This window comes from Lachnospira intestinalis, assembly GCF_040095895.1.
GTDB lineage: Bacteria > Bacillota > Clostridia > Lachnospirales > Lachnospiraceae > Lachnospira > Lachnospira intestinalis.
In genome coordinates this window covers 1-56,109 of record NZ_JBBMFS010000010.1, presented here as the reverse complement: position 1 = coordinate 56,109, position 56,109 = coordinate 1, and the positions used below count along the sequence as shown (strand labels likewise).

The window sequence follows — 56,109 nt, the reverse complement described above, 5'->3', positions numbered from 1 at the left end:
ATCTGCCAATTCCGTAATGCTGACCAGATTTTCATTCATGCCGCCGTAATAATTACTGCCGTCCCACGTTCCGTCCAGAACACTCTGTACCGCAGAGGTGTAATAAGCACTCCAGTTCCAGATGACACTACATAAACAGGCATCTGGCGCATTTTTACTCATATCCGAATTATAACCGATACTGTAAACGCCCCGCTCCTGTGCCAGTGTCTGTGGATAAAGCGTGTCACAGTGCTGTGTAATCACGTCACAGTTCATATCAAGCAATGTCGCTGCGGCGGCTTTTTCCGCTTCAGGACTGTACCAGCTGTTTGTTACCTTAACGTAAATCTGTGCATCCGGATTGACAGAATATACACCCAGTGCGAAAGCATCAATACCGCCCGTAACTTCTGAATTGGAAGAATCCATTGCGGCAACGTAGCCGATTTTATTGGTTTTGGTGTTCATGCCTGCCACAATTCCGCTTAAATACCGCGGCTGATAGATTTTTCCGAAATAGTTGTTAAAATTTTTACCGTTGCTTAAATAGCCCGTGCCGTGTGAAAAATACACAGACGGATACTGTTCCGCCATTTCTGCGGTGGTCTGCATATAGCCCCAGCTTGTGGAAAATATGATATTACAGCCCGCATCAATACACTCCTGAATCGCAGTGCGTGTCTTTTGTGCATCACTGTCATCGACATTGATTTTGCGTATAATCTGGTCATCTGAAAGTCCGAGGTTTTGCTGCATCCCCTGAATCCCTAAATCATGTGTATAGGTATAGCCGCTTCCCTCTGCCGGATCAGACAAATGAATGACCCCGACTTTGATATTTTCTTTGGTAATGCCTGTGGTATTTTGTACCGATACGGTACTGTTATCAGAATAGCCCTGATTGGTTGCATAATCGTCCGGCTTCTGTGCCTGACACCCTGCCAGCAGCAAACTGCACGCTGCTGCCGCAAAGATTCTGTAAAACGCTTTTGTACGCTTACAATACACTTTCTTATTCATATGAATCTCCCCTTTGTCACTACAATACATCTGTGGTTGCATATATATACTATAATTTATCATAAAAATAAGAATTTGTAACGCTTTATTTCGGATTTTTTTAGACTTTTTATATTTTTTTAATACGCACAAATAAGCGGACAAAAATAATTTTCTGCCCGCTTTGCTTTATGTTTTAAATGGCATCTGCCGTCAATGCCGCATTCTGCGTATTAATAATGCTTAATATTTCCTCACGGATATGCATATATTCCTGTGTATATTTTGCACTTTCCTGATTCGTGCCTACGATATCGTAGGTAAAATCCGTATGAAATTCTTTGACAATCCGTCCCGGTCTTGAAGACATGACGATTACTCTTGTTGCCAGTGCCAGCGCTTCATCGACATCGTGTGTAATCAGGAAAATCGTATTGCCGGTCTTATTCCAGATTTCACGGATTAACGTCTGCATGTTCTGTCTGGTTAAGGCATCAAGCGCGCCAAACGGCTCATCCATGAGAATCATCTTCGGCTGGTTGACAAGCACCCTTGCAAGAGAGGCTCTCTGCTTCATGCCGCCGGATAATTCATACGGCTTCTGCTTTGCAAAATCCTTTAAGCCAACCAGCTCCAGATACTTTTTAACATCTGCTTCGCGCTCATCTTTTGGAACTTTACGCATTTTCGGTCCGTATTCCACATTTTGATAAATATTTAACCATGGATACAATGTCGGTGTCTGGAAAACAACCCCGCGGTCTGCAGACGGTCCTGTAATCGGCGTATCACCCATCATTGCCGTTCCTTCTGTCGGCTGATGAAATCCTGCTATGATTTTAAGCAGTGTACTCTTGCCACAGCCGGACGGGCCTAATACACAGATAAACTCACCCTTTTCAATTTCCAGATTGACATTTTCAAGTGCTGTCACACTTCCCTTTTCACTGGCGTATCTTAAATACGCATTTTTTATGGAAACGACCGTTTCCCTTTTGATTTCACTTGCCATAACCTTCACCTCTCTCTGCCTGTCTGACATTACTTACCCAATGCGGTTTCAATGTACTTCGGATTCACTGCTTTTTCAAATACGGACTTGTCCGGTACTTTTGTAATACTGCCCTGTGTCTTTAAAAATTCTGCCGTGTCGTAAAGGTTCTGTACCACAGCACCCTTTGCACTGCTTGTTCCAAGATACGTTGAGGAAATCTGTTCACTGCCTGTCAGCCATGTCGAACCACTCATCTGGAATTTTGCATTGTCTTCTGTCAGTTCCATTGCTTCTGCAATCGTCTTGATTGCGGTGCTTTCATCGTTCTTATACATGGATACAGATTTATCAAGTGCCTTTACATAAGCGGCTACAATATCCGGGTGTGCTTCTGCAAACTTTGTACGGACCACTTCAACATTGGAGGTCATATATCCGGCTTTTGCAAGTTCACCGCTCGTTATTACAGTTTTCTTATTGGATAACTGGGATAATGTCGGCTCCCAGATATAAGCCGCGTCAATATCGCCACTGTTCCATGAAGCGTAGATTTTATCCGGCTGCATATCCAGTACCGTTACATCCGATGCACTTAGTCCGGCATTTTCCATTGCCTTTAAGAGTGAAAAATGGGCTGTGGATGCAAACGGAACCGCCACCTTTTTACCCTTTAAATCCGCTACGGTATTAATCCCTGATGTGCCTGTTGCAACAAGGGATTCCACATCACCTAAAACTTCATGAATCCAGATTAATTCCACGCCTAAATCCTGTGCGATTGCAAGCGAAGCCGGACAAGAACCCTCCAGTCCAAAGTCAATACTTCCTGCCGCCAGGGCGGTGTTTACGTCTTTGCCGGAACTAAATTCCACGATTTCCACGCTGACGCTGTCACCCATTTCCTCCTGGAAATAATTCATTGCCTTTGCAATGCCTTCATCGTTTGGCATCTGCTGTGTACCGATTTTTACAATGGTTTTACCATCCGATGTCGTTGCTTCCTTTTTACTGCCGCAGCCCGTTAATGCAACAGACGCCGCAAGCATACCTGCCAGTGCCAGACTTACCAATCTCTTTACTCTCATAATGTTTTCTCCCTTCTTTAATCCCTGTTTTTTGCTTCTGTCATCTATTTTTATCAATCCTTGCCGCTCCACGGAACCAGCTTCTTTTCAAGGAATTTTAAAAGCCAGTCAATGAAAAGGCCCGTAAAGCCCATAACGAAAATACCGACAAAGATAATGTCATTTCTAAACCAGTTGCCCGCATCAACAACCATCCAGCCGATACCGGAAGATGCGGCTACCATTTCGGCGGCTACCAGTGTGGAATATGCTACACCAATAGCAGTTCTTAATCCAACAAAGATTTCGGCTGCACAGGAAGGTAAAATCACACTCCAGAACACCTGCATCCGGGTTGCGCCGACCGTATAGGCGGCATTGATATAATCTTCCTTAATTCTTGCGACTGCCGATACACATGCCACATAAATCGGTGCAAAGCAGGCTAAGAATAACAGTGCAATCTTTGAACTGTTACCGATACCGAGTGCCAGTGTCAGCAGCGTGTAGTAAGCCAGCGGCGGCAGTGGTCTGTAAAATTCGATAAACGGTTCGACAAATGCCTTGATTTTGGAACTAAAACCGCTTAAAAGTCCAAGCGGTACAGCCGTTACTACGGAAAGCAGGAAGGCTTTTAAAAGTCGTTCCATACTGGTTCCCAAATGCTGTAATAAGGTGTGTCCCTTATATCCTTGTGTTAAAACTTCTACAAATGAATCCCATGTTGCCTTCGGTGTCGGAATCAGCTTCGGATCAACCAGTTCCAGTGCCGTTACCAGATACCATGCGGCAAAAAATAAAATGACTGCACAGACGGAAATAATCCGTTCTGTTGAAATTTTTTTCTTTTTCTTCATACCTAATCCTCATTTCCGAGCAAATTTTTTCATCATAACTATTTGTTTTTGCTCACAAACAAATAGCCGGACAAAAAGGAGCCTGACGGATTTATTCCTGTCAAGCCCCTTTGCTTCCTTGTTTTATATATTAAATTGTCATGACCTTTCCTTCTCTTACGCTGTAAGAGCTTTGCAAATCCACTGTAAAGATTCTGCCGTCACCGTGTTCTCCGGTGCAGTTGACTGCCATTAATTTATCAACGATAAGCTGTTCATCATCATTTTCTGCTTCTATAATAAACATCCGCTTATTGTTTAATCCTGTTGTAATGACCGAACCGTCCATAAAGGTCCGTACCACTGCCTGTTTTCCTCTGCCGCTGACTCTCACGCATGTGAATCCCGGCTTTCCGATGTCAAGCAGTGCCTGTTTGGTTTCTGCCGTTTTGTTTGGCCGCACAATTGCGATAATTTCTACCATAACATTCCCTGCCTTTCTACAGTCCTTCTGTCTTTGAACTGATTGTATAGGCTTTCTTAATCGGTGTTACAAAAATTCGTCCGTCACCGAAATTGCCTTCACCGGTTCTTGCCGTTCCGATAATCAAAGAACAAACCTTTTCTTCTACTTCATCGTCTACAACAATCATCAGCATTTCCTTCGGAAGTTCATCATAGAACACGGAACCGACCTGTAAGCCCTTTTGCTTGCCTCGTCCATATACCTCAATTTTAGTTACCGCCGGATATCCTGCATCTGCCAGTGTCTTTAAGGTTTCATCTACTTTCTCCGGTCTGATAATCGCCCGAATCATTACCATAATGCCCCTCCTTTTCTACCGCTTCCTGCGGTGTTGTGCTTTTGTTTGTTTGAATCTGATTGAAAGTTTAGCACCTCCTGTATCCATTCACAATGTCTTGAAAAACAAAGTTTTTTGTGCTGGTGCACAGGTCTTTGCTTTTTTTATAAAAATGTGATAGTGTCTAGGAAAAAGTGTATGCATTAAAATACCTGTGGAAAGGAGTATCAATTATGAAGCTTCCAGGTTATTATACGTCCGGTCAGTTTGCACATATGGCAGAGGTATCGGTACGGACAATCCGCTATTACGACCAACAGAATATTTTAAAACCTTCTTATATTAATGAAAGCGGTGCGCGTTTTTATACAGATGAGGACTTTGTACGGCTCCAGCAGATTTTATTATTGAAATATCTCGGTTTTTCACTGGAAGATATCCGTGAAATGACGATTAATGATACCGACTATCACCTGATGCAGAATGCCTTAAATCTCCAGTTAAAGCTGATTGATGATAAAATCGAACAGATGCAGCTGGTGAAACAGGCAATTCAGGATACTTCCCGTGAAATTTCCAAAAATCACACCGTAAACTGGAGCCAGATGCTGCATCTGATTCACCTGACCGGTATGGAAAAGAGTTTAAAGACACAGTATCAGAATGCCAGCAATATTTCTGCCCGTATCCGTCTGCATGAAATGTATTCCCAAAATCAGACGGGGTGGTTTCCATGGATTTACCACAACTGTAAAATCACAGACGGTATGCGCATTCTGGAAATCGGCTGTGGGGACGGTACACTCTGGAATGAAAATATGGCAAAACTTCCTCAAAATATTTCCGCAGTCTTATCCGATATTTCAGAAGGCATGCTGCGTGATGTCAGAAGGCGTATCGGCAGTGATTCCCGCTTTTCTTTTCAGGCATTTGACTGCCACCGGATTCCATTTGCCTCAGACAGCTTTGACCTTGTGATTGCCAATCATGTACTGTTTTACTGTGATGATATTGCAAAAGTCTGCCGTGAAGTATCCCGCATATTAGTTCCCGGAGGAAGGTTTCTATGCAGTACCTACGGTGCTTCCCATATGCAGGAAATCACGGCACTCGTCCAGGAGTTTGACAGCCGTATCCAATTATCCGGTGATGCCCTGTATGCAAGGTTTGGGCTTGAAAACGGCGCAGAACTCCTTGCACCGTATTTTTCAGAAATTTCAACACAGCTCTATGACGATGCCTTATATGTCACAGATGCAGCACCGCTGATTGAATATATTCTTTCCTGCCACGGCAACCAAAACCAGTATCTGTTAGAACGTTATCAGGATTTCCGCCGCTTTGTGGAAAAAAAGACGCTCAAAGGATTTCATATTACAAAATCGGCAGGGCTTTTTATCTGCCGGAATAAAATATAGAAATTCTTTCATAAAATTTTCCGGAAAAAGCTTGAAGGTGACGTAACGTCATCTTTTATACTGGGTATATTGACAAAATTTATTTGCCTGATTTTAGAACAAAGCATTTACTGTTTCTACAAAAGACTGGAGGTTTTATGAAAGGAATTATTTTAGCAGGCGGTTCAGGCACACGTCTTTATCCGCTGACCATGGTCACTTCAAAACAACTGCTGCCGGTTTACGATAAGCCGATGATTTACTATCCGCTGTCCGTACTCATGAATGCCGGCATCCGCGACATTTTAATTATTTCAACACCACAGGATTTACCGCGTTTTCAGGAACTGCTGCGCGACGGCAGCCAGTTTGGTGTCCGCTTATCTTACAAAGAACAGCCAAGCCCGGACGGACTGGCACAGGCATTTATTATCGGTGAAGAATTTATCGGTGATGACAGTGTTGCCATGGTACTCGGCGATAACATTTTTGCCGGACACGGTTTAAAGAAACGTTTAAAAGCCGCGATTGAAAATGCCGAAAGCGGCAGAGGTGCCACCGTTTTTGGCTACTACGTAGACGACCCGGAGCGGTTCGGTATTGTAGAATTTGACAAAAATGGCAAAGCCGTATCCATTGAAGAAAAACCGGCAAAGCCAAAGAGCAATTACTGTGTTACCGGCCTGTATTTTTATGACAACCGCGTTGTTAAATACGCTAAAAATTTAAAGCCAAGTGCGCGCGGCGAACTTGAAATTACTGATTTAAACCGCATTTATCTGGAAGAAAACCAGTTAAATGTCGAGCTTTTAGGACAGGGTTTTACATGGCTGGATACCGGAACGCACGAAAGCCTTGTCGAAGCTACCAATTTTGTAAAAACAATTGAACAGCACCAGCACAGAAAGATTGCCTGCCTTGAAGAAATCGCTTATTTAAACGGCTGGATTTCAAAGGAAGATGTATTAAAGGTTTATGAACTGTTAAAGAAAAACCAGTACGGACAGTATTTAAAAGATGTCTTAGACGGCAAATATATGGATGTACTGCACTAAAGGAGGATTTATGACTATTATTGTAACCGGCGGTGCCGGATTTATCGGAAGCAACTTTATTTTTCATATGTTAAACAAATACCCGGATTACAGGATTGTCTGCTTAGACTGCCTAACCTATGCCGGAAATTTATCAACGTTAGAGCCTGTTATGGACAACCCGAATTTCCGTTTTGTAAAGGAAAGCATTACGGACCGTGAGGCCGTTTACCGTCTTTTTGAAGAAGAAAAGCCGGATATCGTTGTCAACTTCGCCGCTGAAAGCCATGTTGACCGCTCTATTGAAAACCCGGAAATCTTTCTGGATACGAACATCAAAGGTACTGCCGTTTTAATGGACGCCTGCCGCAAATACGGCATTACACGTTATCATCAGGTTTCTACCGATGAAGTATACGGCGACCTGCCACTTGACAGACCGGATTTATTCTTCACGGAAGAAACGCCGATTCACACCAGCAGTCCTTACAGTTCCTCAAAGGCCGGTGCGGATTTACTGGTGCTTGCCTACCACAGAACCTACGGCCTGCCGGTAACAATCAGCCGCTGTTCCAACAACTACGGTCCATATCATTTTCCGGAAAAGCTGATTCCGTTAATGATTGCAAATGCCTTAAATGACAAGCCGCTTCCGGTTTACGGAAAAGGTGAAAATGTGCGTGACTGGCTCTATGTAGAGGACCACTGCAAGGCGATTGATTTAATTATTCACAAGGGACGTGTCGGTGAGGTTTATAATATCGGCGGCCATAACGAAATGAAAAATATAGATATCGTAAAGATTATCTGCAAGGAGCTTGGCAAACCGGAAAGCCTGATTACTTATGTAACCGACCGCAAGGGACACGATATGCGTTATGCCATTGACCCGACAAAGATTCACAATGAACTGGGCTGGCTTCCTGAAACAAAGTTCGCAGACGGCATTAAGAAAACCATCCGGTGGTATCTGGACAATCAGGACTGGTGGAAAACCATTATTTCCGGCGAATATCAGGATTACTATGAAAAAATGTATAAAAACCGCTAATAGAAAGGACATAAATTTATGAAAGTGCTTGTTACCGGTGTCAAAGGACAGCTCGGACATGACGTTGTAAATGAACTTGAAAAACGCGGACACACTGCTGTCGGTGTTGATATTGAAGAAATGGACATTACGGACTTTGCCAGTGTTGAAAAGACACTGACAGCGGTTTCTCCGGAAGCGGTCATTCACTGTGCCGCATGGACGGCTGTCGATGCCGCAGAAGATGCCGAAAATCAGGAAAAAGTCCATCTTGTCAACGCCATCGGTACGGAAAATATCGCTAAAATGTGTAAACATCTGGATATTGCCTGCATGTATATTTCAACCGATTATGTATTTAACGGTCAGGGAACTGACAGCTGGAAACCGGACTGTAAGGACTATGCACCGTTAAATGTGTACGGACAGAGCAAATTAGACGGGGAACTCGCCGTTTCCGGTCTGCTTTCCAAGTATTTTATCGTCCGTATTGCATGGGTATTCGGTCTAAACGGCAATAACTTTATCAAAACGATGTTAAAGGTCGGCGCAAGCCACGATAAACTGACGGTTGTCAATGACCAGATTGGCACACCGACTTATACGTTTGATTTAGCACGCCTGCTTGTCGATATGATCGAAACCGACAAATACGGTTACTACCACGCAACCAACGAAGGCGGCTTTATCAGCTGGTATGACTTCGCGACGGCTATTTTTGCCGAAGCTGTGGCTTTAGGACACAGTGAATATGACAGCGGACATTTAACGGTTGCTCCTGTTACCACGGCGGAATACGGCATTTCCAAAGCCGCAAGACCGTTTAACAGCCGTCTGGATAAGCACAAGCTTGTTGAAAACGGATTTACTCCGCTTCCGACATGGCAGGATGCACTAAAACGATATTTGAAAGAAATTTTGTAATAACAAGGGCATGAAAATGCCCGTGGAATGGAGAAGTGTGAACAAAAACAAATCGTTATGATAGCAGATGAGAAATCGCCTGCGCGAATTTCTCATCGCATCTACGCAACAAGTTGCTCAGGAATGGAGGAAAATGCGAAAATCCATATATTAAAGATTTTCGCATAGCACTTTGTGCCGCAGGCGTCACAAAGTCGCTTTTTATCGCAAAGTCAAATATTCATTTGACTTGCGATTCCTCCGGCATCAAGATGCCTGCGGAATGGAGTATAATATGGGACAGATTCAGGTTGAAAAAAATGCAGGCGGAATTGAAGGCCTGTGCGTGATTACACCAACCGTTCACGGCGATTCACGCGGATATTTTATGGAAACTTACAATCAAAAGGATATGGAGGAAGCCGGACTTACAATGCAGTTCGTACAGGACAACCAGTCTGCTTCTTCAAAGGGTGTTCTGCGCGGTTTACATTTTCAGAAGCAGTACCCACAGGGCAAACTGGTACGTGTCATCAAAGGCTGCGTTTTTGATGTTGCCGTGGATTTACGTGAAAACAGCCAAACATACGGCAAGTGGTTCGGTGTGGAGCTTTCAGAAGAAAATAAAAAGCAGTTTTATATCCCAGAAGGCTTTGCACACGGATTTTTAGTATTAAGCGATACCGCAGAATTCTGCTATAAATGTACGGACTTCTACCACCCGAATGACGAGGGCGGTCTCGCATGGAATGACCCGGAAATCGGAATTGTATGGCCCAAGCTTACCGGCTCCTATAACGGCACCCCGTCCGGAGACGGCTACAGCCTTGATGACGGCACGAAGCTGTTACTCAGCGATAAGGATCAGCTGTGGAAGGGATTGAAGGATACGTTTCATTTCGCATAAAGTGTAAAAATAAGAAAGCAGTGCAGTACCAAAAACGCCTCAACGTGTTACTTGACTTCGGCTTATTTTGGTACTGCACTGCTTTTATTTACGCTTTGGCTCCATGAGGGGAGAGCATGGCAGTCGGAACATTATAGGCAAAAATTTACCGTGTTACTTGACTTCGGCTTATTTTGGTACTGCACTGCTTTTATTTACGCTTTGGCTCCATCATTTACAGTTAAGCGAATTTTCTGCCTGTTAATAATTCAAATGCTTCTTTATATTTTGCAATTGTCTTATCGATTACATCGTCCGGGAGGAGGTAGTCGCTGTCCGGATTTGCTTTTAACCAGTCTCTTACGAACTGCTTGTCATATGACGGCTGTGACTTTCCTGCTTCGTATCCTTCTAACGGCCAGAATCTTGAGCTGTCCGGTGTGAGCATTTCATCACCGATAACAACGTTGCCGTTCTCATCCAGACCAAATTCAAACTTTGTATCTGCAATGATAATTCCCTTGCTTAATGCGTATTCTGCGCACTTCTTGTAAAGCTTGATTGTACAGTCCTTAATCTGTGTTGCATAATCTCTGCCCTTGCCCGGATAAAGCTTTTCTAACACTTCTACGCTCTGCTCGAAAGAAATATTTTCATCATGATCGCCTAATTCAGCCTTTGTACTTGGAGTATAAATCGGTTCAGGCAGTTTTTCTGATTCCTTTAAACCTTCCGGAAGGCTGATGCCACAAACAGTACCGTTCTTCTTGTAGCTTTCCCAACCACTGCCTGTAATGTATCCACGCACGATACATTCAATCGGGAGCATTTCCAGCTTCTTGCACAGCATGCTGTTTCCGTCGTATTTTTCTGACTGGAAAAATTCCGGCATATCTTTTACATCTACAGAAACCATATGATTCTTTACAATATCCTTTGTGTAATCAAACCAGAACTTTGACATCTGTGTTAAGATTGCACCCTTATCTGTAATCTTATTCTTTAAAATGTGGTCGAATGCTGATATTCTGTCTGTTGCCACAAGAATAAGATTCTCTCCGATATCGTAAACTTCTCTTACTTTTCCTTCTTTGAATGGTTTAAATTCCTGCATTTTCTTTATATCCTCCATTTTTTACAATTTACTTTAGTATACAATATTCGACACCGGTACTCAAGCCGTATTTTATGAAAATATGCCAAGCGCAGGCAATTTCTCATCTGCCATCACCTGACTTCAAAACTGCTGTGTTCCCCGCTGATAAATTTCATTGCTCCGATAATCGAATTTTCTGCCATATTGGATACGGCTTCATCCGTGTAAAATGCGGTATGCGGTGTTACAACGACATTGGAATAGGAACGCAGGATTGCTAGCTTTGGATTGCCAAGCGGTTCACCCATACGGTTAAAATAATACAGTCCGCTCTCATGTTCCACAACATCTAACCCCGCAAAACCAACTTTTCCATTTTCAATGCCTTCAATTAAAGCATCCGTGTCAATCAGCGCACCTCTCGCACAATTGATTATAATGACACCGTCCTTCATTTTCTGAATTGCCTGCGTATCAATCATGTGATAATTATCATCTGTTGCCGGTGCGTGCAGTGTAATAATATCACTTTCCCGAATCAGTCTGTCAAGGCTTACGTATTCTGCCTTTTCCCTTACTGCTTCCTGCTCGTAAATATCATAAGCAAGCATTTTACAGCCAAAACCGCCAAGATGGTCAATCACCGTTTTTCCGATGCGTCCCGTACCAATTACACCAACCGTACAGTCGCTGAACTCCCTACCGATTTTTCCTTTGAGCGTATAATCCTGAATCGCGGCACGTTCCATAATGTGCTTTGCCTTACGGCACCCCATCAGCATTAACATAATGGTATAATCCGCCACACTCGCCGGATTGTAAGTTACATGAGTCACACCCATGCCAAGCGTATGGGCATATTCCGTATCTATATGGTCATACCCAATCGTTCTTGATGAAATACAGCGGATTCCCGCCGCATGAAACGCATCAATCATCGGCTTATCCATAATTGTCGTGATAATATCCACAACATCATAGCCCTTTGCAAGCTCTACATTTTCAAGGCACGGTGTCTGTGTCGTATACCCGAATTCCACACCGTATTCCCCACAGAACTTCTCAAAAAAGGCCAGTTCATCATATTCTCTCATACTGTATACAAAAAGCTTCATTATACTACTCCTATTCTGAGCGATTTCTCATCTGCCATTAGGCAATTTGTTTTCACTCGGAAACAAATTGCTGTGTGAAAAATCTTTCATTTATGGATTTTTCACACTAGTCGGCATACTCTGACGTAATTCCTAAATATTCTTCCAGTGAAAGTCCACTGTTATACACCTTTGTTGCCATGTCAATGCCTAAGTAACGCAGGTGCCACGGCTCATACTGATAGCCGGTCTGTGCATCTTTTCCCTTTGGAAAACGGATAATAAATCCGTACTCCTGTGCATGCTGTTCCAGCCATGCACTTTCCTTCGTATTGCCAAAGGAATCATCAATCGTATTTAAATCAAAGCAGAGTCCCGTCTGGTGTTCCGAATATCCCGGTCTTGACGAATACGTATCTGCCAGTGCCTTTCCATCACTCTTTACATAATTGTTATACAGTGTCTGCTGACGGCTGTATGAGCGGTAACCTGAAGAAATGTAAATATTTAAGCCCTGTGCGGCAGCGGCTTTCTGCATGACTGCAAAGGCTTCTTTGACTTCCGGCAGCAAATCACCCGGTGCATAGCTTTCCGGCAGGGAATAAGACTTATTGGCAATCATCACGCCGCCGATATACGTCACACCGTCTACCACCTGAATGGCATAGCCCTTTGCCGTCACACTCTGTACCTGTGTGCCTGCAAGTGTTTCTCCGGCTGCTTCTGTCTGAGATGTCTGCTGACCCTGCACAGTATCTGTACCGTTTTCTGTCTGTGATACCGTCTGTGCAGAAGTATCATTCTGCACCGTCTGTGTCTTTTTATGATGTCTTATAATGCCAGCCACTACAAGCACTGCCACAAGCACAAGCGCTGCTGCAAGCACTGCCGCCCGCGCCGCGGCAGTCTGTCTGCGCCTGCGTGCCTTTTCACGTTTTCTGTTATCTATTCTTACCGGTTTTGTACCCATAATTCCTCCGATTCATATTAGGATAGCTTCTGTAAAAATGCTTTTGTTCTTTCATTATCCGGATTATCAATGACATCTTCCGGCTTTCCCTGCTCGACAATCACACCGCTGTCCATAAAAATAACACGGTCTGCCACTTTCCTTGCAAATGCGATTTCATGCGTTACAATCACCATCGTCATTTTTTCCTGTGCCAGCTCACGCAGTACCTTTAAGATACCGGCTGTAATTTCCGGATCCAGTGCCGAAGTCGGCTCATCAAAAAAGAGCATTTTCGGATTCATGGCAAGCGCTCTGGCAATCGCCACACGCTGCTGCTGTCCACCGGATAACTGTCCCGGATAGCTGTTTTCTTTTTCTGCAAGTCCTACTTTTCTAAGCAGCTCCCTTGCCTCTTTATAGACTTCATCCCTGTCACGCTTCTGCACATGTATCGGCGCATCCGTCACATTTTTTAAAACCGAATAATGCGGGAACAGATTAAAATTCTGGAAAACCAGTCCAAAATTATTCTTTAACTGTGCCAGCTGTTGTCTGGATACGTAATGGGTGGCTTCTCTCTCCGCATTATCCGTTGCCGCTTCCCCACAGTATTTCAAAACACCCTTATCCATTGTTTCAAGCAGGGTTGCACAGCGAAGCAGAGTTGATTTTCCGGAGCCGGATGGTCCGATAATTGCTACAACCTCGCCTTCTTCCACTTCCATTGATATATCTTTTAATACTTCAAGCTCGCCAAAACTTTTGCCGACATGCTTCATCTCTAATAATTTCATCTTAATTCCTCATTTCCGCAGACGCTTCCTGCCGCCTGCCTTTTTGGCAATCCGCAGATACGTTATCTATAATTTATCTGTAATACTGCATGCTCTTTTCAATCTGTTCCATAATCCATGCAACTAAGAAGTTGAAAATGTAGTAAAATACACCGGCTACAAACAGCGGCATAATGCTTGCATTCGTTGCCGCAACCTGTTTTGCGAGCGTAAACATTTCTGTGTATGCCAGTGCAAAGGCAAGCGATGTATCCTTTACCAGGGTAATCACTTCATTGGTTACAGGCGGCATCACCCGCTTTACCATCTGCGGGAATATAATACGTACAAAGGTCTGTGTCTTTGAATATCCCAGCACCTCGGCGGCTTCATACTGTCCTGCCGGAACAGCTTCGATACCGGCGCGGTAAATTTCTGCAAAATATGCCGCATAATTTAATGCAAAACCAATAATAACTGCATAGAAACGATACGAGTATGACAGTGAAATGCCAAACAGGTAATATGGTCCGAAAAATACAACCAGAAGCTGCAGCATCAACGGCGTACCACGCATAATTGAAATATAAATCTTTGCAATCCACTGTAAAAGCTTTACTTTACTCATACGGATAAATGTAATCACAAGTCCGAGCGGCAGTGAGAACACCAGTGTGAGAATAAAAATACCAAGTGTGGCAAACATGCCGTTTTTTAACTGCACAATGATTTCTCCCAGCTGTGCAACAGAATTTTTCTTCTGTGTCTGTCCGTTTTCGGCAAGCAGCACTTCATCTGCACCGCTCTGTCCCAGACATACGCTTTCTTCCAGCTTCCACTTCTGTGCGATTTCGTTAAATGTACCATCTGCCAGCATTTCATTTAACGCTTCCTGTACCTGATTTCTTAATTCGGTATTGCCCTTTTTAAAACCGATGCCATACTGCTCGGAAGATACGTGTTCATTTAACATCACATATTTGCTGCCTCGGGCTTCCAGTTCGTACTTTGCGACACCGATATCCATGCAGACCGCATCGACTGAACCGGATTCCAGATTCATAAACGCACTGTTATAATCAGACACCTGCTGTAAGGACTGAAAGCTTGCCGCAAGCGCACGGTTTGCTTCTTCTGCATCTTCTCCCGTAAATGCTGCCAATGCAGAGGAATCCGCCTGTACAACAACAACTTTTCCAGCAAGGTCGGAAAGCTTTGTAATGCCGGAGTCGGCTCTTACAACAACCACCTGTGAATTATCCACATAGGCAGAAGACCATGTATATTCATCTTCCCTGCCGTCCATTGTAAATCCGTTCCAGATACAGCTGATGGTTCCCGAATTTAATTCCATGTCCTTTGAATCCCAGTCAATCGGCTGCTTTACAAGTGTCCAGCCATTGCGGTTACAGACTTCCTGTGCAAGGTCCAAGTCAAAACCGACATATTCGCCGCTTTCATCTTTGTAACCATACGGCGGAAATTCCGCATCAAAGCCAACCGTAAAGGTTCCGTCTGACATCTGCGCTTTTTCCTTTTTGCCACAGGCTGCCATGCCGCCTGTCAATGCCGATATTATCAGCAATACTGTAAGTGCTTTTAAAATCTGCCTTTTCATTTTGTTTCTCCAATCCCTTTTTGTCTTTATCTTCACAGCAGGCATGCCCGGCTGCTAAATCGGCTCTTGTACCGCATTTTACCTTACGGAATTCTTTTCCAATAATCAAAATGCGGCAGTTTTTAAAAGGTTATCCTCTTTCAAAACTGCCGCACATCATTGTACTACAAACTACTTTGTTGTCTGGATTCCCAGTGCCTGCTTTGCCCTTTCGATGGAATCTGAATGAATGTATATATCACACTTGGAATTTTTACGGCTGCTGATTACATGAAACAGCCCTGTGTGAAATTTCCACTTTTCAAAATAAGAAATATTATTCTTGCGCAACACTTTTTCTATTTTTTTGCATTCTTCCAACGTCACATCTGAACGAAGCAGACGTTCATTGGTATGAATCTCAGCGGTACTAAACTCACTCATGCCCTATCACCATTCCTTCCATTTCTTTGGCTATCATAGCACACTCTTCACAAAAAATCCAACATTTTCTAATCGTCATTTCCTCACGGTATTATAAAACATCAGCTAACCTTTGATGATGCTTGCGACATGGAATTTATGTACGTTTTCTTCCATGCTGTCTGCAATGTCAACCAGCTGCTTGGTCTTTGTGTTACAGTCGTTGACAATTTCACCGAGTTCCACCATAGATGCAGATGTTTCTTCGGTGCTTGCCGCATTTTCCTGGGCAATCGCTGCCAGACTTTCTGCACTGCCGAGTACCTCTCCCTTTAATCTATCTAAGGATTCCACTTCCGTAGAAATACTTTCAATGGCTGTTACTACATTGTTTACCTCTTCATTCAAATGCTCAAATATGTCTTTTGTAGTATTTAACTTTTCATACTGTCCGGTCATTTCCTGTCGGACAACCCCCATGGTTTCCACACTGGTATTGGAATTTTCAATCAATTCTGCAACAATCTCACCGATTTCTTTTGCAGTATTGGCAGACTGGTCTGCTAACTGTCTGATCTGGTCTGCAACAACGGCAAAGCCTTTTCCGTATTCACCTGCTCTTGCGGCTTCAATGCTCGCATTTAATGAAAGCAGATTAGTCTGACCTGCAATATCCGTAATCATATCTACGGCATTACCAATATGCATAACAGACTGATTGGTTTCATTGGTCTGGTTATAAACTGCAGCTAAAGATTCTTTATTTCTGTCACTGATTGCCATCAGTTCCTGAATGGTTGTATCCAGCTGTTCATTATGTTCCTTCATCTGTTCAGTACTCTGTGTCAGTGAATCGACATTCTGGGAGGTCTTTGTAATGGCATCACCCATATCATTAATCTGGCTGCTTACTTTCTGCGTTTCATCCGCCTGGCTTGTCGCTCCATTTGCAATTTCATCCACAGCCACATTTACATTTGAAATAGAATTATTAATCGTTTCAAATTTTTTCTGAAAATCATCTTTAAATTCAGCCAGTTCTCCTGTTGAGTGATGGATATTTACAACAATAGAAGCCAGCCCTCCTATCAGGGTATGGACTGAACGCGCAATATTACCAATTTCATCACTTCTTTGTAAAAGCTTTTCACTGATTTTAAAATCCATTTCCCCATCTGCCACTTCATCCAGATGTCCGATTACCTTTGTAATTGCTTTCACGATAAATGTTATAACCACAGCAAGCAGTGCACAGGCCATCAGCGTAATTATAATCATAAATACCGTTGTGTTAACCAGACGTTTTTTATAAATTGCTTTTACATCACTTGAAGGCATTCCTGTAAAAATAATTGCCTGACTGCTGCCATCTGCATTTTTTAAAGCCTCATAATAACCGTAATACTCTGTACCTTCAATATCCACATTATCGGAGAAATACTTTCCATCCTGCATTACTTTATCATAAACACTGTCCGGAATGGCAGTCCCTGTAACACGCTTCCCATCTTTGTCAATAGTGCTTGTTACCATACGTGTCTTCTTCCAAAATACGGTTACATCCACATTGGTCTTCTTTTTAAAATCGTCAATTGTCTGATTATTTGAGTTCAGATTATAGTTCCCCTTATAAAGATTTGTACCATCACTGTGGTAATCACCACTGCCTAAGCTGTCGAATGTCATCTCCAATGCATAGGATGCTGTCTGCATTTCATGCATGACCAGTTTTTTGGCAACCACTGAACCGACCGAATGAATTGACACACCTGCAAGCACTACAATCAAAATCAGCGGTATTAATGCCGTAATAAGAATCTTTGTCATCAGATTCAGTCCCTTTTTCTTCTCCAATACCTTGTCGTCCATCTCAAAGTCCTCCTTCGTTTATCCTGACTATTAATATTTATATTTTATTACAATCTGGATTAAAAAACAAGTAACAGAAGCTTTTTTTCGGACTATTTTCCTATGCCAATGCTTTCCTCTGAAGCCATTTTCCGCTTAAAAACCGCCAGCCAAACAGTGCTGATCTTGCACCCCAGTCTACAAACATGCCAATCCATATACCAAGTACACCCATCTGCAGCACGATGCCAAAGAAATACGAACTGCCGACACGGAATATCCACATTGAAGCGATGCTTACAATCATGGTAAAGGTTGCATCTCCCGCTGCTCTCAGCGCATTTGACAGGGTAAAGGACAGCGGCCAGATAAACAGGGATGTAACGGCAAAGCAGTGTAATATCTGCTCAGCAATCCGCACGGCTTCCGGTGATAAGTGAAAACACTTTGCAATCGTTCCCGCCAGTAAAAACAACGCAATATTGCATATCCAGTCACCCAGATATGCCAGTCCGACGAGCTTTTTCGTATACTGCTTTGCCTGCTTTTTTTCACCGGCACCAATACACTGTCCGACAACCGTAATCAGTGCCAGTCCCATTGCATTTCCCGGAATATTGGCAAAATCAATCACCGTATAGCCTACGGAATTGGCGGCAATTGATGCCGTGCCAAACGTTGCAACCATACTGGTTACAGCAAGCTTTCCAATCTGGAACATTCCGTTTTCGACGCCGCTTGGAATACCGATTGCAAGAATTTTCTTAATAATACTGCCGTCCGGCTTTAATTCCGACCATTTGTCAATGCGGATTGGATTGGTCTTTCCGCAGACAAGCAGAGTAATCACTATGCCTGCCACGATCCGGCTAAGCAGCGTTGCCAGTGCCACACCAAATACCGCCCAGTGGAAACCAAATACAAATATGGCATTTCCCACAATATTAATCACATTCATCAGCAGACTGATCTGCATACTGATTTTACTGTTGCCGATGCTTCTAAATATCGCAGCCCCCGCATTGTAAATGCCTAAAAACGGGAACGACAGCGATGTTACCGTAAAATAAAGCACTGCACTGTCCATAACATCTTCTGACACATTTCCGAATACCGCATGCAGCAGCCCTCTCGTTCCGATTAAAGAAAGCAGTGTCATACAGACAGAAAAAACGAGCAGCACAGTTTCTAACTGTGCGCCCGATTTCTTCGCGCCTTCTTCTTTTCCTTTTCCGACAAACTGACTGCATACAACAGCACCACCTGTTGCCAGTGCTGCCATGACCTGAATAATCAGTCTGTTAATATTATCCACCAGTGCCACGCCTGAAATCGCAGCTTCTCCTGCCTGGCTGACCATTAATGTATCCACCATGCCGACACTGACTGCAAGCAGCTGTTCAAACATCAGTGGAATGATGAGCTTTTGTAAATCTTTTTTACTGAATAACATTTGTAACTCCTCCCGCAAAACGCTATGAAAGCAGCGAAAATTTTCCTTTGGAACTGATTTCAATATCTACCTTACAGTCTGATACCTGTTCGTAATTTAACTCCAGCGCATAATCAATACTGATTGTCAGCTTATCCTCTGTGCGCTGCATATCAACGCTTCTCGAAAAAATGCCAAGGTAGATATTACCATACGGTGTTTCGTAAAAGGTCATCGTTTTTTCGCCCGGCACAAAAGACAGGTGTGCGGTTACAGGACCTTTTTTTGTAACCTCAACCGAATTTCCCGCAATTTTAATGGTACTTGTACATTTTTTTGTCGTTCCTTCTAAGACCTCGTCGTATTTTATGTATTCTTTGCCATTGATAATCCGGTAACGACCGACATTAATCACTTCAACCGGGTCATCCTCATCCTCTTCATAATCGCGCGGTACATTCTGCGCAGCAAGCTGCAGTCCCTTGATATTGATATATACTTTTTCTTTCATGGTTTCTCCTAATACTGTTCGATGTTAATCTGCTGTGTCATGGTAATGTCAAACGGCAGAATTGCATTGGCAAATGCCTTAAACTTGTCTGCTGCATCACTGACATAAAAACGATACATTGAAGACGGACTGTCTACCTCACAAATATTGGCAAGGCTTTCCCGTTCTAACACATTTTTTAATTCAATCGCCGTTTCATATGCCGGATTAACCAGATTGACATGCTCACCCATCGTCTTCTGAATCGTGGAACGTAACAACGGATAATGGGTGCAGCCCATAATCAGCGTGTCAATATCCTGCTGTTTTAAGCCTTCCAGGTACCGCTGTGCCATCTGATCCGTAATTGTATCATGCCACATGCCTTCCTCAACCAGCGGTACAAACAGCGGACATGCTTTTCCGATAACTTCTACATCCGGTTTAAAGGATTTGATAAATTCCGCATAAACGCCGCTGCGGATTGTGCCTTCCGTCCCAATCAGACCGACTTTACCGTTTTTTGTGGTCTGTGCCGCCATTTTTGCCCCCGGCTTTACCACCCCGATAATCGGTAGGTCAAACTCCTTCTGCATGGTATCCAGCGCAAATGCACTGGCTGTATTACACGCAATGACAATTGCTTTTACATTTTCTGTCTGCAAAAACCGTATAATCTGTCTGGAATACTTTGTCACGGTTTCTTTTGATTTACTGCCGTAAGGAACTCTTGCCGTATCGCCGAAATATACAATCCGTTCATTCGGAATCTGACGCATGATTTCCCGCGCCACGGTAAGTCCGCCTACTCCTGAGTCAAATACGCCGATTGGCTCCTGTCTTCCCATAGGATTTCTTCTCCATTCTGCCGCACAGAGCGGCTTTTCTCTATCTTTATTATACTTTTCATTCATCATTTCAAATAATCCGCCTCACAGCCGTAAAACCATATGCACGCTTTCACTTTTTCTCCGCAAACAGGCGGTTTAAAAAGGTTAAATACTTACACCGGTACTCAACCCGGGTATTAGTTATAGCATTATATTCATCTTCTGTCAAAATATTCTTTAAAGTATCTTTTGAGGTATCCGGAAGCACGCCGTAAGACGTATCCACAAAGCAGAGCGGCGGGTATAACACACACCACCAGTTTTTTCCGTCGTGAGCTCCAATGTCAATACGGAATGCCTCATATTCTCCGGGCGGAAATGTCACATCGCCGTATGACTTCATCGGAAAATAACTATTTTCAAAATAAACTGCCACATCATAATCACTGCCCGCTTCCCGCAGGGTATCTAACGCAAGTGTACGGATATTTTCCGTCTGTTCCTCTAAAATCTGTCTGGACTGTTCAATATCCTGTGACTCCCTTAACAACGGCTCCATATATGTAACGACACGGTCTTTCACCTGAAGCTTTAACTGCTGGTCTGCTTCCGAATCACTGTTTGCCCGCACATGAAACCGGATAATCTCTGTAGCAATCCCCTGTGCAATGCCCGCACTGTCCTGCTGCCATGCCGCATATCCTTCTGCCGTGCGTATTCCTGCCATTCCAACCGTTAAAATTAAAATCACCATTATAAATACAGATAGTCTGCGTTTTTTCTTTCTCATAATACTCCCCCATTCCACAAGCACTTTAATGCCGAAGAAAACGCGAACTGAATTTATTTAAGTTCTGCGATAAGCGCAGCTTTGTGGCGCCTGCGGCACAAAGCTGCCAACGTCAGGTTACATTTGACGTGTGAAAAATCTTTTATTCCGGCGTTTTCGTTCTAAATGGAGTATTACCGTAAAAACACAGACTATACATTTATTTTTAATTTTTAATGATTCAGCAGCCTGCTGATTCCCTTTTCCTGATTGCTGATATGCTGATGAATCACGGTCTTTGCAACCGGTACATTCTTATCACGGATCTGCTTGATAATATCATTATGTTCACTGATAATAATAGAATGTGTTCTCGCATCTTTTACATATTCCAGACGGTAACGGTACATCTGTTCCCGCAGATTGTTGATAATCTGTATGAGGCGTGCATTGTTTGTCATGGAATACAAAATATCATGGAACTTCACATCCGCTTCTACAATATTCACGGCATCCTTTGATACGATTGCAGATTCAAAGACCTTATTGGCACACTTTAATTCTTCAATCTTTTCATCGGTTACATTTTTAATGGCAAGCTCTACGACCAGTTCCTCTAATGTAGAGCGCACTTCCAGTACATCCTTCATATCCTTTTCCGTGATGTGGGCAACCTCGGCACCCTTTCGCGGAATCATGATAACCAGTCCTTCCAGTTCAAGCTTACGGATGGCTTCACGGATCGGTGTTCTGCTGACCCCCAGCTTTTGTGCCAGCTGAATTTCCATAAGACGTTCTCCCGGCTCCATTTCACCTCGTAAAATTGCCTGTCTTAATGTATTAAAGACAACATCTCTTAAAGGAAGATAATCGTTGACATCCATCTTTAATTCGCCTTTCATCTGTCTGATCCTCCGTTCTTTATATAATCATTAATTAAAATTCTCTGTAATATATACCTGTCTGGCATCGCCTTTTTTCTTTAAAAATGCCTGGCACGCAAGCGTGGTCTGCTCATCCGGGAAAATGCCAAATACAGTCGGTCCGCTTCCGCTCATCATTGCGTTAATTGCCCCGTGGGAGAGCATATCCTGCTTAATTGTTTCAATCACCGGATATAACGGCACAGTTACATTTTCAAGGACATTGCCCATAGACTGTGCAATCCGCACAACGTCCTGTGCTTCAATTGCCCGGATAATTCCGTCAATATCAGGGTGCTTTTGTATGCCGCCCATATCGAGCTGTTCATAAACCAGCCTGGTGGATACATTAATCTGCGGTTTTGCAATTAAAATCCACATATGCGGTACAGGTGTGATTCGTGTAAGCTTTTCTCCGATGCCTTCTGCCAGTGCCGTTCCCCTCATGACACAATACGGAACATCTGCACCCAAGCGCACCCCCAGTTCCATCATCTTTCCCATAGAAAGATTCAGTCCAAACAGCCTGTTCACACCAAACATCGTCGATGCCGCATCCGTACTGCCGCCCGCCATGCCTGCCGCAACCGGAATAAACTTATTCAAATCCACGGAAACGCCACCCGGAAAGTGGTATTCATCTTTTAATAATTTGATTGCTTTATAAATCAAGTTATTTTCGTTGACCGGCAAAAATGCAAGATTGGACGTGATACGGATTTCCTCTTCGGGAATCTTTGTCAGAATCAGCCTGTCGTAAATGCCAATCGTCTGCATGACCATGCGCACTTCATGATAACCGTCTTCGCGTTTTCCCAAAACATCCAGCCCTAAGTTAATCTTTGCTCTTGCCTTCAATCTAATACTATCCATGATTTTCTCCAAATTGTTTCTTGTATGTTGTATACACAGTTTTATTATATAAAATCAACTTTTTAAATGCAAGTAATATTTATCAGATTGCTTCTTTGTTTCTGCGGTATTTATTAGGTGCTATGCCCTTAATTCTACGGAACGCATCCCCAAAATAATTGCTGTCGTTAAAACCGCACTCAAATGCAATATCCGTAATAGAATGATTCGTTTCAAGTAACAGACGGCACGCATTTTTAATACGGACATTCACAAGGTATTCTTTAAACCCAAAGCCGGTTGCCTGCTTAAATTTCTTTGACAGATAGGAACGGCTGATATGAAACCGCTCTGCCATATCATCAAGCGTTATTTTCTTATCGTAATGCTCATAAATATAGGTGGCAATCTCCTGCATCAGCTGATTATCCACATCAATTTCCTTATAGACATTATTCTCGTACTGCTGACAACGTATCATAAACAGCAGAAGTTCAAGCAGTCCCGCCTGGATAAATGCAGGCGATAAAATATCCTGTCCTTCACTTTCAAAAAGCAGCTTATTTAAAAGGGCTTCAATGTAATCACGCCGCTTGCTTGGAATTGAAATCACACCGGTTTTTAAACTCTTTGATACAATCTCATCGCCAATAAGACTTCGTATCCAGTTTAATTCCTCCTCGCGGAAGCTTAACACATACCGCTCCACCGGTATCTTTCCGTGAAAGGTACTTCTGTGAATATCCCCCGGCGGAATAATAATCAAATCGCCCTTTGAAAGCTTATAAATACTGTGATTTACAAAACAGGTACACTCCCCGTTGATCAGATAGGTAATATCATAAAACGGATGTACATGCGAGGTTTTCATCTGAAATCCTGCTTCTCTTGTAATTCTGTCAATTTTAAAATCAGTCGGCATGTCATTTAAAATACTAAAATCCACCGGAATGTTCTCTGATTTGTTTTTTTTCATACAATCCGCTCCTTTAAAACAATTTTTCTGTATTTATTGCATTTTTAAACGATATTTTCGTAGAAATTACTGTTTTTTATGTTACTATTTATATAGTCACAAATTATCTTTGCGTTGTCAAGATGATTTTTATGTTTTTAGGACAAAGGAGGGGCTTATGTCAAAACCTTTAAGCGCGGACAGACGCAATATGATTCTGAGCGGAAATCTGATACAGGCAATTTTAATGCTTGCCATTCCGGTCATGATAAACAGCTTTATCCAGTCAATGTATAACTTAACGGATACGTTCTGGCTTGGAAGAATCGGAACAGAATCACAGGCAGCAATCACGCTTGTCTCCCCGATTCAGAATATTTTAATAAATTTTGGTACCGGGCTTACAACCGCCGGTGCAATTTTAATTTCGCAGTATCTCGGTGCAAAGGAAGACCGTCAGGCAAACAGCATGGCAAACCACGTATGCTTGTGTTCCCTGCTATTTTCACTGGTCTGCGCCGCCGTCTGCTGGTGTATTACACCGGGTATTGTCGGCTGGTTAGGTGCCGAAGGAAATATTTTTTTGTACGGAATTTCATATTTACGCATTGTAGTACTTGACTTACCATTCCTTTTTATGATAAATATATATACAGCGGTTAAACAATCGCAGGGTGACACGGTTCGTCCAATGCTTTTAAATGTACTGGGTGTATCCATAAATTTGATACTGGATCCGTTATTTCTGATGAAATTCGGCTGGGGAATCAGTGGTGCGGCACTGGCTACACTGCTTGCAAAGATTCCGAGTGCTGTTCTGGCACTATATGTATTAACCCGCAAGGGACAGCTGATTCAGATTAATTTTAAAGGATTCCGTTTTGAAAAGACAAAAATGCTTTCGATTCTGAAAATCGGTCTTCCAACGGCAATCGGTGGAAGTACAATGCAGTTTGGTTTTCTGCTGATGACAAAAAATGTCAATGCATACGGAACAACCGCTACAACTGCTTACGGAATCGGCAATAAAATAAACAGCATTATTACCATGCCTGCCAACGGTATCGGCTCAGCCATATCGACCATTGTTGGGCAGAATTTCGGAGCCGGTAATATTAAACGTACCGATAAATCTTATCACATCGCATTACGGATTGGAGCCGTTTTCTTATTTGTATGCGGCATGATTTTATCCAGACGTTTCATTGCCGAGCCAATCGTCCGCTTCTTTACTTCGGACGATGCAGTTGTCCCGCTTGCCACGGATTTCTTATCCATTATGGCAATCTGCTGCTGGACAAACGCATTTTATAACGTAACCCAGGGATTATTTCAGGGTTGCGGGCATACGATGATAACAATGATTGTTGATGCGTCCCGTATCTGGGTATTTCGTTTTCTTACCCTGTGGGTGTGTGCAACACTCCTGCATATGGGCGTTGAAAGTATCTGGTATGCCGTAGTAGTAAGTAATGCGACTTCCGCATTGATACTCTACATTTTATATTGGACAGGTATTTGGAAACACCGCACTGTAAAGATTGAAAAAAGTGCAGAGCCAGACCCGTCTGCAACTTAATTAGCCAGTTTCCCCTATTTCGATATATCCCCGTTGGCGCATCCCCCCTCAGCGCTGGCGGGGATTCTTTTTGTACTTATATATCCCAAAATAGACCTGTACCACAAATACAAAACGCAGGAGGCAGCCCCATAGGGCGTACCTCCTGCTCCTCTCCCGGGCTGCCACACTCCTCACAGATTTTTATATCCGCACGACGAAGTCAAGTAACACGTTGAGGAGTGCGGATATAAAAATCCATCACCGTATATAATTCGTCTTCACCTTCGCCTCTGCCTCCGGCACTGCCACACCATTGTTCTTTCCGGCTTCGATACATTTTAACATCCATGCCATATTCCGACCTAAAATACGCATCGTCTGTAAACCTTCTTTATCCTGACAGACTTCTTCCGGTGTATTGCCATGCACCATATTCCAGTAATTTGATGAAACAACCGGCATCTGCGCAATCGTAAAATACTTGTTTAACTGGTCAAGTGCCGCAGTTGCGCCGCCGCGTCTGCAGCTGACTACTGCCGCACCCGGCTTGTGTGCCATTGGATAACCTGCATAAAACAATCTGTCAAGGAATGACGTAATCGCCCCTGAAGCCGATGCGTAGTGTACCGGTGAACCGAATACAAAACCGTCTGCATCCTTTGCCTTTAAAATTGCTTCATTTAAAGTATCGTCATTGTATACACACTGATGATTTCCTGTCTTTGCACAGTAACCACAGCCCATACAGCCCTTTACCGGCGCTGTTCCGATATGAAAAATTTCTGTTTCCACACCGTTTCTTTCAAGTTCATCTGCCACCTCTTTTAAAGCCGTATATGTACATCCTTCTTTCTTCGGACTTCCGTTGATTAATAAAACCTTCATAATTCCTCCATTTCTGCCATTCTGGCATCTTTGATTTTGTAAATTTGTAAACAACTGTATTTTACCAATACTATGTGGGAAAGTAAACGGATTATGACAAACATCAGATTACATATTGAATAAATCCGCATGTGAACCGGTATCAACCAAGGTCAGGGTAAGAACATCATTTTCCTTTAAATATATCAGTAACCAATCCGGCTGGATATGGCATTCTCTAAATCCCTGATATTTTCCTTTTAACTCATGGTCACGATATTTTTCCTCCAACGGAATATTCTTCTGTAACATCGTAACCACTTCATCTAATAATTCTAAGTTTAAACCTCTCCTCTTTGCAAGTTTAAGACTTTTCTTAAATTTTCCGGTAAGTATTAATTCATACTGCATTAATCAATATCCTCCAAAGCCTCCGACAAACTGCTATATCTCTTTGTATCAGGGTCTTTACTGATTTTCTTTGCTTCTTCCATTGCTTCTAACACTTCCGGCTTATACTGTGGGAGTTCAACGCTAAACGGTAGTCCACCTCTTAATACACACTGTCTTAAAAAAATATTCATTGCCCCGGACATATCCATTCCCAACTGTGCAAAAAGTTCACTCGCCTGTTTTTTTAAATTCTCATCAATTCTTACCTGTGTCGGTACTGTTGCCATAAAAACACCTCCATTTTTAAATAACATTATTATATGCTGTTTTTATAATTATATTATACGTTTTTGATTTACATTGTCAATCATTTGTATTATTTTTTATAATATCAATTTGGGCTTGATTTTTCCCCTGTCCTGTCCGATATATTAAATAGAAGCAAAAATACTGCAAATGCGTCGCCACGGAGGGCAGTAAAATTTATACCACGCACACCCGGTATGAATTTGAGCAGCGAAAAGGTGTGCAGAAATGAGGTTTATAATGAGTTTAAATGGAATTAATGCAGGTTATGCAGCTACTGCTGCAACAGCGATTGAAAAGGTTCAGAAAGCAGATAAGGCAACAGCTTCTTCTAAAGAATCCGCTTACAAATCCGAAGCCGGTGCTACCTACGAAACAACCGTCAGTGCTTCTTCTAAACGGACAAAAAATGCCGCACTGGTTGCCCAGTTAAAAGCTGATTCAGAAAAACGTTCTGCACAGATGCAGTCCCTTGTTACACAGATGTTCCAAAAACAGGGTATTGCTATCGGTACAGCCGATGATATGTGGAAGGTTCTTGCAAGCGGTAATTTTACTGCGGATGCCGATACGATTGCCCAGGCAAAGGAAGACATTTCCGAAGACGGCTACTGGGGTGTTAATCAGACTTCAGACCGTATTTTTTCATTTGCACTTGCTCTTTCAAACGGTGATGAAAAGCAAATGGAAAAAATGGTAAAGGCTGTGGAAAAAGGATTCTCCCTTGCTACCAAATCATGGGGTCAGGAGCTGCCTTCTATTTCAAGCGATACGCACAGCGCTATTATGGATAAATTTGACAATTGGTTTAAGGAAAACGGCTCTACTGCCACAACTGCCGATTTGCTCAAATAAATCACACATTCAGGCTATGTTTTACGGCAATGCCGCTTCTTATTAAAAATTATAATTTTTAAAATTTAAAACTCCGGCAGCACTTTTAAGACTGTATATTTCCAATATTTCGGGAATACAGTCGTTCTGCTGCCGGAGGTTTTTACTTCTATTACTGTCTTCTCTATTCTGTCAGATTTTCCTTAAATTTTCCTAAAACCATCAGAACCACTATGATAATTAATATAATTTTAATGTACAGGCAGACCTCATAAAAAACACCCGTAATATCTGCCGCAAGAACTACCATAATAAATGCCGAATAAATTACAATGCTTTTCCATTTGTACTTTTTTACTTCTTCATCATCTAATGGTTTATTCTTATTTTCAACCGGTGCAAGCACCGCCATTATTATATATGCACCCAGCAGAATAAACCAGACTGCCACTTTTAAATCATGCACTCTGCAAAATATCCATATGCCGACAGTCAACAGATAGGTCAGTACAAATGCAGCATTGCAGTAAATTAATAAATGAATCAAAGGCTGTCATAATTTTCCCTTCTAATGCAGCATTTTGTATGCAAGCCACCGGCTTTTGAGCATACTGATTTTGTCTGCACTCACTGCAAATTCGTAGTTCTCATGCAGTTGTACCGTTTTCCCCTCAATCGCTGTGACATATTTTAAATGCACCATTCTTCCTCGGCTTATTTTTACAAAATCATGTGCTTCCAGCTCATCTTCAACCCGCATTAGCTTATCCCGCACGCGGATATTTTCGTTCTCCAGCAGTATCACCATATCGTGTCCGTAGATTTCCACCGCATAGACTTTATACAGCGGAACTTCCACGACTGCTGCTCCGCCGCCAAACACAAACCGGCTGTATTTCTGCCCGATGAAGCGCCGGATTTCCTGCCCTGCAATTTGCAAATCGTCCTCTGCATGGCTTTTTCTGATAAACCCCAGCGGTCTGCATACAAAGGCTTCTGTGATATAATGCTCATAATTGGTCATGTATACAACCGCCAGTTGTGAATCCTGCATACTTAACCGTCGTGCCACCTGAAATCCTATGGTATCGCCAAACTCAATATCCATAAAAATAATATCAATTTTATCTTCACGATAACATTTTAAAATCTGTTCCTGATTCAGATAAATGACACACTCAACCGGCTGCGGCAGATGAAAGGTCTGTAATATCAATGCTTTCATTTTTTCCGCATACACTTTATCATCATCACATATTGCAAATCTTACCGCTGTTTCCTGCATTTTTAATTTCCCCGTTTATTATAATTTATTTAAGCTGTACCCATTCCGCATTTAAAATATCTTCTTTCTTTATATAACAGATTGTATCCAGTTGTTTTATAAAAAGATACTTTTCATCTCCAAAATAAACTCCTGTACAGTCTTTTCCGCAGTCTATTTCCCTGATTAAATTAAAACTCCTGTCATACACATAGATTACTCTTTCTATACGGCTCGCTGCGTCTGTCATACTTCCCATTCCGGCATTATCCAAATAAAAATACTGACCGTCATAAGAAATACCGGCAACAAGTATATTTTTATCTGCCTGTACTTCTAAAGTTTCTTTTTGTGTTTTAAAATCATAAACATACAATCCCGTACCACTTTCAAAATAAACCAATGTATCTCCCAGCACAAAATAATCCGATACCTGCTTGTCAATTACTTTTTCCGCTATGCCATTTCCGTAATCATATCTGTATAACCGTTCATCGGCATAATGCGTTTTACTATCCATATCCAGCCGATATTCCATTACAATAAAATACAGATAACCGCCAAAATCTCTTGCTCCTGTAATCGCCGCACCAACTCCACTGTATTCATAGACTGTTGACACTGTATAATCCCCTATTGATATTTTCTTTATTTCCTGAACATGATTTTCACTTCCTCCGGCATTTCCCACGCTGTCATACGCATAAATATCATTTTCATGAAAAACCAATGAAACAGACGAAAATTTGTCCATTGCAAATAAAGCGCATACATCTTCCCTTCCGCTTCCGTCTGAATCTATTTTACACAAATAGCCCATCCCCTCTTTCTTATGGATTACATATAAAAAATCTTTATAGTAATATACCGTTCCAAATTGATATGCCTCTCCTGAAAGTACCGCTCTGCACGCATCCGTTTTATGGGTACATTCCGGCAGTGCGCATAACACAACTCCATTTTCATTTTCTACCTGTGTATAATACAATCTTATCTTTCCGTCTGCATCATATTGTGTATAATAATATCCTCCATTTCCAGCCGCAATGTGATGTGTGTCTGTATTCCAGCTGCTTTGCGTGTCCGTTACACCGTCTTTAATTTCCGATGCTGAATGATTGTTTTTAAATACATATACATATGTGGCAATTCCCCCTAAAAATACTACCGCCACCACAATGCCTGTTATAAATGCTATTTTTTTCTTTTTCATACTTTTTATTCCAGTTCTTTCCACTCCTATGCCGTCAGAATGTCAGCTTTAACATCAATCCGTCACCCGCAAAATCTCCCCGCCGTCAATTTCATACACAATTTTACAGCACGCTTCCACCTGCTGTTCTATATGGCTGGTCATCAGCAGTGTTCCGCCGTTTTCAACAAATGCTTTTAAAATGTCTTCGACCTTTTTTACCGACTTTTTATCCAGTCCGTTCATCGGCTCGTCTAAAATCAACACCTGTGGCTTTTCCATCACTGCCTGCGCAAGTCTTAACTTCTGCTTCATTCCGACAGAATATTTTCCAACCTTTTTATTTCTGTCTTCATATAAATCAAATTGTTTTAAAACCTCTATAATCTCCGCTTCTGAAATTTTCTTTTGGATTTCCGCAAGAATTTTTAAATTTTCAAGACCGGACAAACTGTTTATAAACTCCGGTTCTTCGATGACAATTCCTGCATCATCAATAAAATCCTGCTCTTTTCCGATAATTTTTCCCCGGTAAATGACCTGTCCTTCTGTCAAAAGGGAGTATCCACACAACGTCTTAAAAAAGACACTTTTTCCGCAGCCGTTTGGTCCTACAAATCCGTAACTATTGCCCTTTTCAAACTCCATGCTTACATTTTGAAATATCAGCTCATTTTTAAATTTCTTTGTTCCATTTTCTATCTTTAAAATCACTTCGCCCATATATACCCTCATTTCCAAATCTAAACAAATCTGCTGCAAAACGGCACTCCGTCTGCTCTTACGGTAAGACCGCCGCACCGTTTCTCTGTCTTAGCACAAATCCATTGTTTTTATCTTTTTTCTCACAACAAGTTCTGTTACCGTATTCAACACGATTAATATTAAAATACCGCACAGGCTTTCCACCGCGCCTGTAATGCGTCCGAACAAAGCAATCCCTGCCAGCCCTGTGGCAACAAGCAGTACCGCATACAGACTGCCATGCAGGACTTTGCTTTCGCAGTGGTTCAGATACCCCTTTTTCCCATACCGATGCAGTTTCATTGAACGGTATTTTCCGGATTCATGCTGTAGAAATAAAAATATGACCAAATAAACTGCCATATAAAATACAAACACACTGATGAACCAGAACTGCCGCGTAAAAAAGTCGTGTGCATAATTTTCACTGTCCAAAATACATTGTAATAATGTACTGTCTGCTGCCGGACCGGATTTTTCCAGTGACACTCCAAGCAGAAATACATTCCAAAGCGCCGCCCACACCGCACACAGGCTTCCTATGTATTTAATATATTTTTTTGATAAACATTTTTTCATCACCGAATCTTCCTATCCTGTCTATAGGGCAGATATGCCAGTCCTATGACAATAAGAACGCACAATCCGTAATTTATCACGGTTCTTGGCGCTGCAATCCATTTCCACCTATAGTATGCCGTATCCAATATAAATGGCTGGATAAACGGTCTGCCTGCCATAAATTTTAATACACAGATAAACAAATACAGCACTAATGCCCCTGCTGCGCCTTTTTTCCCCAGCAAAATTCTTAAAACCAGCTGCAAAAATCCGATGATAAGCAGATTCACATAACTGATAATCAGAAATTTTATCATTGCACCGCATGATACAAAAAATCCACGGTCAAATACCGCGGAGGCAGCGCCTGTAATCATTCCTGCCGCAAAAAATACTGCCAGATAGACACATGCTGACATCATCTGATTTTTCATATATTGAATATATAAATTCTTAACAGAACGATACCTGTAAATCGACATTGCCGTTAATTCATTCATTTTATCTGCCATTAAAAATATATAGCACCCATACAGAACCAGCGGAGAATACAGTCCATCTGTAAATGCCATTCCGCCAAAGTCATAAATGGCATATGCTATAAAAATAAACAGTACAATGAAATATTTTTTGTTACGCATTTATTTTTTCCTCTTTTTTAAAGAAAATAATCAGCAGACCGCAGGATAACAGTACCGGTAAAATAAGTGAATCCATTGTCTGTAATGCTGTTCTTATCGTTGGATTATGATATACATAACCGTAAAATCCGTACAGGAATGTTGGTTCAAATTTTCCGATAAACCATGCAAGTCCTGCCTGCTGTTTTAAAAATGTGCACCGGAAAAATTCCAATACAATCTGTGTTCCCCAAAAATATCCCAGCATCCAAAGCAATGCCTGATAGCTTTTCTTACAATACAGTGCAATCACACAGCCAAACAATGTATAAACAAAAGTTCCCATTAATATAGAAGGAATCCCCTGAACCATATAATACAAATACGGACTTGCCGCACTAAAACCCTCACCAAAAATGCCGTCAAATGTATTTCTCGGTATATATTCCATGCGGTTTCCCATAATGCAGTACCCGATACTCAGATAGAAGATATAAATAATGTAATACCACAACGCATTTATCCACGAATACTGAAAAATCGTTGAAAGAATTACCTTCTTCTGGCTTTCTCCCCGGACATATCGAAACGTAAATAATCCGTTCTTTTCCTGATAAAACAAAATCAGCACAGCAAGCATCAGAATGAACATAATCGTTGTTGTGTATCCCTGTATATTCATATATTCGCTCAGATACATACTGCTCTCCAACATATCGTGGCGTACCTGTTCTGCCTTTTGAGCATTATAATCAACGGAATTTTTATTATAATTAAACAAAATTTCAACTATTCCTGATGAAAATCCCCAATATATGAGCATACTCAATAACGAAACCGTCATTTGTATAACCCGGAATTTTCCAAATGCCCTGTATTTTGTCAGCTGCACTGCTTTCCCCTCCTCTTATGTATTTCCTGATTTTCACCTTAATTTAAATACATCAATTTACAATAACATAGCCTGCGATAACAATTACCTGATTATTTTTGATGATATATGCTATATTTCTATTACAAATCAACAAGTCTTGAACTGCACCTTTTTTTGTGTGTTTACTCCAGTTCTTCCCACTCCTGCGCCGTCAGAATATCAGCTTTGGAAATATAAAATACCTTGTCACCGCTTTCTGCAAATAGATAATCCGCATCACCGTAGTACAGCTTCATATTGCTCTGCATATTGATTTTGTTGCATACATTTCCGTCGGTATCCAATACATAAACCACTCTGTCTATTGCACTTTTGGCATCTGTGGCACTGCCGATGCCGCCATTTCCCATATACAGATACCTGCCGTCAAATGACAATGAAGCAACGGCAATCATGGCATCTGCCTTATATATCAGTTTCTGTTCTGATGAATCCAGCCTGCACTGATACAGCCCCTCTCCGATAACATAGTAATATAAAATGTTATTCTGCAAATCTACATAGTAATCCGATATGTTTTTGCCCTCTGCTACTGTCTGTACCGTTCCTGTGTCATAATCATACGCATACAGTTGATACTGAAACGACTGCTTCAACGTATCTTTGTTAATTTCATATGTTCTGACTTTAAAAAATAATTTATTGCCAAAGCTTCTTGCCCCGGAAATTGCACTTCCCGTACCGCGGTAAGTGTATATATCTTCACTTTTCTTTGTGTCCAGTTCAACTTTTTTAATCGTTTCATCCTGTTCCTGCTCACTGCCTGCATGTCCCGTATGGTCATACACATATGCCGCATTATCATGAAAAACCATACTGACAGATGTCACATTTGCATTTGGAAACAATTCACAGATTTCCTCTCTTTCATTGCCGTCCGGCTGGATTTTTGTCAGCACACCCATTCCGTTTTTTACTTTTATCATATAAATGTTTCCTTGATAATAATGAACCGGCGATGACAGATATTCTGATGTCAGAAAAAAGGCATTACACTGCACATCGCCATGATTACATTCTGCCTTACTGCACACCGCAATAGACCTTTGCACGCTCTCATCATAAAAATATAGGCACATTCCCTTTGATTTCATCTGCAAATAATAATATCCGCCCTCCGCTTTGGCAATACCGTGTACATCTGTATTCCAACTGCTCTCCTCATTTTCACCGGCTGACACCGTATCTGTCCGGATATCCACCGTTACCGCATCATCTTTGACTTTGTTGCGGTTCAGAAACCATATTCCTGCCACAACAACACAAGCTGCTATACAGATACCACCGATAATATAGCTTATTTTTCTTTTTGACATAAAATCAGCCCCTTTACATTTAACAGTAAAATTTTTGCACCTAACCACTATATGTATACTTGTCTTCTGCCGGGATTCAATCCGGTTATACCAGCTGTATTTCATAAAAGATAAGATACCCCACACTGTACGCGCTTGACGACTTTATCTTTGCATACTTTGTGACCGTTGTACCGTCTTCATATGTAATGTCCGCACTTATGATTACCTTCTCCAAGGCTTCTATCAATAACTGCTGTTCTTCCAAGGCGCTCTGGCTTTTGGCCTCTGAGTATAAACGTAAATATAAAGTTTCCGTACTTTCCGGCAAAAGCTTTACTGCGGCATTGTCATCATAAATAATTTCACGATATGACGTCGGCAGTTTTTCGTCCTCACCTTTTGCATACAAAGCCCCCGGTATATTTTCAACCGTATATGAAATCTCTTTTACATTTTCGTCTTCCATAAAAAGCTTCTGAATATCCAGATATGTCACCTGATATTTCTTCTCACCAAATGAATTTGCAATGGAATACACAGTTGTCTGCATACTTTTTCCGTCATAAAGCGCCTTTTCGTCTTGAAACTGTCTGTCATTACAGATTTCTTTCACCTCATATCCTTCGGTTTTAATATAATGATACTGATTTCCGTTTTCATCATATAAATATTCCTGTGACTGTTCTGTACTATTTTCTGCCGCCGTTTCAGTTATATTTACATAGGACTGTTCTTTTGTTTTCTGCGTACAGCCTCCTGCCAGCCCCGCTGTTACCCCTAAAATCAGCATTAATTCAACAATTTTTTTATTTTTCATACACCTCTCCGTTTCGCAGGCATTTTTACTCTAGTACCTGCCACTGTCCCCGCGCAAATTCTGTTTTCTTCATATATGTCAGCTTCATTGCCTGCTGTTGTTCATCTGCTACAATCTGTTCGGCAAAAATATAATCCCCATTTCCAAACAACATATATCCTGCTTTGTTAATCGGAAGTTCATATAAAACAGTTCCATCTGTTGCAAGAACAGCACATTTTCGTGTGAGTTCTGTTTTTTCATTTGATTTTGCATAGGATACCCATTCGCCATTATACAGATACAAATATTTTCCATCATAAGACATCTCTGCAATACCCATTTCTTTTCCTGCATCATAGAGTTTCCGGGTCCGCTCTGTTTTTATATCATACACATACAAGCCGTCTGCATATGCGAAATAATAAATTTGCTCCTGTTCTTCATCGACCGCATATGACGTAATCTCTGCATCTATTATTTTTCCGGATTGTCCGGTCTGATGATTGTACGCATACAGTCCCTGATAGGTATAGGTCCATTCCTGCCCCGACTCATTTTTATTAATTGTCAGACCGGATAATAAAAAGAACATCGTATTTCCGTAATTTTTTACACTGTGAATTGCACCGCTTACACTATTCCACTCTACAACACGCTCCTGTGATTTACCGTCTAATGTGTATCTTGTAATTGTTTCGGTATGTTCTTCACTGCTCCCCTGATTTCCCGCACTGTTATACACATAAACGGCATTTTCATAAAATACCAGCTTGGTATTGGAGGTTCCGTCATAGTCATATACCTTGGTAATTCTTTTTCGTTCACTTCCGTCCGGACTAACCTGAATCAGATTTCCTTCTGTCCCCAGCAGATAAAGGAAGCCATTATAATAATAAATCTGAAATCCCGAAGCGTATTCTGCCGCCTGCGCCGTCCTGTCATAATAACGCACATCTCCGAAATACGCATTACACGCCGCATTATCATGGTTACAGTCTGCTTTTGCACACAGCTTTATGCTCTCCTGCGTGTCATCGTCCCAATACATCAGATACAACGGTTCTTCCGGTGTCAGATAATAATATCCGTGTTCCCCTCTCGTAATGCACTGTATCTTTGTTCCCCAATATGCCTGATAATCCGTTTCGTCATCTTTTAATGCCTCTAACCGCATCGGCTGTTCTAATGCTGTATTCCCCACCGTAGTAATATTGGTTGTTACATTTTGCTGGTTCTTTGTCCCACAGCCTGTCAATGCTATACCGCATAAAAGAATTGCCGTGCCTGTTTTAAATATTGTCTGAAAATGCTGTTTTTTCATCACGTTCTCCTTTCTGCCCCTATTTGTACAAATTCAATGTCCTCGATAAAACTATCACAGCCGGAATCATCATTGTCATAAAATCTTTCATCCCACTGCACATGATTAATACAAAAATGCTGTATACTACAATCATACCTACCATAAATTTTGCTAAATTTTTATCCTTATCAGGAATTTTTGCCTTTTCTTTCCTTATTTTTATAATCTGTACAGTGATTAAAATACACGATATGCCCCAAAAAATCAGCAGTACAAGTTCCCGAACTGACATTATTCATTTTCCTCTGTTTCATCTTCTACAACTTTTCCGTCTTTAATTCTTAATATTCTTGCCGTCTGCGGCAAAATGCCGTAATCGTGTGTTGCACAGACAATAGTCGTATTTTCCTGTAATTCCGAAAAAATTTTCATAATTTCCTGTGCCGTGTGGTGATCCAGTGATGCTGTCGGCTCATCTGCAAATAAAATCCGCGGCTTTTTTACAACTGCCCTTGCAATCGCAACACGCTGACGCTCCCCACCGGACAATTTATACGGCTTCTGATTTATCAAATCTTTTAATCCCAGCCGCTCCAATAAATCTTTTGCCTGCTTTTCAACATTTTTCTCATAGCTTGCCGTACAGACATTTTCAAGCACCGTAAGATGCGGAATCAGAAAATGATGCTGAAAAACAAATCCAAAATTTTCATACCGGATTTCATTTTTATTTTTTGCCTCGGAAATCATTACATCATCTAAATATATTTCTCCCGCTGTCGGTGTCTTTAATAATGAAACGATATATAATAATGAACTTTTCCCCGACCCGGAAGGTCCGAGTAAAGATACAAACTCCCCACTATGTATGTCAAAGGACACATTTGAAAAAATAGTTCTTTTGGTTCTTCCGTCGATATATTCTAAATCAATATTTTTTACACGCAGCATCTTCTTACCTCATTTCTATAATGGCTATTAAATCTTTTTTGGCAAATTTTAATATTGTTACAAGAATGGTTACAACTACAAAAACTACCATTACAATGATTGTATAAAGCAGTGATTGAATTGAAACAATCGACAACATCTGTCCCATTGGTTCAAAAACAGATTTTGCAACCAGTGACAAAACTCCATAAGAAAGTATCAGCCCCAATATCCATGAAACAAAAACCAGCGCCATAATTTCTGCAATAATATTTTTAAATAACCAGCTCTTTTTATACCCAATGGCATATAAAATTCCAAATTCCTCCATTCTGTCATTATAGATCGTTTCAAGAACAATGCAGACCGCGGCAGAAATGCTCACAGCGATTACAATGACAATAACAAACATTAAAAATTTGATACTGCTTATATTCTCTTGAAGCGTTTCTTTTGCATACGACAATGTCATCGCCGCTGTTTCATCGTGTCCCATTGTATCCAGCATGTTATTCATTGTATCTAAATCTGTTTTCGGTGTAACAAGCAGTCCAAATGTGGTATTTTTAAAATCCAGTCCCAGTTCTTCCAATTCTTTCTGCCTGTAGCTTTTTGTCCCAAAAGCCATATAACTGTCCCCTGAAAATGCCCCTGTAATCATATATTTTCCGTCAATCTGTTCTCCTTCATCGACTGCACTGCCAAATGTATCCCCAACGGATAAACCTTTATTTTTCAACATGTCTTCGTGCATAATCAGTTCGTAACTGTTTTCCTCCGGCAGTCTGCCCTCTGTTACCGTCAGCGAAAAATCATCAAATATTTCTCTGATATCCGCTTCTTCCATAAATGCGACATAACCGCTCGTTGTTCCGAAAATATTGTTAATGACCGTATACTCCAGCAGTATCGGGTACGCATTTTCCACGCTGTCATCATTTTTAATTTTTTCTACCGTTTCATTCTGCAAAAATGAAGACCCACCTACCGGATATACAAATGAAAAGTCATTCAGACATGCAATATTGGAATATTCGACTGTTGAAAAGATAGACTGCACCAGCGATGTCACAAAATAGATTGAAAACACCGTAAGTGCCATAACAAAGATTAAAGAAATCCCCCGCCGTTTATTGGATAAGTAGTATTTAAACATATTTTTCATTTGCATTTTCCCCCTCATAACTTTTTTACTATTTTCGTCTTCTCATCAATTTTAGCCTTCAAACAGATAAAATCCTGTGCCACCATACGATCATAGCCAATAACTTTTTCGTCTTTCATCAATTTACATACGACAACAAGTGCTTTTGAAGTATATACTTCATCTTCAACTTCAATATGATTTATTTCAGAATAACAAATCTTAAATCCACCGGAATAGTAATAATCTTCATCAAACATAAATAGCATTATAAAATATGACATATGACCAACAGTTAATGCGCCCCATATGAGCAATGCAACATTATAGTCAAGCTCATAAAACAAACTGAATATGATAAAAAAAGCAGAAACCAGAAGGGCTGCTAAAGACAGATATCTATGATAAAAAATACATTTTTGACCATATTCATTTACTATTGCGTTGTCTTGAAGCCGAATAATATCAATAACCTCAAAAATATAATACCACGAACCTATGAATTCCATGAGTGATGCATAAAACCCCCTATTCTCATGTATCGCAATAATAAAATGCATCTTATATACAATAACAAGTGTCAGCAAAGCCAATATTCCACATATAAGCAGATCCCGTTTATTTTTCTTATAATATTCATAATACTTTTTATAATGATTCTTTTTCATGATTTATACCCATTTATCTGCTGCTGCAACATTACCTTAAATAACACTCCATATATCAAAAATTTTCAAATCAGCAATTATCCGCTTTCAAAATACCACTGTACCCCAATATTAAAGCAATTATCATAATAACCAAATTGATAATCAATGCACCATTTTGAACGTCCTCTTTCAATACAAATTTTAAAATAATCAGCACAATATTGGCAGCCACGCTTAAATTTCCCCTGCTTCTTTCATTTTATTTCATCAACTATCCACATAAGCTTTATTTTTTATTCATCCCACCTACAATCCCCTTCAAATTATTTCTAATACAACAATATGTATCACAAAAACAGCCTGTTTTTCAAGACACATGACGTACTTTGTCGATATTCCGACGTACTTTGCATATTTTCACATATTTTACGACTTGTAGCTTTTCAATTTTATATATGAAGATATACCTATTAATATAAAGGTCAGTAATATAATTGCTATTTTAATTCTGATAAAAACTGTATTATAACTTTTTATCTCAATTAAGATTGATGAAATAATTATCATTAACGTAGTCCCTGCATATATCCTTTTACTCATCTTATTCACACTTTCTATCTTCTCTCATGCCTAACAATAAAAATCCTACTGCCGTATCTACATATAAATCTTTTAAATCATGACAGAATAATTGATAGAAATTCAAATAATCTACCGTAAATCCCCACAAAGCAGAATCTATCACTGATGCTGTCATTGCTGTTAAAAACATTATATACGCATAGGCATAGTATTGATTTTTTTGTTTCCATTTTATATAAACAACGGTGACAGCACCAAATATCAATATTTTCTGTATAATTATCACAGCCGTCTGCATATGGATATTAAAAAAACTATATAACGCCGACTGCTCCCGATTTAATACCATTTGTATACGCAGTGCTTTTCCGATAAGATTTATGTCCGGCTGATACTGGTATATTATTACCTTTATAAGCTGGTCTGCCAATACCGCAAACACTACATATGCAATTAATTTTTTCTTCTTTTTCAGCAGATTCTGCTTCATCATCGTTTTAAATATCCCAATACTAATGCCTCCGCTGACCGCAATATATGCCAGACTGCTGATAATCTGCCACACCCCGCCAAACCGGTATGCCCGCCATAGTACAAATATCACGGGAAATATTAAAAAGTACCACATCACTATCTTCCTCACATTATTTTTTCTTTCTATCCTCTTTTATTATCCAAATTGTTGCCAATATATCTATCACATAAATAAAAGTGTCCTTAAATATCGATTCTCCCTTGTAACCATTTATTATCAAAACAGAAATATTTATTATAACTAAAATTCCTATAATTACAATCAGCTGTGTTTTACTGTTTTTGTTCATTGATGCTTCACCTTATTTTTAATAAAACATGAAAACATCGCTTGACAAGGGCACACAGAGAAAAACAACTGAAAATGAGCTGCCAAGCCTTACACAATGCACCGCCTAACAGGACATAGGCGGTGTTTTTGTATGCAGACAGCGTTTTCTCTGTGTGCCGAAATGGGCCAGCCGTGCGGCGTGGCCTAAATTCTTGTCAAGGAGGTTATTCGTGTCATGGCAGAAGAAAACAAGCATCCCCCTACCACGGAGGAACAGGCCCCGCCTGAAATGCCGGGAAAGGCCCCGGAAATGGAGCAGGCCGAGATCCCTGATGTGGGCGGTGCCCCCGCTCCGTCCGCAAAGGTGATCGACCTTTCCGCTGTGCGTTCTGCGCCGGAAAAGGACGCTCCGCCGGACATCCCCAAGGAACCGGAGGCCCCGCCCGTTTCCGTCACCGAGTACAGCAAGCAGGAATGGGAAAAGCCCATGCCGGAGCCGGAGAAGCCCAAGCCCAAACGGGGCCGCCCTGCAAAAGCTGAAAAAGCTGCGCCTGCCGAGCCGGGGGCCAAGAAAGAGGAAAAGGCGGAAAAGCCCCGCCGTGGCCGTCCGCCCAAGGCGGAAAAGACAGCCCCGGAGCAGACCGATCCGCCCAAGGCTGGCAAGACCCATGCGGCCCCCGAAGAAAAGGCAGCGCCCCCGGCCCCGGAAGTGCCGCCTACGCCCCGTGACGCTACCAGAGGTGAAAAAGAGGAAATCGTCTATCTTGACCTTTCCGACCTGCACCCGTTCAAGGATCATCCTTTTGGTGTCCGTGACGATGCGGAAATGAAATCTCTGGTGGAGAGTGTCCGCAACGGCGGCGTCAACCAGCCCGCGCTGGTACGTCCCCGTGAGGGCGGCGGCTATGAGATCATCGCGGGCCACCGCCGCCAGATGGCCAGCCAGCTTGCCGGGTATCGCAATATGCCCTGTATCGTCCGCAATATGACGGACGATGAGGCCATTCTCGCTATGACGGATGACAACCTCCGTCAGCGCGAAACGATTTTGCCCAGCGAAAAGGCCCTGTCCCTGAAAATGCAGTATGAGGCCATCAAGCATCAGGGAGCGCGTGGCGACAGCGCCGAGGCTGGAAAGCTCTCTCTTGAAAGCGTGGGCCAGCGCAACGGCATGAGCGTGAAAACCGTACAGCGGTATATCTGGCTCAATGATCTTGTGCCGGAATTGAAGCAGACGATGGATGACGGAAAGCTGTCTTTTACCCCGGCTGTGGAAATTTCCCGCGTGCGCCCCAAGCACCAGAAGTATATCGCCGTGTCCATTGAGGGCCAGCAGGCTTCGCCCTCCAAGGGTCAGGCAAAGCGGCTCCGTGAGCTGGACAAGGAAAACAAGCTCTCCCCGGACGTGATCGATGGTATTTTGTGTGAAGAAAAGAAAAAGGAGGATCGTGACGTGATCATTACTGGCGCTGAACTGGAAAAGTTTTTTGGCAAGGAGGCCACGCCCCGGCAGATGAAAGACCAGATCATGACGCTGCTGGAGGACTGGAAAGAGCGGCAGCCGCCCGAGCTTGCCAAGCCCGACAAGAAAATGGATATGGAGAAGTAACGACCTCTGGCCACTATGACCAGAGGCTTTTTGCTGCCCCGATAGGATATGGCTCTTGCGGTTATATCCCCCGTCGCCGCCCGTAATTGAGCACAGGCGGGAGCGGGCTGTCAAGGGGGCTTCGCCCCGCCGTATGCGGCGGCTTTGCCCTTGACCGCCTGCCCCGGCTGTGCTTTTTCTCCGGCAAGCGGCGGGGGCATATCCTCCAGAGCCGCCCCCTTTTCCACGATTGGAAAAGGGCGGGGGAAAAGGTTGACCCACTACATTATATAAAAACGGAGGTTTTCACAATGAAACGACCCCTTGCGTATATCACCGCCGCGTGGAGCGGCGACCCCTGCGAGGCGACGGAGCAGGCCGCCAAGTATTGCCGTGCTGTCTATGAGGCGGGCTTTTCGCCCATCTGCCCCACGCTCTATCAGCCCCTTTTCCTGAACGACGCCGTTCCCGAGGAGCACAAGAGCGGCATCGACATGGGCCGTGACCTGCTTCGCCGCTCTCATGTGCTGGTGGTGTGCGGCAGTATCTCCACGGAAAGCATGAAAAACGATGTGGCTGTTGCTCAGCGGCTGGGGATCACGGCAACCACGCTGGACGGCATCCTGACCGTAAAGCGTCAGGGCCGCCGCTGATATGAACGAGATCCGGCTGGGGAGCCTGTTTGACGGGATCGGCGTGTTCCCGCTGGCGGCGGTGCGCTGCGGTATCGTGCCTGCATGGGCCAGCGAGATCGAAAAAGCCCCTATCTCCATCACGAAACGCCACTTTCCCGGTATGGCGCATTTAGGAGATGTGACAAAGCTGAATGGCGGCGACATTCCGCCTGTCCACATCATCACCTTTGGCTCACCCTGCCAGAACCTCTCACAGATCGGCAACAGGGCCGGTCTTGCCGGGGAAAAATCCAGTCTGTTCTTTCATGCGATCCGTATTATCCGTGAAATGAGGGAGGCGACAAATGGTATATTTCCAGCAATCGCTGTTTGGGAGAACGTCATGGGAGCGTTTTTTTCAAATGACCGGATGGACTTTAGAGCCGTGCTCTCAGCGTTCACAGCCGCCGATATTTCAATGCCTGCTTCTGGAAGATGGGCAGGAGCCGGAATGGTGCGAGGGCATACGCCCGATCTCGCATGGCGGCTCATGGATGCCCAGCATTGGGCAAGCCCCCGATTGGCACGACGGCAGCGCGTCTTTGTTGTGGCAGACTTTGGAGGACAATGTTCCCACGAAATACTTTTTAAGCCCCGCGCAGTGCAGTCAATTTCTGCGTCTGGCGGAGATTGCTGGCTGTCCGCCGCCTGCGGAGATCGAGGCTCTTTTATTGAAGCAGGGCGGCGTGTACCGATCACCCGACCCTTTCAATGCTACCGTATGCGGGCATCGGCAAAGGAGCGGACAACGGAGGCGTTCCGAAACAGCTTCGGATTGCCAACTGACCCTTTTCCCACTCTGTTAGCCAGCGCGGTAAGTCCCTTTGCCTTTTGGTATGAGGACGATCCTGCCGGGGGCTGTGTCCGCTTTCCCACGGAAAGAGAATGTGAACGGCTCATGGGGCTGCCGGAGGGCTGGACAAAGTGCGGCGCGGATGGTGAGGAAATCCTGTCCGCCCACCGTTACCGGGCGCTGGGAAATGCTATCGCGCTGCCCTGCGCCGAGTACATTGTGCGCGGCATATACGATGTTCTGACAAGGAGGTGCTGAAAATGTCATCCCTGTTTGAAGCCTACATTACCAACCTCGGCAAATACAACGAGGGGCGGCTTGTGGGCGAAACGCTGAAATTCCCGGCCACCACGGAGGAGGTGCAGGCCCTTTTGAAGCGCATCGGCGTGGATGGGGTACGGTATGAGGAAATCTTCATTACCTCATTTGACGGTGATGTGTTGGGCCTGTATGACCATTTGGGCGAGTATGAAAGCATTGACGAGCTGAACCATCTGGCTCATGTGCTGTCTGACCTTGACCAGAGCGACATTGAAAAGTTCGAGGCCGTCATTGACAGCGGCGAATACACGGGCAGCGTCCATGACCTGATCAACCTCGCACAAAATCTGGATTGCTATGACTTCTACCCCGGCATTGACAGCGAGGAGGCGCTGGGTCGGGTCTACATTGAGGAAATGGAAATGCTGGATGTGCCGGATGATGTGCTGCCCTACTTCGACTTTGAAGCCTACGGGCGGGACGCACGGATCAACGACGGCGGCCATTTTGCACCCGGCGGCTATGTGTTCAATAACGGCGGAAAATTTGTTGAGCGGTATCACGGGATGGAGGATATTCCCCCGGAGCACCGTATTTTTGCCTATCCCAAGCTGAATATCCGGGAGCAGATGGCGGCGTATCAGGAGGTCATAGACCGTTCGGCGCTGAACGAGGAAAAGCAGCGGCTTCCCGCCAGCCGCGAGGACAGGTAGGCCGCTTCTGGTCACGGTGGCCAGAGGGCAAAGGAGGTGTAAGCTATCGTCGGAGATGAAGTGTCCCGGCAGACCATCGCCGTCAGCGTCAAGGCGTCCAAGCTGACCGCCCGTGCGCTGGCCTATGTGGTGGCCGCCGTGGGCCGGAAGATTGCCAAGGAGCACCGCAAGGCACAGACGCCCCACGGCAAGCAGAGTGTGCGAAAGCTCATGGGCCACGGCGGGGATACCCACGCCATCGAGGTGGACACGCCCAAGCTGTTTGACAAGGTGGCCCGGAAATGGGGCGTGGACTATGCCATCCGCCGTGTGGGAGAGGAAAAATATCTGCTTCTGTTCAAGGCACGGCAGGCCGACGCCATCACGGGCTGCTTTGCCGAGTATTCCCGTTTGGAGCTGAAACGGGCTAAGTCCCGGCAGACGCCGATCCGGGAGCAGCTCCGGCAGGCGGAGGAACAGGTGAAAAAGCAGCCCCAGCGGGAGCTGACAAAGGAGGCGGCGCATGGCGACAGATAAAATCAGGAAGTATGTTCTTCCGAATATCCCGTACCTGTTCATCGGCTGGTTTTGCCTGAAAATCGGCACGGCGTACCGTCTGGCCGCTGGTGCGGGCTTCGGGGAAAAGCTGCTGGGGCTGGGCCAGACCATCGGCGCGGCCTTTGGCAGCTTTGCCCCCGGCCTTGCCCCGCTGGATTGGTTTGTCGGCATTGTGGGCGCAGTCGGCTTCCGGCTGCTGATCTACTGCAAGGCGAAAAAAGCAAAGAAATTTCGCCGCGATGCCGAGTACGGCACAGCCCGCTGGGGAAACGAAAAGGACATCAAGCCGTTCATTGATTCCAAGTTTGAAAACAATATGCTGCTGACCGCCACGGAACGGCTCACCATGAATACCCGTCCCCAAAATCCCGCCAACGCCCGCAACCTCAATTTCTGCGGCATCGGCTCGTCCGGCTCGGGCAAGACCCGCTTTTGGCTCACGCCGCAGCTCCTGCAAGCTCATTCTTCCTATGTGGTGGTAGACCCCAAGGGCGGTGTGCTGGGGCAGGTCGGCTCGTTTTTGCAAAAACGGGGCTACAAAATTAAGGTGTTCAACAGCATAGACTTTTCCAAGTCCATGCACTACAACCCTTTGTCATATATCCGCAATGAGGCCGACATCCTGAAATTCGTGAACGCCCTGATCACCAACACCAAGGGCGAGGGCAAGGAGGGCGATCCGTTCTGGACGAAAGCGGAAACGCTTTTGTACTGCGCCCTGATTGCCTATATCATTTTTGAGGGGCCTGCCGAGGATCGGAATATGAATACGCTGGTGGATATGATCTCCGGCATGGAGGTCAAGGAGGATGACGAAAACTATAAAAACGCCGTGGATTATATGTTTGATGGTCTTGCCAAACGCAAGCCGGATTGCTTCGCCGTGAAGCAATACCGTAAATTCAAGCTAAGCAGCGGCAAGACGGCCAAAAGCATACTTATTTCCTGCGGCGCACGTCTGGCCCCCTTTGACATCCCCCAGCTTCGGGAGATCATGTCCTATGACGAGCTGGAGCTTGACCGCATGGGAGATCGCCGGACGGCGACATTCTTCTGCATCAGCGATACGGACAGCACCTACAATTTCCTTGTGGCGCTGGCCTTTTCGCAGATGTTCAATCTTCTGTGCGAACGGGCGGACAATGTCCACGGCGGCAGGCTGCCCCATCATGTGCGGGTGCTGTGGGACGAGGCGGCCAACACCGGGCAGGTGCCAAACTTGGAAAAGCTGGTGGCGGTCATCCGTTCCCGTGAGATCAGCCTGTGCCTGTTGTATCAGCAGCTTGCCCAGTGCAAGGCCATCTACGACAAGAACGCGGAAACTATTCTCGGCAACATGGATAGTGTGCTGTTTCTCGGCGGACGCGAAAGCTCCACCATCAAGGAAATTTCGGAGAACTGGCTGGGAAAGGCCACCATCTCTATGCAGACCGAGGGACGCTCACGGGGTCAGTCCGAAAGCTACAGCCAGAATACCCAGCGGCTGGGCCGGGAACTGATGACCCCAAGCGAGCTTGCCACCATGCCCGGAGATCGGTGCATTTTGCAGCTTCGGGGCCTGCCGCCGTTCTACTCCAAGAAGTACGATTTGAAACAGCATCCAAACTACAAATACACCGCCGAGGCCGACAAGGTGAAGAACGCTTTTGACCTCGACAGCCTTGTGACACGGCGGATGGACAAGCTCAACCCCAACGAAGCCTATACCGTTTACAAGGTGGACGTGCCGGACGAGGCGCTCACAGGCGAGGACGAGGACATCCTCAACTATGACGACCTCGACGACCCGGACGCCTTTGTATAACCTCTGGTCACGGTGTCCAGAGGAGTAGCTGCCGCCAGAAATGGCGGCTTTTTTCATGGCCGGAAACATCCCGGAGAAATGGAGGACTTATGCAGTTTTTTGCTTCTGCCGTTACTACCCTGCAAACTCTCGTCGTGGCGCTGGGCGCCGGTCTTGCCGTGTGGGGCGTGGTCAATCTGCTGGAGGGTTACGGCTCGGATAACGCAGCGGCCAAAAGCCAGGGCATCAAGCAGTTTATGGCTAATTAAAGGGAACAAAAAGAAAGGAAAAGCACAATCCAGACGGTATCAGCGGCAGGATACAAGAATAAATTGTGATTACACAAGATTGGTGTTATAATAAGAGAAAAGTTCCTGCCGGGGCAGCCGCCCCGGTGGTATGGGTAGAAAGGCAGGAAAACAATATGCACATCAGCTATAAACCACTCTGGCACACACTGTTAGAGCGTGATATGAGAAAAGAAGATTTAAGGCTTGCCGCTGGTATGACAACGAATATGATTGCCAACATGAGCAAAGAGGGAAAGCACATCAGCATGGACACATTAGCCCGTATCTGTGAAACGCTGAATTGTGAGATTACCGATGTGATTGAGTTAGTACCAGACGAGCCTGCTTCCACAGGAGGTAAGGAACATGAGCGAATTGAAACCAAGAATAACGGAAAACGGAATTGATTATATCCTTGTCGGAGATTACTACATCCCGGACTTGAAACTGTCGGAAGAACGCCGCCCCATCGGAAAGTATGGACGGATGCACCGGGAATATTTAAGAGAAGTCCACCCAGCCAGATTGAACACATTGATACTGACCGGAGAATTGTGGACATATCTTGCAGACCTGAACGAACAGGCACAGGAACGGTTAGACACTATCATGGAGCAGATGAAAGCTGCCGAGGGCGTGACCGAGGACTTGAAGCGTACTTCTCAAATGGAATGGGTGCAGCGTTGCAATAACATTCACAACCGGGCAGAAGAAATTATTTTGCATGAGATGGTTTATTCATAAACGGTATGTCAGAATGACAATTACAAACTGAAAGCTGAAGGAGAGGAAATTTATGAACAAAACCTTAACCCATAGTATGAAATCCTATATAACAATTTTTTTGGTTGGTATTTTAGTCGGATGTATTTGCAGGCTTACAGATTATTGCCCAGCTGATACATTATGGAGTTTTTCGTCAATTCAAACACTATTGGGATTTTGGATTATTACCAATACCATCATTGTTTTAGCAAGTACTTCAAACATTTGTGCAGGGATTAGTTCGTTTTTATATATGTTTGGAATGACATTGAGTTTCTATGGATTACAAGCAATATTAGGAACATTCATACCTTTATTTTCTGGTGGTTTTCGTACTTCACTATTTATATTATTTACCATTTGTTCAATCCCTTGTGCAATAGCAGCGTTTATCTTATATTACTGGAATAAAGAACATATTTTTAATTCTATATTATATTCTCTGCCAGTAGGTGCTTTAGCCGCAGAAGCAATTGTAATTTTTATTTACTTTTTAGGGCATCATACATTCCTATTTCAGTTATTGATGGATGTAATAGGAGTGCTAATTTTTCTTTTCATGTTCTATAAGAAAGCAAAAAGTAAGAAGCTTTTTCTAATCGCTTCGGTAATTAGTGCTTTGGTATTTTACTTTGTTTTTCCATGGTAATATGAAATTATAATATACAACTTACCCCTTCAAAATTTCAACTGAATAACCACAGCACAAACCGCTGCTACATGGAAGCCAACACAACCATGCAACAGCGGTTTTTTGTTACCGTTTTTTCCTCTGGCTGATAGGCGTTCCCATTTTCTTTGATTTTTGGAGAATCCGAATCAGCCAGCGAAATTCTTCTTCCGATAAATTTTTGTAGTTGATACCGAGCTGCTTGCAGTAAAGCATTGCCAGTTTTTCCAAACGGCTGCCCTTGAAATTTTCGACCGCTTCCAGATTTTCTTTCAGTTCATCGGCAACGGTGGTCTGGGGTGCACTCTCACTGTCCTTTTTGTGGGTTTCCCGAATATCCCGGATAATCAGGTTGAGGTCATCCAGAACCATGTGGCTGAAATACTCATCATCGCTGATATGGGCAGCTTGCAGCACCTTCAAATGCGGGTCATCTTCGCCGGGGCGATACCGTTCAATGATTTCATGCCGGACGGTATCAACAAGGGCATTGAGGTTTTGGATTTGCATGGTAGCAATCCCGTCCACATAAATCTCAATATCCGCAAGAAACTTGATAAAGTCCTTATGGGTGGCAAGTTCGCAGAGCAGACGGTTGTTAATCCGACCGCTTTTCAGAAGTGCAACCATCTCATCATTCAAATGCAGCTCCGTCAATGGTGTGTTGATCTGCTCCCGGTTTTCTGTCCGGCACAGCAGATAATCAACGGAAACCCCATAGAAGTCTGCCAGCGTGATAAGGTTGCCATGATTGATTTCCTTAAAATCCTCTTTTTCATAACTTCCAAGAGCTGATTTGGAAATGCCCGTCAGCTTTGATAGTTCTTCCAGATTTAAGCCTTTGTCCTTGCGGAGTTCCCAAAGGCGTTCCTGTATGCTTGTTGCTCCTTTCATGGGTGCACGCTCCCTTCCAACGGTTTCATTGCTGCCGCTTATCTGGATTATATCACACTTTCCGTAATCGTGGAAATTTCTGATTTTTACCCCTGATTCCTACTTTGTGGACATACGGCACAGGGCACAAAAATGTTCTATGATACAGGTAGTTCATCGATGGATTATTCCAATCGAATGACCAGCCTGTGTGGGATATGCTTCCCCGGTGATGTAGCGCCATGACTTTTGGCAGGGATATGGAGGAACCCTGACCAAAACGAGCGTACCAAAGGGAGCGATACGCCGCTGTGAGATTCAGGGGAGGAACGACACCGGGGAGAACTGGCGAACTGACACCGAAATGATACCGAAACACGACAATCTGATAGGGGGATAGTCTACCCTATCGCTGATACTTCGGGAGATTTTAGGCGGTTCTATGGCTGTAATTTTGCCGAAAATCGTCCCGAAACCATACACTAAAACGGGAGGAAGCGCAATATGCCGAGAATGAGCAAAAAGAGGAAGCAGGAGCTTTCCTTTTACCTCAATGACCGGGGGCGTGTCACTTACAACGAATTATGCCGGAAATGCCAGCATGGGTGCAAGCAGAGCTTCCGGGCGGTTGTGATTGACTGCCCCCGTTATTTATCCAAACGAGCAAAGAAAAAGGAGGAACACACCGAATGAATTTTGAATTTATGACGATAGACACACCTTTGCCGCCCTGTATGCCCTTTCCAAGAGCATTGACAGGATTTTCAATCAGCAGCACCGCAAAGGTCATGTACTGCCGGATGTTAGACGCTATGCTCTCCAAAGGACAGGAGGACGAGAACGGAATCCTGTTTGTCTGCTTCCCCATCACAGCCATTGCCGCAGTCCTGTCCCGCAGCCCCATGACGGTCAAGCGTTCTCTGAATGAACTGGAAACCGCCGGACTTATCATGCGGGTGCGTCAGGGCGTGGGAGAACCAAACAGGATTTATGTGCTGATACCGGGAAAGGAGGACGCTGCCCTTGCCTGATACCTCAAAGCTGGAAAAACTCAACAGGGAGCTGGAGAAAAGCGAAAAGAAACTGCGGAAAGCCATCAATGATGAAAAGGCATTGCAGCACCAGTTAAAACAGCTTACCCGAAAGGAACGGACGCACCGGCTCTGTACCCGTGGCGGTATGCTGGAAAGTTTTCTGCAAGAGCCGGAACGCCTGACAGATGATGATGTCATGCTGTTGTTGAAACTCATTTTTCACAGGCAGGACACGCAGGAACTATTGAAAAAACTGCTGGAACGGGAGAAGCCGGAAACCCCTTAGTTTACTAAGGGCGCAATTATACACCACTCGGAGGATGGTGCATTGCGTTCTCCGAAGGCTCCTCGCCGGAGGGCTGTGATTTTCCGCAGTCATGGTCTGCTCCAAATCAAACAGGGGACGCTACACTTCCCCTGCGCTGGCTGCCGCCAGCTACCCTTTTGTGGACTTGCCATCTGGGAACACCTTGCCTTGCAAGCTGTTCCCAGCCGACAAGTTTAAACAATCTTAATAACATCACGCTATATTTCGATACGGTGTTGATGTATAATGAGATTATAAAACATTTATGATTTAGAAAAGAGGGCTAAGTATGCACAGAATATATAGTGCACTTATTGACATCGTAGCGGCTGCTATCTTTATTGTTCCACTACTGGCTTTATATGGGAAAATTTCTCTTCGCAGCTTGAAGCAAACGCTTATATATATTGTGTTTGCGTTTTATCTTGTGGCAGTTTTATCTCTTGTTGGTTTTCCAAGTGTGTTATCTTTGAATTTAGATTTTACAATCAATATCATTCCGTTAGTCGATATGATTTCTGATTTTGTAAATGCTTGTTTAAATGTTCTTTTGTTTGTGCCATTAGGCTTTTTATTGCCTATGTTATGGAAAAAATACAAGGCAATAAAAAACACAATGTTATTTGCAATGTGCATGACTATTGCAATAGAGATTTCACAAATCTTTACTTTTAGGACAACCGACATTAACGATATAATTACAAATATGGTAGGTACATTAGGTGGTTATTTCATTGCTAAGCGGATTACAAAAAATTTTACACAGTATCCAGAATTAAATGCAGAAAATAAAGACTTGTATATTATCTGCGGAACAGTAATGTTAATAATGTTTTTACTACAGCCATTCACTGCATCCTTACTATGGGAGCTGATTTTGTGATTTACAAGTTCGAAATGCTCCCTAAATTTCTTAATAACTAAATACCAGCCGCCCCCAGCGGCACACCAGGCAGGAAATCTGAAAAAGGTCTCCTGCTTTTTTTCTGCCCAAAATCGGAAAGGAGGAACACAAAATGCCCTGTCCACACAATCAAATCTCTATTGTACAGCGCAGCAATCGCCAGTCTGCTGTTGCCGCCGCTGCCTACCAAAGCGGCGAAAAGCTGTTCTGCGAATACGACCAAGAAATAAAGCACTACCCGGAAAAGCGTGGTATCGTCCACAACGAAATCATGCTTCCGGCAAACGCCCCGCAGGAGTACGCAGACCGCAACACTCTCTGGAACGCCGCCGAAGCGGTGGAAAAACAATGGAACTCCCAGCTTGCAAGGCGGTGGGTGCTTACCATCCCAAGAGAGATACCGCCTGACCAGTACGCTGTCCTTGTCCGGGAGTTTTGTCAGCAGCAGTTTGTTTCCAAAGGCATGATCGTTGACTTTGCCATCCATGACCCCTATCCTCCGGGACATAATCCACACGCCCATGTCTTGCTCACTATGAGGGCAATGGACGAACATGGGAAATGGCTTCCCAAGAGCCGCAAGGTTTATGACCTTGATGAAAACGGGGAACGGATTAAGCTGCCATCCGGCAGGTGGAAAAGCCACAAGGAGGATACGGTTGACTGGAACGACCAGAAGTATTGTGAAATCTGGCGGCATGAATGGGAAGTCATCCAGAACCGCTATCTGGAAGCCAATGACCGCCCGGAGCGTGTGGACTTGCGTTCCTATGCCAGACAGGGGCTTGATATTGTCCCTACTGTCCATGAGGGGGCTGCTGTCCGGCAGATGGAAAAGCGTGGTATCCAGACGAATATCGGCAACCTGAACCGGGAAATCAGAGCCGCCAACCGCCTGATGAAGTCCATCCGGCAGCTTATCCAAAACCTCAAAGGCTGGATTACCGAGCTGGGAGAAAAACGGAAAGAGCTGCTTGCACAAAAGGCAGCGGAGGAAGCGACACTTCTTCCCAATCTGCTGATGAAGTATATGGAGATACGAAAGGAAGAAAGGAAGGACTGGACAAGGGCTGGACAGAACCGTGGGACTTCACAGGACTTAAAGGCAGTCAGCGAAGCCCTGTCCTATCTCCGGCAAAAGGGGCTTTCCACTGTGGAGGATTTAGAAGCATTTCTGGAAGCGTCCGGGAAATCAGCCGCCGATTACCGCAATCAGATGAAGCCCAAGGAAGCCCGCAGCAAAGTGATTGACGGGATTCTTGCCAGCCGGACAGACTGCAAGGAATGTGAGCCTGTCTATGAGAAGTACCGGAAGATATTTTTTAAGAAAACAAAGGAGAAATTCAAACAGGAACACCCGGAGGTTGCCCGGTATGAGAAAGCCGCCGCCTACCTTGCCAAGCACCCGGACGATAAGGACAGCACCCAAAAGGAGCTGCAAGAGGAACAGGAAAAACTTGTTGGCGAAATCGCAGGGCTGAAAGAACCTTTAACCGAGGTACAGGAGGATTTGAAGAAGTTGCGGGACATCCGCTACTGGGTACGGAAAGCCACCCCCGGCACAGAGGAAAGCAAAGAGCCGCCCAAGAAGCAGCCTATCAAAGAAGTCTTGCAGGATAAGGCAGACGAGAAAAAGGCTCAAAGAACTGCCCCGGCACAGGCGAAACACAGACAACAGGATATGGAACTTTAACAGGCACTTGCCATTTTCAATCAGAGAATGTCAGGTGCTTTTCTTATTTTCAAGGAGGGATAGATTTGAATGTATTTGAAGCTGTGAAGCAGTCCGTCACAACAAGGCAGGCTGCGGAGCATTATGGAATCCATATAGGTCGGAACGGGATGGCTTGCTGCCCGTTCCATCACGATAAAACCCCAAGCATGAAGCTGGATAGGCGTTACCACTGCTTCGGCTGCGGTGCGGATGGGGATGTGATTGATTTTGCCGCCGCCCTGTATGGGCTGGGAAAGAAAGAAGCCGCCGTACAACTGGCACAGGACTTCGGGCTTTCCTATGAGGACTGGAAACCGCCGGGAAAGGCAAAAAAGCCCAAGCCCCGGCAGAAATCCCCGGAGGAACAGTTTCAGGAAGCAAAGAGCCGCTGCTTCCGTACCCTTGCCGATTATCTTCACTTGCTGATGGCATGGAGAATGGACTACGCCCCGCACTCCCCGGAGGAAGCCTTTCATCCCCGGTTTGTGGAAGCCTTACAGAAGCAAGCCCATGTGGAATATCTGCTGGATGTGCTGCTGTTTGGGGAGACGGAGGAAAAAGCGGCTTTGATTACGGACTACGGAAAGGATGTGATACAGCTTGAACAGCGAATGGCAGAGCTTGCAGCCGCAGACGCAGCAAGAACTAAAAAACACCATGAACGCCATGCAGCCGCCCCAGAGCATTGAGGAAATCAAGGCGGGGCTGGAAACTACCGAGAAAGGCGGTGTCCGTCAGAGCATACGGAACTGCCTGACCGTATTTCAGCGTGACCCTCTGCTTTCCGGGGCTATCGCATACAACATCCTGACCGACCGCAAGGACATCATAAAGCCCATCGGCTTCCACAGAGAAAGCACCGCCTTAAACGATACGGACATGAAGTATCTGCTTCTCTATCTGGAAGAAACCTACGGGCTTACCAATGAGAAAAAGATTGATAACGCCATCGGAATTGTGGCGAATGAAAACAAGTATCATCCCATCCGGGATTATTTAAGTTCCCTTGTGTGGGACGGAAAGGAACGAATCCGCTTCTGCCTGCGGCACTTTCTGGGGGCTGACGCAGACGATTACACCTATGAAGCGTTGAAGCTGTTCCTGCTGGGTGCAATCTCACGAGCCTTTCAGCCGGGGTGTAAGTTTGAAATCATGCTCTGTCTGGTAGGCGGTCAGGGGGCTGGAAAGTCCACCTTCTTCCGTCTGCTGGCAGTCCGGGACGAGTGGTTCTCCGATGATTTGCGGAAGCTGGACGATGACAATGTGTACCGCAAGCTGCAAGGTCACTGGATTATCGAAATGTCGGAAATGATGGCAACCGCCAACGCCAAGAGCATTGAGGAAATCAAGTCATTTTTAAGCCGGCAGAAAGAGGTTTACAAGATACCCTATGAAACCCACCCGGCAGACCGCCCCCGTCAGTGCGTGTTTGGCGGCACTTCCAATGCCCTTGACTTCCTGCCCCTTGACCGTTCCGGCAACCGCCGCTTTATCCCCGTCATGGTGTACCCGGAGCAAGCCGAGGTTCACATTTTGGAGGACGAAGCTGCTTCCAGAGCCTATATCGGGCAGATGTGGGCGGAAGCGATGGAGATTTATAAAAGCGGCAGGTTCAAGCTGGCTTTCAGCCCCGCCATGCAGCGGTATCTCAAAGAACACCAGCGGGATTTTATGCCGGAGGACACCAAAGCCGGGATGATACAGGCATACCTTGACAAGTACACCGGGAGCATGGTCTGCTCCAAGCAGCTTTACAAGGAAGCCTTAAACCATGCCTTTGACGAGCCGAAGCAATGGGAAATCCGGGAAATCAACGAGATTATGAACCAGTGCATTTCCGGCTGGCGGTACTTCCCAAACCCAAGAATGTTTTCCGAATATGGCAGACAAAAGGGCTGGGAGCGTGAAAACCCGGCAACGGACTCCGGCAACCCGTCTGAAAAAACGATGGACGGTTTTGTGGAGGTCACAGAACAGATGGAGCTTCCATTCTGAAAATGACAGCCCGTTGCACCCCCTGTTGCTATCCCGTTGCCGAGCCGGTTGCCGGGAAAAACCCCTTATTTCCGGGCTTTTCTCCCTTATAACAACCAAAACAACAGAAAAATAAAAGAAAAGTATAAATAGTAACCATCGCCAGATTGAGATTGTTTGCAAGGTCTTTTGAAGTCCGTTGCCGGACTTCGTTGCCGACACCCTCTGTCTGGCTATTTTCATGTATGGAGGATAACTGCCTATGGCAAAAAACAAAACAGAGATTCATGTGACCACTGTATTTGACGGGGAGCTTGACGCAACCGATGTGTTCGTCAGCCTGATTTCCCAGAAATATGGAAAGACAAATTCAAAAGAATATCTTGCTAAAAAGAAAGATTTGAAGTATAATGAAGATGAGGTTCAAAAGAGCCAGATACCGTCTGGATTGTGTGGGTAAATGGCTATGATGAACGAAATGGA

Annotated in this window: 65 protein-coding genes and 1 pseudogene (1 of these 66 only partly in view); 25 read left to right on the top strand and 41 right to left on the bottom strand. The window is 43.9% G+C overall.

Going from position 1 to position 56,109, the window contains the following annotated elements:
* The 6 genes from WMO37_RS11450 to WMO37_RS11425 form a co-directional block, all read right to left on the bottom strand.
* Window positions 1–1,002, bottom strand: the 5' portion of a protein-coding gene (locus WMO37_RS11450) for a BMP family ABC transporter substrate-binding protein (RefSeq protein ID WP_349155076.1). The gene continues 195 nt to the left of window position 1, outside the view; 1,002 of the gene's 1,197 nt are visible here — the first part of the coding sequence; the start codon lies at window positions 1,000–1,002; the stop codon falls past the left edge of the window.
* A 175-nt stretch (window positions 1,003–1,177) separates the two neighbouring features.
* Window positions 1,178–1,993: an ABC transporter ATP-binding protein gene (locus WMO37_RS11445; protein WP_349155075.1), complete on the bottom strand. Its 816-nt coding sequence runs from the start codon at window positions 1,991–1,993 to the stop codon at window positions 1,178–1,180.
* 29 nt (window positions 1,994–2,022) lie between these two features.
* On the bottom strand, window positions 2,023–3,060 hold the full coding sequence (locus WMO37_RS11440) for a taurine ABC transporter substrate-binding protein (protein WP_022431805.1): 1,038 nt from the start codon (window positions 3,058–3,060) through the stop codon (window positions 2,023–2,025).
* Between the two features lie 53 nt (window positions 3,061–3,113).
* Window positions 3,114–3,896 (bottom strand): ABC transporter permease, encoded by a 783-nt coding sequence (locus WMO37_RS11435; protein ID WP_022431804.1) that lies wholly within the window; start codon window positions 3,894–3,896, stop codon window positions 3,114–3,116.
* A 130-nt stretch (window positions 3,897–4,026) separates the two neighbouring features.
* The gene (locus tag WMO37_RS11430) at window positions 4,027–4,359 is read right to left on the bottom strand and encodes a P-II family nitrogen regulator (protein WP_022431803.1); all 333 of its coding nucleotides are present in this window, start codon (window positions 4,357–4,359) and stop codon (window positions 4,027–4,029) included.
* A gap of 16 nt (window positions 4,360–4,375) precedes the next feature.
* Entirely contained in the window at window positions 4,376–4,699 is a 324-nt protein-coding gene (locus WMO37_RS11425; protein WP_022431802.1) for a P-II family nitrogen regulator, read from the bottom strand.
* Window positions 4,700–4,911: 212 nt separating this feature from the next.
* Here WMO37_RS11425 and WMO37_RS11420 point away from each other — a divergent pair, with 212 nt between their 5' ends.
* The 5 genes from WMO37_RS11420 to rfbC all read left to right on the top strand — a co-directional run bounded on the left by WMO37_RS11420 (window position 4,912) and on the right by rfbC (window position 9,949).
* Window positions 4,912–6,096 carry a MerR family transcriptional regulator gene (locus tag WMO37_RS11420; RefSeq protein WP_349155074.1) on the top strand — a complete coding sequence of 395 codons (1,185 nt, stop codon included), beginning with the start codon at window positions 4,912–4,914 and terminating at the stop codon, window positions 6,094–6,096.
* 137 nt (window positions 6,097–6,233) lie between these two features.
* Entirely contained in the window at window positions 6,234–7,130 is an 897-nt protein-coding gene (gene rfbA, locus WMO37_RS11415; protein ID WP_022431800.1) for a glucose-1-phosphate thymidylyltransferase RfbA, read from the top strand.
* A gap of 10 nt (window positions 7,131–7,140) precedes the next feature.
* Window positions 7,141–8,160, top strand: coding sequence for a dTDP-glucose 4,6-dehydratase (gene rfbB / locus WMO37_RS11410; protein ID WP_022431799.1), 1,020 nt, complete (start codon window positions 7,141–7,143; stop codon window positions 8,158–8,160).
* Between the two features lie 18 nt (window positions 8,161–8,178).
* Entirely contained in the window at window positions 8,179–9,063 is an 885-nt protein-coding gene (gene rfbD / locus WMO37_RS11405) for a dTDP-4-dehydrorhamnose reductase (RefSeq protein ID WP_349155073.1), read from the top strand.
* Between the two features lie 274 nt (window positions 9,064–9,337).
* On the top strand, window positions 9,338–9,949 hold the full coding sequence (gene rfbC, locus WMO37_RS11400; protein WP_022431797.1) for a dTDP-4-dehydrorhamnose 3,5-epimerase: 612 nt from the start codon (window positions 9,338–9,340) through the stop codon (window positions 9,947–9,949).
* 220 nt (window positions 9,950–10,169) lie between these two features.
* Here rfbC and WMO37_RS11395 read toward each other — a convergent pair whose 3' ends face one another.
* The 15 genes and pseudogenes from WMO37_RS11395 to WMO37_RS11325 all read right to left on the bottom strand — a co-directional run bounded on the left by WMO37_RS11395 (window position 10,170) and on the right by WMO37_RS11325 (window position 23,983).
* Window positions 10,170–11,042, bottom strand: a complete 873-nt coding sequence (locus WMO37_RS11395) for a phosphoribosylaminoimidazolesuccinocarboxamide synthase (protein ID WP_022431796.1) — start codon at window positions 11,040–11,042, stop codon at window positions 10,170–10,172.
* 113 nt (window positions 11,043–11,155) lie between these two features.
* Window positions 11,156–12,139: a D-isomer specific 2-hydroxyacid dehydrogenase family protein gene (locus tag WMO37_RS11390; protein WP_022431795.1), complete on the bottom strand. Its 984-nt coding sequence runs from the start codon at window positions 12,137–12,139 to the stop codon at window positions 11,156–11,158.
* Window positions 12,140–12,245: 106 nt separating this feature from the next.
* Window positions 12,246–13,088 (bottom strand): M15 family metallopeptidase, encoded by an 843-nt coding sequence (locus tag WMO37_RS11385; protein ID WP_227089950.1) that lies wholly within the window; start codon window positions 13,086–13,088, stop codon window positions 12,246–12,248.
* Between the two features lie 17 nt (window positions 13,089–13,105).
* Window positions 13,106–13,864 carry an amino acid ABC transporter ATP-binding protein gene (locus WMO37_RS11380; RefSeq protein WP_227089949.1) on the bottom strand — a complete coding sequence of 253 codons (759 nt, stop codon included), beginning with the start codon at window positions 13,862–13,864 and terminating at the stop codon, window positions 13,106–13,108.
* A 73-nt stretch (window positions 13,865–13,937) separates the two neighbouring features.
* Window positions 13,938–14,582, bottom strand: a complete 645-nt coding sequence (locus WMO37_RS11375) for an amino acid ABC transporter permease (RefSeq protein WP_264473948.1) — start codon at window positions 14,580–14,582, stop codon at window positions 13,938–13,940.
* 156 nt (window positions 14,583–14,738) lie between these two features.
* Window positions 14,739–15,365 (bottom strand): annotated as a pseudogene (locus tag WMO37_RS11370) (amino acid ABC transporter substrate-binding protein); the annotation flags it as partial.
* 267 nt (window positions 15,366–15,632) lie between these two features.
* Window positions 15,633–15,884 carry a hypothetical protein gene (locus WMO37_RS11365; RefSeq protein WP_022431791.1) on the bottom strand — a complete coding sequence of 84 codons (252 nt, stop codon included), beginning with the start codon at window positions 15,882–15,884 and terminating at the stop codon, window positions 15,633–15,635.
* 105 nt (window positions 15,885–15,989) lie between these two features.
* Entirely contained in the window at window positions 15,990–17,732 is a 1,743-nt protein-coding gene (locus tag WMO37_RS11360; protein WP_349155072.1) for a methyl-accepting chemotaxis protein, read from the bottom strand.
* Between the two features lie 100 nt (window positions 17,733–17,832).
* Window positions 17,833–19,164, bottom strand: a complete 1,332-nt coding sequence (locus WMO37_RS11355) for an MATE family efflux transporter (protein WP_022431789.1) — start codon at window positions 19,162–19,164, stop codon at window positions 17,833–17,835.
* Between the two features lie 22 nt (window positions 19,165–19,186).
* Window positions 19,187–19,654, bottom strand: a complete 468-nt coding sequence (locus WMO37_RS11350) for a YwiB family protein (protein WP_022431788.1) — start codon at window positions 19,652–19,654, stop codon at window positions 19,187–19,189.
* Window positions 19,655–19,662: 8 nt separating this feature from the next.
* On the bottom strand, window positions 19,663–20,481 hold the full coding sequence (gene murI / locus WMO37_RS11345) for a glutamate racemase (RefSeq protein WP_227090122.1): 819 nt from the start codon (window positions 20,479–20,481) through the stop codon (window positions 19,663–19,665).
* A gap of 112 nt (window positions 20,482–20,593) precedes the next feature.
* Complete coding sequence (gene spoIIR / locus WMO37_RS11340; RefSeq protein ID WP_022431786.1) at window positions 20,594–21,253, bottom strand: stage II sporulation protein R; 660 nt, start codon at window positions 21,251–21,253, stop codon at window positions 20,594–20,596.
* 212 nt (window positions 21,254–21,465) lie between these two features.
* Window positions 21,466–22,134 carry a GntR family transcriptional regulator gene (locus tag WMO37_RS11335; protein ID WP_022431785.1) on the bottom strand — a complete coding sequence of 223 codons (669 nt, stop codon included), beginning with the start codon at window positions 22,132–22,134 and terminating at the stop codon, window positions 21,466–21,468.
* Window positions 22,135–22,164: 30 nt separating this feature from the next.
* Window positions 22,165–23,028 carry a 4-(cytidine 5'-diphospho)-2-C-methyl-D-erythritol kinase gene (gene ispE / locus WMO37_RS11330; RefSeq protein ID WP_227089947.1) on the bottom strand — a complete coding sequence of 288 codons (864 nt, stop codon included), beginning with the start codon at window positions 23,026–23,028 and terminating at the stop codon, window positions 22,165–22,167.
* 82 nt (window positions 23,029–23,110) lie between these two features.
* Window positions 23,111–23,983: an AraC family transcriptional regulator gene (locus WMO37_RS11325; protein WP_227089946.1), complete on the bottom strand. Its 873-nt coding sequence runs from the start codon at window positions 23,981–23,983 to the stop codon at window positions 23,111–23,113.
* Window positions 23,984–24,140: 157 nt separating this feature from the next.
* On the opposite strand from WMO37_RS11325, the gene WMO37_RS11320 reads away from it, so the two are divergent.
* The gene (locus tag WMO37_RS11320; RefSeq protein WP_349155071.1) at window positions 24,141–25,541 is read left to right on the top strand and encodes an MATE family efflux transporter; all 1,401 of its coding nucleotides are present in this window, start codon (window positions 24,141–24,143) and stop codon (window positions 25,539–25,541) included.
* A gap of 240 nt (window positions 25,542–25,781) precedes the next feature.
* Here the strand turns inward: WMO37_RS11320 and WMO37_RS11315 are convergent, their stop codons facing one another.
* The 3 genes from WMO37_RS11315 to WMO37_RS11305 all read right to left on the bottom strand — a co-directional run bounded on the left by WMO37_RS11315 (window position 25,782) and on the right by WMO37_RS11305 (window position 27,067).
* Window positions 25,782–26,408 carry a flavodoxin family protein gene (locus tag WMO37_RS11315; RefSeq protein WP_022431781.1) on the bottom strand — a complete coding sequence of 209 codons (627 nt, stop codon included), beginning with the start codon at window positions 26,406–26,408 and terminating at the stop codon, window positions 25,782–25,784.
* 108 nt (window positions 26,409–26,516) lie between these two features.
* Window positions 26,517–26,798, bottom strand: coding sequence for a type II toxin-antitoxin system YafQ family toxin (locus tag WMO37_RS11310; protein ID WP_022431780.1), 282 nt, complete (start codon window positions 26,796–26,798; stop codon window positions 26,517–26,519).
* On the bottom strand, window positions 26,798–27,067 hold the full coding sequence (locus WMO37_RS11305; protein ID WP_022431779.1) for a type II toxin-antitoxin system RelB/DinJ family antitoxin: 270 nt from the start codon (window positions 27,065–27,067) through the stop codon (window positions 26,798–26,800). The genes WMO37_RS11310 and WMO37_RS11305 overlap by 1 nt, the downstream gene beginning before the upstream one ends.
* Before the next feature lie 259 nt (window positions 27,068–27,326).
* On the opposite strand from WMO37_RS11305, the gene WMO37_RS11300 reads away from it, so the two are divergent.
* Entirely contained in the window at window positions 27,327–27,941 is a 615-nt protein-coding gene (locus tag WMO37_RS11300) for a hypothetical protein (protein ID WP_349155070.1), read from the top strand.
* Window positions 27,942–28,104: 163 nt separating this feature from the next.
* Here WMO37_RS11300 and WMO37_RS11295 read toward each other — a convergent pair whose 3' ends face one another.
* From WMO37_RS11295 to WMO37_RS11220, 16 genes are all read right to left on the bottom strand, one after another.
* Window positions 28,105–28,467 carry an accessory gene regulator B family protein gene (locus WMO37_RS11295; RefSeq protein ID WP_349155069.1) on the bottom strand — a complete coding sequence of 121 codons (363 nt, stop codon included), beginning with the start codon at window positions 28,465–28,467 and terminating at the stop codon, window positions 28,105–28,107.
* Window positions 28,468–28,488: 21 nt separating this feature from the next.
* Window positions 28,489–29,205, bottom strand: coding sequence for a LytR/AlgR family response regulator transcription factor (locus tag WMO37_RS11290; RefSeq protein WP_349155068.1), 717 nt, complete (start codon window positions 29,203–29,205; stop codon window positions 28,489–28,491).
* A 25-nt stretch (window positions 29,206–29,230) separates the two neighbouring features.
* The gene (locus WMO37_RS11285) at window positions 29,231–30,397 is read right to left on the bottom strand and encodes a hypothetical protein (protein WP_349155067.1); all 1,167 of its coding nucleotides are present in this window, start codon (window positions 30,395–30,397) and stop codon (window positions 29,231–29,233) included.
* 54 nt (window positions 30,398–30,451) lie between these two features.
* Window positions 30,452–31,138 (bottom strand): ATP-binding cassette domain-containing protein, encoded by a 687-nt coding sequence (locus WMO37_RS11280; protein WP_349155066.1) that lies wholly within the window; start codon window positions 31,136–31,138, stop codon window positions 30,452–30,454.
* 51 nt (window positions 31,139–31,189) lie between these two features.
* Window positions 31,190–31,699, bottom strand: coding sequence for a hypothetical protein (locus tag WMO37_RS11275; RefSeq protein WP_349155065.1), 510 nt, complete (start codon window positions 31,697–31,699; stop codon window positions 31,190–31,192).
* Window positions 31,699–32,322, bottom strand: coding sequence for a hypothetical protein (locus WMO37_RS11270; protein WP_349155064.1), 624 nt, complete (start codon window positions 32,320–32,322; stop codon window positions 31,699–31,701). Before WMO37_RS11270 ends, WMO37_RS11275 begins: the two co-directional genes overlap by 1 nt.
* Entirely contained in the window at window positions 32,315–33,193 is an 879-nt protein-coding gene (locus WMO37_RS11265; protein ID WP_349155063.1) for a hypothetical protein, read from the bottom strand. Before WMO37_RS11265 ends, WMO37_RS11270 begins: the two co-directional genes overlap by 8 nt.
* 164 nt (window positions 33,194–33,357) lie before the next feature.
* Window positions 33,358–34,551 (bottom strand): hypothetical protein, encoded by a 1,194-nt coding sequence (locus tag WMO37_RS11260; protein WP_349155062.1) that lies wholly within the window; start codon window positions 34,549–34,551, stop codon window positions 33,358–33,360.
* Between the two features lie 85 nt (window positions 34,552–34,636).
* Window positions 34,637–35,350 (bottom strand): hypothetical protein, encoded by a 714-nt coding sequence (locus tag WMO37_RS11255; protein WP_349155061.1) that lies wholly within the window; start codon window positions 35,348–35,350, stop codon window positions 34,637–34,639.
* Window positions 35,351–35,375: 25 nt separating this feature from the next.
* Window positions 35,376–36,653, bottom strand: coding sequence for a hypothetical protein (locus tag WMO37_RS11250; RefSeq protein ID WP_349155060.1), 1,278 nt, complete (start codon window positions 36,651–36,653; stop codon window positions 35,376–35,378).
* Window positions 36,654–36,672: 19 nt separating this feature from the next.
* Window positions 36,673–36,927 carry a hypothetical protein gene (locus tag WMO37_RS11245; RefSeq protein ID WP_349155059.1) on the bottom strand — a complete coding sequence of 85 codons (255 nt, stop codon included), beginning with the start codon at window positions 36,925–36,927 and terminating at the stop codon, window positions 36,673–36,675.
* Window positions 36,927–37,586, bottom strand: a complete 660-nt coding sequence (locus WMO37_RS11240) for an ABC transporter ATP-binding protein (RefSeq protein ID WP_349155058.1) — start codon at window positions 37,584–37,586, stop codon at window positions 36,927–36,929. Before WMO37_RS11240 ends, WMO37_RS11245 begins: the two co-directional genes overlap by 1 nt.
* A gap of 4 nt (window positions 37,587–37,590) precedes the next feature.
* Window positions 37,591–38,730 (bottom strand): FtsX-like permease family protein, encoded by a 1,140-nt coding sequence (locus WMO37_RS11235; RefSeq protein WP_349155057.1) that lies wholly within the window; start codon window positions 38,728–38,730, stop codon window positions 37,591–37,593.
* Between the two features lie 14 nt (window positions 38,731–38,744).
* Window positions 38,745–39,377: a hypothetical protein gene (locus WMO37_RS11230; RefSeq protein WP_349155056.1), complete on the bottom strand. Its 633-nt coding sequence runs from the start codon at window positions 39,375–39,377 to the stop codon at window positions 38,745–38,747.
* A 583-nt stretch (window positions 39,378–39,960) separates the two neighbouring features.
* Window positions 39,961–40,569 carry a signal peptidase II gene (locus WMO37_RS11225; protein ID WP_227089921.1) on the bottom strand — a complete coding sequence of 203 codons (609 nt, stop codon included), beginning with the start codon at window positions 40,567–40,569 and terminating at the stop codon, window positions 39,961–39,963.
* Window positions 40,570–40,585: 16 nt separating this feature from the next.
* Entirely contained in the window at window positions 40,586–40,765 is a 180-nt protein-coding gene (locus WMO37_RS11220; protein ID WP_022431759.1) for a hypothetical protein, read from the bottom strand.
* A gap of 216 nt (window positions 40,766–40,981) precedes the next feature.
* Here WMO37_RS11220 and WMO37_RS11215 point away from each other — a divergent pair, with 216 nt between their 5' ends.
* From WMO37_RS11215 to WMO37_RS11170, 10 genes are all read left to right on the top strand, one after another.
* Window positions 40,982–42,355 (top strand): ParB/RepB/Spo0J family partition protein, encoded by a 1,374-nt coding sequence (locus WMO37_RS11215; RefSeq protein ID WP_059085513.1) that lies wholly within the window; start codon window positions 40,982–40,984, stop codon window positions 42,353–42,355.
* 290 nt (window positions 42,356–42,645) lie between these two features.
* Window positions 42,646–42,987 (top strand): DUF7768 domain-containing protein, encoded by a 342-nt coding sequence (locus WMO37_RS11210; RefSeq protein WP_055060880.1) that lies wholly within the window; start codon window positions 42,646–42,648, stop codon window positions 42,985–42,987.
* A gap of 1 nt (window position 42,988) precedes the next feature.
* Window positions 42,989–44,059 (top strand): DNA cytosine methyltransferase, encoded by a 1,071-nt coding sequence (locus tag WMO37_RS11205; protein ID WP_097785044.1) that lies wholly within the window; start codon window positions 42,989–42,991, stop codon window positions 44,057–44,059.
* A 2-nt stretch (window positions 44,060–44,061) separates the two neighbouring features.
* Window positions 44,062–44,775 carry an antirestriction protein ArdA gene (locus WMO37_RS11200; protein ID WP_302929602.1) on the top strand — a complete coding sequence of 238 codons (714 nt, stop codon included), beginning with the start codon at window positions 44,062–44,064 and terminating at the stop codon, window positions 44,773–44,775.
* Between the two features lie 60 nt (window positions 44,776–44,835).
* Window positions 44,836–45,291, top strand: a complete 456-nt coding sequence (locus tag WMO37_RS11195; RefSeq protein WP_349048666.1) for a PcfB family protein — start codon at window positions 44,836–44,838, stop codon at window positions 45,289–45,291.
* Window positions 45,278–47,116 carry a VirD4-like conjugal transfer protein, CD1115 family gene (locus WMO37_RS11190; RefSeq protein WP_349155055.1) on the top strand — a complete coding sequence of 613 codons (1,839 nt, stop codon included), beginning with the start codon at window positions 45,278–45,280 and terminating at the stop codon, window positions 47,114–47,116. The genes WMO37_RS11195 and WMO37_RS11190 overlap by 14 nt, the downstream gene beginning before the upstream one ends.
* Window positions 47,117–47,205: 89 nt before the next feature.
* On the top strand, window positions 47,206–47,364 hold the full coding sequence (locus WMO37_RS11185; protein WP_055060876.1) for a Maff2 family mobile element protein: 159 nt from the start codon (window positions 47,206–47,208) through the stop codon (window positions 47,362–47,364).
* Between the two features lie 155 nt (window positions 47,365–47,519).
* On the top strand, window positions 47,520–47,792 hold the full coding sequence (locus WMO37_RS11180; RefSeq protein WP_002593556.1) for a helix-turn-helix domain-containing protein: 273 nt from the start codon (window positions 47,520–47,522) through the stop codon (window positions 47,790–47,792).
* On the top strand, window positions 47,752–48,129 hold the full coding sequence (locus WMO37_RS11175) for a TnpV protein (protein WP_349155054.1): 378 nt from the start codon (window positions 47,752–47,754) through the stop codon (window positions 48,127–48,129). Before WMO37_RS11180 ends, WMO37_RS11175 begins: the two co-directional genes overlap by 41 nt.
* A gap of 52 nt (window positions 48,130–48,181) precedes the next feature.
* Window positions 48,182–48,799, top strand: coding sequence for a hypothetical protein (locus WMO37_RS11170; RefSeq protein WP_242878528.1), 618 nt, complete (start codon window positions 48,182–48,184; stop codon window positions 48,797–48,799).
* 108 nt (window positions 48,800–48,907) lie between these two features.
* Here the strand turns inward: WMO37_RS11170 and WMO37_RS11165 are convergent, their stop codons facing one another.
* Entirely contained in the window at window positions 48,908–49,714 is an 807-nt protein-coding gene (locus tag WMO37_RS11165) for a helix-turn-helix domain-containing protein (protein ID WP_069432587.1), read from the bottom strand.
* Window positions 49,715–50,197: 483 nt separating this feature from the next.
* Here WMO37_RS11165 and WMO37_RS11160 point away from each other — a divergent pair, with 483 nt between their 5' ends.
* The 8 genes from WMO37_RS11160 to WMO37_RS11125 all read left to right on the top strand — a co-directional run bounded on the left by WMO37_RS11160 (window position 50,198) and on the right by WMO37_RS11125 (window position 56,086).
* On the top strand, window positions 50,198–50,386 hold the full coding sequence (locus WMO37_RS11160) for a hypothetical protein (RefSeq protein WP_003020302.1): 189 nt from the start codon (window positions 50,198–50,200) through the stop codon (window positions 50,384–50,386).
* Window positions 50,383–50,724: a replication initiator protein A gene (locus WMO37_RS11155; protein WP_054324683.1), complete on the top strand. Its 342-nt coding sequence runs from the start codon at window positions 50,383–50,385 to the stop codon at window positions 50,722–50,724. Before WMO37_RS11160 ends, WMO37_RS11155 begins: the two co-directional genes overlap by 4 nt.
* Window positions 50,717–51,013 (top strand): DUF3847 domain-containing protein, encoded by a 297-nt coding sequence (locus WMO37_RS11150; protein ID WP_002594808.1) that lies wholly within the window; start codon window positions 50,717–50,719, stop codon window positions 51,011–51,013. The genes WMO37_RS11155 and WMO37_RS11150 overlap by 8 nt, the downstream gene beginning before the upstream one ends.
* A gap of 310 nt (window positions 51,014–51,323) precedes the next feature.
* Window positions 51,324–51,917, top strand: a complete 594-nt coding sequence (locus WMO37_RS11145) for a VanZ family protein (protein WP_015555147.1) — start codon at window positions 51,324–51,326, stop codon at window positions 51,915–51,917.
* A gap of 133 nt (window positions 51,918–52,050) precedes the next feature.
* On the top strand, window positions 52,051–53,631 hold the full coding sequence (mobQ, locus tag WMO37_RS11140) for a MobQ family relaxase (RefSeq protein ID WP_021650201.1): 1,581 nt from the start codon (window positions 52,051–52,053) through the stop codon (window positions 53,629–53,631).
* Window positions 53,632–53,696: 65 nt separating this feature from the next.
* Window positions 53,697–54,341, top strand: coding sequence for a CHC2 zinc finger domain-containing protein (locus WMO37_RS11135; RefSeq protein ID WP_138345501.1), 645 nt, complete (start codon window positions 53,697–53,699; stop codon window positions 54,339–54,341).
* The gene (locus WMO37_RS11130; protein WP_044962169.1) at window positions 54,310–55,647 is read left to right on the top strand and encodes a virulence-associated E family protein; all 1,338 of its coding nucleotides are present in this window, start codon (window positions 54,310–54,312) and stop codon (window positions 55,645–55,647) included. The genes WMO37_RS11135 and WMO37_RS11130 overlap by 32 nt, the downstream gene beginning before the upstream one ends.
* A 241-nt stretch (window positions 55,648–55,888) precedes the next feature.
* Window positions 55,889–56,086: a hypothetical protein gene (locus WMO37_RS11125; protein WP_006873181.1), complete on the top strand. Its 198-nt coding sequence runs from the start codon at window positions 55,889–55,891 to the stop codon at window positions 56,084–56,086.
* Window positions 56,087–56,109: the final 23 nt, after the last annotated feature.

What these genes read in the sequence shown, in the direction of transcription:
- WMO37_RS11445 (WP_349155075.1), bottom strand. Translation starts at nt 1,993, where the DNA reads ATGGCAAGTGAAATCAAAAGGGAAACGGTCGTTTCCATAAAAAATGCG.
- WMO37_RS11440 (WP_022431805.1), bottom strand. Translation starts at nt 3,060, where the DNA reads ATGAGAGTAAAGAGATTGGTAAGTCTGGCACTGGCAGGTATGCTTGCG.
- WMO37_RS11435 (WP_022431804.1), bottom strand. Translation starts at nt 3,896, where the DNA reads ATGAAGAAAAAGAAAAAAATTTCAACAGAACGGATTATTTCCGTCTGT.
- WMO37_RS11430 (WP_022431803.1), bottom strand. Translation starts at nt 4,359, where the DNA reads ATGGTAGAAATTATCGCAATTGTGCGGCCAAACAAAACGGCAGAAACC.
- WMO37_RS11425 (WP_022431802.1), bottom strand. Translation starts at nt 4,699, where the DNA reads ATGGTAATGATTCGGGCGATTATCAGACCGGAGAAAGTAGATGAAACC.
- WMO37_RS11420 (WP_349155074.1), top strand. Translation starts at nt 4,912, where the DNA reads ATGAAGCTTCCAGGTTATTATACGTCCGGTCAGTTTGCACATATGGCA.
- rfbA (WP_022431800.1), top strand. Translation starts at nt 6,234, where the DNA reads ATGAAAGGAATTATTTTAGCAGGCGGTTCAGGCACACGTCTTTATCCG.
- rfbB (WP_022431799.1), top strand. Translation starts at nt 7,141, where the DNA reads ATGACTATTATTGTAACCGGCGGTGCCGGATTTATCGGAAGCAACTTT.
- rfbD (WP_349155073.1), top strand. Translation starts at nt 8,179, where the DNA reads ATGAAAGTGCTTGTTACCGGTGTCAAAGGACAGCTCGGACATGACGTT.
- rfbC (WP_022431797.1), top strand. Translation starts at nt 9,338, where the DNA reads ATGGGACAGATTCAGGTTGAAAAAAATGCAGGCGGAATTGAAGGCCTG.
- WMO37_RS11395 (WP_022431796.1), bottom strand. Translation starts at nt 11,042, where the DNA reads ATGCAGGAATTTAAACCATTCAAAGAAGGAAAAGTAAGAGAAGTTTAC.
- WMO37_RS11390 (WP_022431795.1), bottom strand. Translation starts at nt 12,139, where the DNA reads ATGAAGCTTTTTGTATACAGTATGAGAGAATATGATGAACTGGCCTTT.
- WMO37_RS11385 (WP_227089950.1), bottom strand. Translation starts at nt 13,088, where the DNA reads ATGGGTACAAAACCGGTAAGAATAGATAACAGAAAACGTGAAAAGGCA.
- WMO37_RS11380 (WP_227089949.1), bottom strand. Translation starts at nt 13,864, where the DNA reads ATGAAATTATTAGAGATGAAGCATGTCGGCAAAAGTTTTGGCGAGCTT.
- WMO37_RS11365 (WP_022431791.1), bottom strand. Translation starts at nt 15,884, where the DNA reads ATGAGTGAGTTTAGTACCGCTGAGATTCATACCAATGAACGTCTGCTT.
- WMO37_RS11360 (WP_349155072.1), bottom strand. Translation starts at nt 17,732, where the DNA reads ATGGACGACAAGGTATTGGAGAAGAAAAAGGGACTGAATCTGATGACA.
- WMO37_RS11355 (WP_022431789.1), bottom strand. Translation starts at nt 19,164, where the DNA reads ATGTTATTCAGTAAAAAAGATTTACAAAAGCTCATCATTCCACTGATG.
- WMO37_RS11350 (WP_022431788.1), bottom strand. Translation starts at nt 19,654, where the DNA reads ATGAAAGAAAAAGTATATATCAATATCAAGGGACTGCAGCTTGCTGCG.
- murI (WP_227090122.1), bottom strand. Translation starts at nt 20,481, where the DNA reads ATGGGAAGACAGGAGCCAATCGGCGTATTTGACTCAGGAGTAGGCGGA.
- spoIIR (WP_022431786.1), bottom strand. Translation starts at nt 21,253, where the DNA reads ATGAGAAAGAAAAAACGCAGACTATCTGTATTTATAATGGTGATTTTA.
- WMO37_RS11335 (WP_022431785.1), bottom strand. Translation starts at nt 22,134, where the DNA reads ATGAAAGGCGAATTAAAGATGGATGTCAACGATTATCTTCCTTTAAGA.
- ispE (WP_227089947.1), bottom strand. Translation starts at nt 23,028, where the DNA reads ATGGATAGTATTAGATTGAAGGCAAGAGCAAAGATTAACTTAGGGCTG.
- WMO37_RS11325 (WP_227089946.1), bottom strand. Translation starts at nt 23,983, where the DNA reads ATGAAAAAAAACAAATCAGAGAACATTCCGGTGGATTTTAGTATTTTA.
- WMO37_RS11320 (WP_349155071.1), top strand. Translation starts at nt 24,141, where the DNA reads ATGTCAAAACCTTTAAGCGCGGACAGACGCAATATGATTCTGAGCGGA.
- WMO37_RS11315 (WP_022431781.1), bottom strand. Translation starts at nt 26,408, where the DNA reads ATGAAGGTTTTATTAATCAACGGAAGTCCGAAGAAAGAAGGATGTACA.
- WMO37_RS11310 (WP_022431780.1), bottom strand. Translation starts at nt 26,798, where the DNA reads ATGCAGTATGAATTAATACTTACCGGAAAATTTAAGAAAAGTCTTAAA.
- WMO37_RS11305 (WP_022431779.1), bottom strand. Translation starts at nt 27,067, where the DNA reads ATGGCAACAGTACCGACACAGGTAAGAATTGATGAGAATTTAAAAAAA.
- WMO37_RS11300 (WP_349155070.1), top strand. Translation starts at nt 27,327, where the DNA reads ATGAGTTTAAATGGAATTAATGCAGGTTATGCAGCTACTGCTGCAACA.
- WMO37_RS11290 (WP_349155068.1), bottom strand. Translation starts at nt 29,205, where the DNA reads ATGCAGGAAACAGCGGTAAGATTTGCAATATGTGATGATGATAAAGTG.
- WMO37_RS11285 (WP_349155067.1), bottom strand. Translation starts at nt 30,397, where the DNA reads ATGAAAAAGAAAAAAATAGCATTTATAACAGGCATTGTGGTGGCGGTA.
- WMO37_RS11275 (WP_349155065.1), bottom strand. Translation starts at nt 31,699, where the DNA reads ATGAAAAAATGTTTATCAAAAAAATATATTAAATACATAGGAAGCCTG.
- WMO37_RS11270 (WP_349155064.1), bottom strand. Translation starts at nt 32,322, where the DNA reads ATGCGTAACAAAAAATATTTCATTGTACTGTTTATTTTTATAGCATAT.
- WMO37_RS11260 (WP_349155062.1), bottom strand. Translation starts at nt 34,551, where the DNA reads ATGTCAAAAAGAAAAATAAGCTATATTATCGGTGGTATCTGTATAGCA.
- WMO37_RS11255 (WP_349155061.1), bottom strand. Translation starts at nt 35,350, where the DNA reads ATGAAAAATAAAAAAATTGTTGAATTAATGCTGATTTTAGGGGTAACA.
- WMO37_RS11250 (WP_349155060.1), bottom strand. Translation starts at nt 36,653, where the DNA reads ATGAAAAAACAGCATTTTCAGACAATATTTAAAACAGGCACGGCAATT.
- WMO37_RS11245 (WP_349155059.1), bottom strand. Translation starts at nt 36,927, where the DNA reads ATGTCAGTTCGGGAACTTGTACTGCTGATTTTTTGGGGCATATCGTGT.
- WMO37_RS11240 (WP_349155058.1), bottom strand. Translation starts at nt 37,586, where the DNA reads ATGCTGCGTGTAAAAAATATTGATTTAGAATATATCGACGGAAGAACC.
- WMO37_RS11235 (WP_349155057.1), bottom strand. Translation starts at nt 38,730, where the DNA reads ATGAAAAATATGTTTAAATACTACTTATCCAATAAACGGCGGGGGATT.
- WMO37_RS11230 (WP_349155056.1), bottom strand. Translation starts at nt 39,377, where the DNA reads ATGAAAAAGAATCATTATAAAAAGTATTATGAATATTATAAGAAAAAT.
- WMO37_RS11225 (WP_227089921.1), bottom strand. Translation starts at nt 40,569, where the DNA reads ATGTGGTACTTTTTAATATTTCCCGTGATATTTGTACTATGGCGGGCA.
- WMO37_RS11220 (WP_022431759.1), bottom strand. Translation starts at nt 40,765, where the DNA reads ATGAACAAAAACAGTAAAACACAGCTGATTGTAATTATAGGAATTTTA.
- WMO37_RS11215 (WP_059085513.1), top strand. Translation starts at nt 40,982, where the DNA reads ATGGCAGAAGAAAACAAGCATCCCCCTACCACGGAGGAACAGGCCCCG.
- WMO37_RS11210 (WP_055060880.1), top strand. Translation starts at nt 42,646, where the DNA reads ATGAAACGACCCCTTGCGTATATCACCGCCGCGTGGAGCGGCGACCCC.
- WMO37_RS11205 (WP_097785044.1), top strand. Translation starts at nt 42,989, where the DNA reads ATGAACGAGATCCGGCTGGGGAGCCTGTTTGACGGGATCGGCGTGTTC.
- WMO37_RS11200 (WP_302929602.1), top strand. Translation starts at nt 44,062, where the DNA reads ATGTCATCCCTGTTTGAAGCCTACATTACCAACCTCGGCAAATACAAC.
- WMO37_RS11190 (WP_349155055.1), top strand. Translation starts at nt 45,278, where the DNA reads ATGGCGACAGATAAAATCAGGAAGTATGTTCTTCCGAATATCCCGTAC.
- WMO37_RS11185 (WP_055060876.1), top strand. Translation starts at nt 47,206, where the DNA reads ATGCAGTTTTTTGCTTCTGCCGTTACTACCCTGCAAACTCTCGTCGTG.
- WMO37_RS11180 (WP_002593556.1), top strand. Translation starts at nt 47,520, where the DNA reads ATGCACATCAGCTATAAACCACTCTGGCACACACTGTTAGAGCGTGAT.
- WMO37_RS11175 (WP_349155054.1), top strand. Translation starts at nt 47,752, where the DNA reads ATGAGCGAATTGAAACCAAGAATAACGGAAAACGGAATTGATTATATC.
- WMO37_RS11170 (WP_242878528.1), top strand. Translation starts at nt 48,182, where the DNA reads ATGAACAAAACCTTAACCCATAGTATGAAATCCTATATAACAATTTTT.
- WMO37_RS11165 (WP_069432587.1), bottom strand. Translation starts at nt 49,714, where the DNA reads ATGAAAGGAGCAACAAGCATACAGGAACGCCTTTGGGAACTCCGCAAG.
- WMO37_RS11160 (WP_003020302.1), top strand. Translation starts at nt 50,198, where the DNA reads ATGCCGAGAATGAGCAAAAAGAGGAAGCAGGAGCTTTCCTTTTACCTC.
- WMO37_RS11155 (WP_054324683.1), top strand. Translation starts at nt 50,383, where the DNA reads ATGAATTTTGAATTTATGACGATAGACACACCTTTGCCGCCCTGTATG.
- WMO37_RS11145 (WP_015555147.1), top strand. Translation starts at nt 51,324, where the DNA reads ATGCACAGAATATATAGTGCACTTATTGACATCGTAGCGGCTGCTATC.
- mobQ (WP_021650201.1), top strand. Translation starts at nt 52,051, where the DNA reads ATGCCCTGTCCACACAATCAAATCTCTATTGTACAGCGCAGCAATCGC.
- WMO37_RS11130 (WP_044962169.1), top strand. Translation starts at nt 54,310, where the DNA reads ATGAACGCCATGCAGCCGCCCCAGAGCATTGAGGAAATCAAGGCGGGG.
- WMO37_RS11125 (WP_006873181.1), top strand. Translation starts at nt 55,889, where the DNA reads ATGGCAAAAAACAAAACAGAGATTCATGTGACCACTGTATTTGACGGG.